This window comes from Phycicoccus sp. Soil803 (assembly GCF_001429685.1).
In the GTDB taxonomy this organism is placed as follows: domain Bacteria; phylum Actinomycetota; class Actinomycetes; order Actinomycetales; family Dermatophilaceae; genus Pedococcus.
Genome location: NZ_LMST01000001.1, coordinates 3,099,806 through 3,146,769, shown reverse-complemented (window position 1 = coordinate 3,146,769; position 46,964 = coordinate 3,099,806). Strand labels below are relative to the sequence as shown.

Genomic DNA, 46,964 nt, shown 5'->3' with positions numbered 1-46,964 from the left:
GAAGAAGGCGGCTCCGGCCAAGAAGGCGGCTCCCGCGAAGAAGGCGGCACCGGCCAAGAAGGCCGCGACGAAGCGCGCGGCCAAGAAGGCCTGAGCCACACCAGCCCCATCACGGAGGCCGGCACCCAGATGGGTGTCGGCCTCCGTCACATGGCGGGAGGGCGGGGTGGGATGCTTGGGCCATGGCAGACATCCTCACCGTGAATGGCGGCGTACCGCTGGTCGGAGACCTCGAGGTCAGGGGTGCCAAGAACCTGGTCTCCAAGGCGATGGTCGCCGCCTTGCTCGCGGAGGGGCCATGCCGGCTCCGGGGGGTCCCGGAGATCTCCGACGTCAAGATCGTGTCGGGGCTGCTCGAGCTCCACGGCGTCAAGATCGACTCCACTGACCGTGACGGCGAGCTGCTGCTCGACCCGACCAACGTCGAGCAGGCGCACGTGGCCGACATCGACGCCCACGCCGGCTCCTCCCGCGTGCCCGTGCTGCTGTGCGGCCCGCTGCTGCACCGCCTCGGTGAGGCGTTCATCCCCGACCTCGGTGGGTGCCGCATCGGTGAGCGCCCGATCAACTACCACCTCGACGTCCTGCGCCAGTTCGGCGCCGACGTGCAGAAGCGTCCCGAGGGACTACGCCTCACTGCGCCCAACGGGCTGAAGGGCACGCGCATCAAGCTGCCGTACCCGTCCGTCGGCACGACCGAACAGGTGCTGCTGACGGCGGTGCGCGCCCAGGGGGTCACCGAGCTGCGCAACGCCGCCGTCGAGCCGGAGATCCTCGACCTCATCGCCGTGCTGCAGAAGATGGGCGCGATCATCAGTGTGGAGACCGACCGGGTCATCAAGATCGACGGTGTCGACAGTCTCGGGGGCTACGACCACCTGTCCATCCCGGACCGCATCGAGGCCGGCTCATGGGCGTGCGCGGCGCTGGCGACCAAGGGCGACATCTACGTCCGGGGCGCCCAGCAGCAGGCGATGATGCCGTTCCTCAACGTCTTCCGGAAGATCGGTGGCGACTTCGACATCGACGACGAGGGCATCCGCTTCTGGCACGCCGGTGGCACCCTCAACTCGCTCGTGCTCGAGACCGACGTCCACCCCGGTTTCATGACCGACTGGCAGCAACCCCTGGTCGTGGCCCTGACCCAGACCAGTGGTCTGTCGATCGTCCACGAGACGGTCTACGAGAACCGACTGGGGTTCACGGAGGCACTGGGGGAGATGGGCGCGGTCGTCCAGCTCTACAAGGAGTGCCTGGGTGGTTCACCGTGCCGGTTCGGCCGGGCCAACTTCCGCCACAGCGCGGTCATCTCGGGTCCGACGCCCCTCAAGGGTGCCGAGATCACCGTCCCCGACCTGCGCGGTGGCTTCAGCTACCTCATCGCCGCACTGGCCGCCGAGGGACAGTCCAAGGTGCACGGCATCGAGCTGATCTACCGGGGCTACGAGCGGTTCTCCGACAAGCTCGACGGCCTGGGAGCCGACTACGAGGTCGGCTGAGCCCGCCTCACGACGTCGTCCGCCCGGCCGCCTCGCCGAGAGTCAGCCGATGGTCTGGTCGTCGCCGATCCCGACGATCCACAGGCGGTCGACCGTCGTGCCCTCACCCAGGTCGATGCTGAGGCGCTGGCCGACCCGCAGGTGGCGCAGCGCACTGGCCGCGAACACCGCGGAGCTGAAGCTGACCTCGCGCCCGTCGTCGAGCAGCGCGGAGCCGCCGCCGGTCGACTCGTCGAAGGTGTGCACGCTCGCCTGCATGGGCGGCAGCGTATCCGGCGTGGCGCCCAGCACGCCCGCCGTGGCGGCGTCGACCCCGAGCGCGAGGGCGGCGCGCAGGGCCCGGTCGTCGTCGACATCGGTCCGCAGCCGGGGGAGGTCGAGTGGGAGCCGGTCGTGCCCCGCCGCCTCGTGCCTGGCGGCCGAGCCGTGGCCGAAGGACGGGACGAGGTCGGCCCCGTCGAGGGCGGTCAACAGGACCGTGCCGGTGCCCGAGGCGTCCGGGACCACCGCGCGGGGGTGCTGGGACGCTGCGGCCAGCGCTGCCACCAGGTCGGTGGGGCGCAGGGACGGCAGGTCGCCGAGCAACACCGCCACCGGGGCGTGCGCGGACCGCGCCAGGGCGGCGTCGCGGCCCGCACGGACGGCGGCGTCGAGACCTGCGCCGGGGTCCGGCACGACCAGTGCACCCAGAGCGCGCGCGACCCCGCGCACCCGCTCGTCGGAGGTCACGACGAGGACCCGGCCGGACGGCATACCGGCGCAGCAGGCGGTGAGGCAGTCGGTCGCGAGGGCGAGGGCGAGGTCCTCGCGTCCGACCCCGGCCGGAGGGTGCAGGCGCGACTTCGCGGTCGCCCCGCCCTTGACGGGGACGACGAGGTGCCAGTCGACGGGAGAGGTCATCGAGACGATCGTCGCAGTGCTGGCGCGCTTGCTCGACACCGACCCCGGGAGCCGCGAGGATGCTCACTCACACGCTCCCGTCGATATGGAGGACACGTGACCGCCCGCGGTGCACGAGCTCTGCCCTTCGCCTACCGGTTCGTGGTGGCGATCCTGCGTCCCGTGCTCATGGTGGTCACCAAGCGCGACTGGCGCGGCGCCGAGAACCTGCCAGCCACCGGTGGGTTCGTCGTGGCGCCCAACCACCTGTCCTACGTCGACCCGCTGGCTTTCGCCCACTTCCTCGTCGACCACGACCACCCGCCCTTCTTCCTCGGCAAGGAAGGCGTCTTCCGCGTCCCCGTCGTCGGCGCCATCCTCCGTGGCGCCGAGCAGATCCCGGTCTACCGCAACACCGGCCAGGCCGCGGACGCCTTCAGGGCCGCCGTCGCCGCGGTGGAGAGCGGCAAGTGCGTCGCGGTCTATCCCGAGGGCACGCTCACCCGCGACCCCGACATCTGGCCGATGGTCGGCAAGACCGGAGCCGCGCGGATCGCGTTGGCGACTCGCTGCCCCGTGATCCCGGTCGCCCAGTGGGGGCCGCAGGAGCTGCTCGCACCCTACGGGAAGCGGCTGCGGCTGTTCCCACGCAAGACGATGCGGGTCAGCGCCGGTCCGGCCGTCGACCTCAGCGACCTCTACGACGAGCCCGTGACGGGTGCCCTGCTGCGTCAGGCGACCGACCGCATCATGGCGGCGATCACGGCCGAGCTCGAGACCATCCGCGGCGCCAAGGCCCCGGCCGAGCGCTTCGACTCACGCAAGCACGGACTGCCCGAGACCGGGAACTTCCACCGCACGCAAGGAGATGGCGCATGACGACGGCTGCGGTGTTCGGGACGGGCAGCTGGGGCACGGCGTATGCCGCGGTGCTGGCTGACAGCGGCACGACCGTGCGCATGTGGGGGCGCCGACAGGCGGTGGTCGACCAGATCAACGCGGGGAGCAACGAGGACTACCTCCCCGGCATCCCACTGCCTACGGGCATCTCGGCCACGACCGACCCCGCCGAGGCAGCCGAGGGCGCCGACATCATCGTCCTCGCCGTGCCCTCCCAGACCCTGCGGGCCAACCTCGCCGACTGGGGTGGGGTGCTGCCCCGCAACGCCGCGATCGTGTCGCTGATGAAGGGCGTCGAGCTCGGCACCACGAAGCGGATGAGCGAGGTGATCGCCGAGGCGGGCGGAGTCGAGCCCCGGCGGATCGTCGTCGTGTCGGGCCCCAACCTGGCCAAGGAGATCGCCCTCAAGCAGCCGGCCGCGAGCGTGGTCGCGTGCATCGACGAGGCGGTCGCAGGCATGGTCGCCGAGGCCTCGAACCCGCCCTACTTCCGGCCCTACACCACGACCGACGTCGTCGGCGCCGAGCTCAGCGGCGCCGTGAAGAACGTCATCGCGCTGGCGGTGGGCATGGCCGAAGGGCTGGGTATGGGCGACAACTCCAAGGCCTCGATCATCACCCGCGGTCTCGCCGAGACGTCCCGCCTGGGCATGGCGCTCGGAGCCGACCCGGTGACGTTCTCGGGACTGGCCGGGGTCGGCGACCTCATCGCCACCTGCATGTCGCCGCTCTCGCGCAACCGCACCTTCGGGCTCAACCTCGGTCGCGGGATGGGGGTCGAGGAGGTGGTGGCGGTCACGAAGCAGACGGCTGAAGGCGTGAAGTCGTGCGAGTCGATCCTGCAGCTCGCCCACGACCACGGCGTCGACGTGCCGATCATCGAGCAGGTGGCGGCGGTCGTGCACGACGGTCGGCGGGCCGAGGACGTCGTCGGCGCGCTGATGGGACGGGCACTCAAGAACGAGGCGAAGTAGAGCAGTCAGGGGTCTGTTGTGAAGCTGCTTCTCACGTCCGGGGGCGTCACCAACGACAGCATCCGTGCTGCCCTGGTCGACCTGTTGGGCAAGCCGATCTCGGAGTCCAACGCGCTCTGCATCCCCACCGCCCAGTGGGGGCACCCGATGTGTGGGCCGACCTCGGTCCGTGGCTTCGTCAGCGGGCTGCCTCCGTGGGGCGGCATGTCCACGCTGGGGTGGAGGTCACTGGGTGTGCTCGAGCTCACCGCCCTGCCCAGCATCGGCGAGGAGCGCTGGGTCCCGTGGGTCAGAGACGCCGACGTCCTGCTGGTGGACGGCGGCGATGCCACCTACCTGTGTCACTGGATGCGGCAGTCCGGACTGGCCGACCTCCTGCCGTCACTGCCCGACCTGGTCTGGGTGGGAGTGAGCGCCGGCAGCATGGTCATGACCCCCAGGATCGGCGACTACTTCGTGGAGTGGCCGTCCGCCCCGGACGACCGGACGCTGGGGGTCGTCGACTTCTCGATCTTCCCGCACCTGGACGTCTTTCCCACCAACACCCTGCCCAAGGCAGAGGCGTGGGCAGAGGGCATCCCGGGTCCCTCCTACGCCATCGACGACCAGACGGCCATCACGGTGGTCGACGGCACCGTCGAGGTCGTCAGCGAGGGCGACTGGAAGCTACTCACCCAGGGATGATGACGCCCCGTTGCGTAGGGTCTCCGCGCCCCGAAAGTCAACGTTGGGGAGAGCAACCAATTCCTCTTGCATCGAGGGAGTCGGTGCGAGTCTCCGGAAACGCCTCCTTGACCCGGTCAGACCTGCTGGGCCAAACCGACGACATGACCCTGCGGGTCTGCGATCAGGGCGAACGACACTCCGGGAACGCTGACCGGCTCCTGGACGACGCGTCCGCCGAGGCGAGTCGTCTCGGCGATGGCCGCGGCCATGTCATCGACGCCGACGAAGAACGTGACCAGGTCGCCGTCGCCCTGGAGCGGGCTGATCGCGGTGTACAGCGCGCCGGGCACCCCTGTCTCGACAAAGGTGTAGCCGGGGAAGGCTCCTTCGGTGGGGTAGGTCCAGCCGAACAGCTCCCCGAAGAAGGCCCTTGTTGCGTCAGGGTCGCCCGAACGGATCTCGGCGTGCACGATGGGATGGCTCATGATGACCTCCGGTTGGGCGAGGCCACCGGGCGTGGCCTTCACCCAGATGACGTTCGAGCCCGCCCCGAATCGACAGCCGTCAGGTGGCGTCCGCGCCGTCCCTGAGGGCGCGGTCGAGGTCGCGCCACAGGTCCTCCACGTCCTCGATGCCGACGGACAGGCGCAGCAAGGCGTCGGGGACGGTGGCCGGCTCCGCAGGGTGGCGGCGACGACGTTCGATCTGCGACTCGACCCCTCCGAGGCTGGTCGAGTGGGTCCACAGCTCGGTTGCCGCAGCGACGCGCTCGGCGCCGGCTGCGCCGCCCGGCACCTCGATGGCGATGATCGCCCCGAACCCGGGGTAGCGCGTCCTCTCGACCGCCGGGTGGGCGGCCAGGCGCTCGGCGAGCACTCGGGCGTTGGCAGTGGCGCGTTCGATGCGGACGTGCAGGGTGCGCAGGCCACGCAGGGCCAGCCAGGTCTCCATCGGCCCGGCGATGGCGCCGTGCAGCAGTCGGGCGGTGGACAGCCGGTCGGCGAGCTCGCGACCGGCGTCCGTCGAGGGGGTGACGAGCGCACCGAGGATGACGTCGGAGTGGCCGGAGAGGTACTTGGTCACGGAGTGCAGCACGACGTCGACGCCGTCGCTGAGAGGCTGCTGAACCAGCGGTGTGGCAAAGGTGTTGTCGCACACCGTCAGGGCGCCGGCCTGACGCGCCATGGCGGCGAGCGCGCGGATGTCTGAGACCTCCAGCATGGGGTTGGTGGGGGACTCGACCCAGAGCATCGCCGCCCCCTGCAGCGCCTCGCGGACCTGCTCCTGGTCGGTGGGGTCGACGCGACGGACCGCCACCGCCCCGGTGGACGCGAGCTGGTCGAGCAGTGCGGTCGTGCCGTTGTAGGCGTGCGCCGGGACCACGACGGCCCCGCCGTGCGGCACCAGGGTGAGGGCGGCCGAGACGGCAGCCATCCCCGATGAGAAGACCTGGGCGTCGCCGCCCTCGAGGCCGCCGAGCGCCTCCTCGAACGCCGTCCAGGTGGGGTTGCCCCCGCGCGCGTAGTTGACCGGGCCGTCGGCGAGGTAGGTCGACGTGAACTCGAGGGGCGCGTTGACTCCGGCACCCGGCATACGGGGCTGGCGCCCGAGGGCGACGACGCGGGAGGCGGGGGACAGCTGCTCGTGGCTCACGTCGCCAGCGTAGGCGGGTGGCCGTGCGTGCCGTCGGGCTGCCCGACGAATGGGCGGGATACGCTCATCCGCGATGAGCACTGACCAGCCCACGCCCTCCAAGCCTCGCGTCGCCATCGTCTTCGGCGGCCGCTCCTCGGAGCACGCCGTGTCGTGCGCCACCGCCGCGGGGGTGATGCGAGCGATCGACCGCGACGCCTACGACGTGATCCCGATCGGGATCTCGCGCGACGGTCACTGGGTGCTCGCCGACGGCGACCTGCGGTCGCTCGAGCTGACGTCGGACAGCACGCCCGAGGTCGCGTCGGACGGGGCTGCCGTCGTGGTGCCGCTCGCCACCACCGACCGCACGCTGACGACGCTCGAGCCGCAGCAGATCCCCGAGTCGCTCGGGGAGGTGGACGTCGTCTTTCCGTTGCTGCACGGGCCTTTTGGGGAGGATGGCACCATCCAGGGCATGTTCGAGATGGCCGACATCCGCTACGTCGGGTCGGGGGTCTTCGCGTCGGCTGCTGGGATGGACAAGCACTACATGAAGGTCCTGTTTGCGGGGGCCGGCCTCCCGGTCGGCCCGTATGTCGTGATCACCGACTCCCAGTGGCGGCGCGACAAGGCGGCAGCGATGGACGCGGTCGGCGCGCTCGACTACCCGGTGTTCGTCAAGCCGTCACGAGCCGGCTCGAGCATGGGGATCTCGCGGGTGTCGGCTCCCGAGGCGTTGGAGGCGGCGATCGAGTTCGCCCGCGAGCACGACCGCAAGGTCATCGTGGAGCAGGGCATCGTCGGTCGTGAGATCGAGTGCGCCGTCCTCCAGGGCCGCGGCACCGATGCACCCCGCGTCTCGCACGTCGGGGAGATCGAGGTGACGGCCGAGGGCGGTCACGAGTTCTACGACTTCGAGGCCAAGTACCTCGACGACGGCGCGGTCCTGTCCTGCCCCGCCAACGTGCCGGACTCGATCTCGGCCGAGGTTCAGCGGCTGGCGGGCGAGGCGTTCGAGGCGCTCGGTTGTGAGGGCTTGGCACGGGTCGACTGCTTCTACACCGACACCGGCGACGTCGTCATCAACGAGATCAACACGATGCCCGGCTTCACCCCGCACTCGATGTATCCCCAGATGTGGGAGGCGACCGGGCTGCCCTACCCGCAGCTGATCGACGAGCTGATCCAGCTCGCCCTCACCCGGCCGGTCGGGCTGCGCTGAGTCGCGGGGGAGGGCGCCGCGCGGTTTGGTGTGATGCGCTCGAGTCGCCCTGACCCGGGGAGGTTCCGGACGCCGAACGTCCTGGATCCCGGGTAGTTTGCCGGCATGTCCGACTTCACGATCAAGGCGCTCACGCCGGAGACGTTCGACGACTTCGCCGCTCTGGTCGAGCGGAACAAGGGCATGTTCGCCAACTGCTGGTGCACGTGGTTCCACCCCGAGGACCGCGATCCTGACAGCACCACCGAGGACAACCGGGCGTTCAAGAAGCGCCGCGTCGACGAGGGGATCGCGCACGCTGCTCTGGTCTACGACGGCGACCTCGCCATCGCCTGGGCGGAGTACGGGACACCCGAGGAGCTGCCCGGCATCCACCACCGCAAGGAGTACCTCGCCACGGCCGAGCGGCTGCCCGACTACCGGGTCACCTGCATCCAGGTCGAGAAGGCGCATCGCGGCAAGGGACTGGCGTCGGTCGCCCTGCGCGGGGCCGTCGAGCTGATCGCGCAGGCCGGAGGCGGCGTGGTCGAGGGCTACCCGCACGACACCGGCGGGGTGCGGAAGAAGAACTCGTCGTTCCTCTACAACGGCACCCGCACGATGTACGAGCGGGAGGGCTTCACCTACGACCGGCCCAAGGGCCTGGGCAACTGCGTGATGGTGCGCGAGGTGGCCCCGAGCACTCCCGACTGACCGCACTCATCCGCCGCAGTCCGCGCGTGAGGGTCATCGGGCGCTCTCCAGTCGTCGACGCACCACGCGCCGACGCAGGGTGGGTGACGCCACGACCTCGTAACCCGCCTCGAGGAAGACCTGCAGCAGTCCCACCGACGCCTCGTCCCAGATCACGGTCTTGCCCGGTGGCGGCTCGATCGGGTAGCCCTCCAGGACGCGGGCCCCGACCTGCTCGCCGTACTCGACCGTGGCGGTGGCCAGCTCGTAGGTCAGGCCCGACTGGCGCCAGCCCTTGCGCACCACGAAACAGGTGACCGACCAGACACCCTCGAGCTCGGGATCCATCCGCATCCACGGCTGCTTTCGACTCCACAGCCTGGGGTAGTTCTCCCGCGGCTCGACGGCGACCCATCCGGCCGCTTCGCCGTCGACGTACCCGATGAGCCCAGAGGTCGGTCCCGCGGTGCCGCAGGCAGTCTGTTCGATAAGGGCGTTGTCCCTCTGCTCCTGGGTCGTGTCACGCCAGATCCAGCCCGGCACCTTCATGGCCTGGCAGCGGCACTTGCTGGCACCCCCAGTGGCGAACACCGCCTCGACGTCCTCGCCCGTTGCCTGGTTGGCCGGCAGCCACGTGAACTCGGGCATGTGCTTCTCCCATCTCAAGCAGCTGTCGGTAGGTCTGCCCGCGATGGTGTCAGACGCGCACGGGTCTGCGCTGTTTGCATCTGCTCCAGGAGCGGGCCCGCTGTCATGTTGGCTGCATGGACGGACCGTCGGGAGAGGGCGTCCCAAGAGCCTGGGACGGGTCACGCGCCGAGTCGCGGATGGCACTGGGGCGGGGCCTGATCCTGGCCATGCTCACGTTGCTCGCGTGCGACGTGATCGGTGGCTTCATTGCCGTCGCGTCGGGCGTCGACACGTGGGACCACGCCTGGGGCTTTGACACGGAGTACACGGTGCCGCTCCCTGTCGGTGTGGTTCAGCTCGCCCTGGCTTGGTTGGCGGGCCGCAACGTGCGGCCTCCCGTTGGTCTCATCGCGGCGGTGCTCCTCAGCACGTTCTGCCTGGCCAGCCTGTTGTTCGGGTCGTTCGACGGCGACCTGAGGGGCAACATCGCGTCGGCTGGGTGGTGGTCATGGGGAGTGGTCTGGGGATTCGTGCTGCTCCTGGTCACGGGAGTCGTCGGTGTGCTCGCCGTTGCCCAGGCCAAGCGGCTTCGCCGGCAGCGCTGAGACCCGAAGAGCAGGTCGCCAGCCAGGAGCCGGAGGTGGTCGAGGCCTGAGAGCCGTTTGTCCGGAAGGCCGGAACTTGCCGGAAATTCAATGGCCCCAACGGCGTCCGTGGCCGTTGACGCTGTTGGCGCGCGGCGGGAGACTCGGCGTGAGGGGCAATTGGGAGGTCCGATGTCCTGGAACTTGGCCGGTAGCTACGTCGAGACCTGTTCGTGCGAGCTGATGTGCCCGTGCAACCTGTCTCTCGATCACGGAGCCACCTACGACTTCTGTCGCGTGACGCTCGTGTTCAACATCCGCGAGGGTGCCGTGGAGGGCACCGACATCGCGGGGTGCAAGGTCGCCCTGATCGCCGACACGCCCAAGGTCATGACCGAGGGCAACTGGCGGGTCGGGGTGTTCGTCGACGACGGCGCGACCGACGAGCAGTTCGACCAGCTCGTGCAGGTCTTCGGCGGCCAGCTGGGTGGGCCGATGGCGGGTCTCGCGCCGCTGATCGGCGAGATGCTGGGCGTCGAACGCGCCAAGATCGACGTCGAGGACGATGGCCTGCGACACAGCGTCCGCATCGGCGACGTCATCGACTTCGAGATCGCTGACATCGTGCCGTTCGGGGTGGAGTCCGGGGAGCCGATCAAGTTCTCCGGGATGTTCCACCCGGTCGGGTCGGACCTGACGATGGCCGAAGCCAAGCGGTCGAGGATCAGTGCCTTCGGCATCGAGTACGAGGGGAAGACCGGACTGTCGAAGTCGGACTTCGCCTGGACTGCCTGAACGGATGACCGACATCAGCTCGGCGGCCCCATCGGCCCGCGGAGGTCTACATCCTGCACTCGTCGCCAGCCGCGCGCAGTGGGGGCTGGTCGCGCTGCTCTTCCTCCTCGCAGCTGCCGCCTGGTGGTGGACCTTCGAGCTCATGCGCGGCATGGACACCGGCCCCTGGACGGCCCTCGGCTCGTTCGGATGGTTCATCAGCGTCTGGGTGGTCATGATGGCGGCGATGATGTTCCCGTCGGTCGCGCCGACGATCGCCCTCTACGCGCGGATGAGCGGGAAGTCGCGCCTGCTGCCCTTCGTCTTCACCGGCGGCTACCTCCTGACCTGGGTTGGTGCCGGCGTCGTCGCCTTCCTGGTCGGGGGAGTGGCGAGCCGCCTGGCGGGAGGGGCCCTGTCGTGGGACCGCGCCGGGCGGCCCATCGCCGGAGCCGTGTTGGTCATGGCTGCCGGCTACGAGCTGACGCCGCTCAAGAACGTCTGCCTCGGGAAGTGCCGTAGCCCGCTGGGCACGCTGCTCGGGTCCTGGCGGGGCGGGAGGTCGGGCGCCCTCCGGATGGGTGCCAAGAACGGCGCCTGGTGCGTCGGGTGCTGCTGGGCCCTGATGGCGTCACTGTTCGCGCTGGGAGTCATGAGCGTGGTCTGGATGGCAGTCGTCGCAGGCTTCATCGCGGTCGAGAAGGTCCTGCCGTGGCGGCGCACGGCGACGTACGGGACGGCGGTGATGCTGCTCGTGCTCGGCGTACTCGTCCTGGTCGCACCGGAGGCGCTCCCGGGTCTGACGGTGCCCGGGAACGACTCCATGACCATGACCTGAGGGTGGAGCTGGGGCTCGTCCTCGACGGTTGGCGAGAGGAGTGCCGCGATGAAGACGATGGCACGAAGCGGCTCAAAGCGCGCCTGGGGGTGTTCGGCCCTCTGCGCGGTCCTGCTCGGCGCCGGTTGCTCTGGTGGAGACAGTCCGACGAACCCAACCAGCAGAACCGCCTCGGCCACGAAGCCCGCGTCTGCGTACACCGGTTACCCGGACTCCGTTGCGGCGATCGGCCACTCGGCGGTGACTGGCGAAGGCACCCAGCCGGGCGGCCAGGAGGTCAAGGCCAACTCGTGGGCGACAGGGAGCAATCCTGAGGTGAACAGCGTCTACCTGCGCCTCCTGCAGGCACACCCTGCGATCAAGGGCCACGTCGTGAACTTCGGCTCGGGGAGTGCCGACGTCGAGTCGCTTGCTGGGCAGGCCGAGGGCCTGATCGCGCAGAACCCACAGCCTGAGCTGGTCCTCATCGCGACCCTGGATGCCGACATCGCCTGTCCGGCCACCCAAGGCGACTTCGCTACGTACGGCCAAGCCATCGGCAAGGTCCTCGGAGAGCTGTCGACGAAGATGCCCGGTAGCCGATTCTTCATCACCACCCAGATCAGCACACCCAGCCGCGATGCCGCGGTGTACTCACGATCAGAGCGGGCGAGCGTGGGCGGCACGGGTCCGTGCGCCTTCCTCGACCCGAGAGGCAACCTCGTCCCCAAGGAGCTCACCCGGCTCGAAGCCGCGATCGCAGGATTCAAGACCGAGCTGACCAAGGCCTGTTCGGAGACCGACCGGTGCAGCACCGACCAGACCGGCCAGGGCTGGACCATGCGTCGATCCGACTACAGCGACGACCTCAACCACCTGAACCTGAGTGGTCAGGCCAGGTGGGCGGAGTACGTGTGGGGCCTGCTCCAGAAGGCCAAGCTCGTTCCCGCGCCATAACCGAGCTCGGGGCGTGCACGCCCACGTCACAGGGATCGGGCCGTTGCGAGATCATCCGTTCGGCTTCGATCACGGCGGGATTGCCTCAGACGCAACCCCATTGGGGCCTACGCTCCCCTCCGTGGCACATCCCGACGGCAGCCGTGCGGCACTGTCCTCCACCAGGGGGCGACGTGCTGTGCTGGTGACCGCGCTCCTGGCCCTGGTCGCCAAGCTCGCGCTCGCGGCCAGCACCGGTGGCACGCAGGACCTGGGTGCCTGGAAGGCGTTCGCCAAGGGGGTGCGCGAGCAGGGACCGGTGGGGGTGTACGCCATCGACTTCTCGACCCGCGACGTCACCCAGTACAACCACCCACCGCTGGTCGGATACCTCCTCGAGGCGCTCGCCGCCCTCGAGCGCGTGGGCGTGCCCCTGCAGTTCTCGCTGCGGGCAACCGCCGCGATCAGCGATGTCGTGTGTGCGCTGGTCCTGTTCGAGATCCTGCGGCGACGAAAGTCGGTTGGCGCGGCGACGGTCGCGGGGGTCGCCCTGGCTGCCAGCCCCATCCTCCTTCTCGTGGCCGGGTACCACGGCAACACCGACCCCCTGATGATGTTGCTGCTCTGGCTCGGGACCTATCTCGTGGTCGACCGGCGGATGGCCGCGGTGGGGGGCATCGCCCTGGCGCTCGCCATCAGCGTGAAGCTCGCTCCGATCGTGGCGCTCCCGACCCTGGCTGCGTGGCTCCTCGGGCGCCGGGACCTACGCCTGCTGCTCCGCGCGGCTGCGGGGTTCGTCGTCACCATCGGCATCGTCTGGGGGCCGGCCATCGTCTCCCAGTGGGACGGTGTGCGGACCAATGTCCTCGGCTACGCGGGTGTCGGTGACCGCCCTTGGGGGCTCGTGAAGATGATGGACGCGTTCAACCTCCCGACGATGTCGGCGTGGCTGATCGGACCGGGTCGCTACCTGATCTTGCTCATCTGTGCGTTCGTGCCGGCCGTGCTGGTCTGGCGCAGGCCGGGGGCCGCCATGGAGTGTGTGGCCCTCAGCCTCATCGCGTTCCTCGTCCTCTCACCGGCCTTCGGCGTGCAGTACCTGGCCTGGGCCGCCGCGGCGACGCTGATCCTCCGGGCCAGGGTCGCCCTCGCCTACAACATCCTCGGCGGGCTCTTCCTCTTCGCGGTCTATGCGGACTGGAACCACGGGCTCGACTGGAGCGGCACGGCGAACGGGCAGCCATTCAGGCCGATCGAGGCCATCGCCGGTGTGGGGCTCTGGGCGATCCTCGTCGCGGTCGTGTTCATCGGGCTACGGCGCGTCCTGGCAGCGGAAGGCACGGGCGGGGCTCAGTCGCACTTGCGGCCGTTGGTGGGCAGCGCCTTCGCGGCCGGACCGAAGGCGGGGAGCAGCAGCGGCTCGGGAGCATAGGCGTGGGGGACCAGGACCTCGATCGCCGGCTCTCGTCCGTAGGTCGTGAACCGCACGCCGTCGCTCAGGGGCTCGACGACCCAGTAGATGCCGTCGACGTCGAGGCACTCCTTGTCGGTGGGGCCGAGGGCGGGCCATCCGCAGGTGGCGATGATGGCGGGGTCACCCCACGCAGCCGCGTCTGCCTTCACGCCACCGTTGGGGTCGACCCCCCGCGCGGACTGACCGCCAGCCTTCGAAGGCCACTGGGCGGTCGCCGGCTCGCACTCCGCCGTGTGTTGCGGCGGATAGATCTCCACGAGGGTGGAGCAGGCCGAAAGCAGACCACCGGCCACCCCGAGGACGAGGAGGCCGGTGGTCGTGGTGCGCACTGGGCGCGCAGCCCTCAGGCGGGCAGCGCGACACACGTCGGTCGAACGCTCAGACGTGGACGACGGTGCAGGTCAGGGTGCGGGTGATGCCCGGGACGTCCTGGATCTTGGCGATGACGAGCTTGCCCAGCTCGTCAACGGTGTTGGCCTCGACGCGGGCGATCACGTCGTAGGGACCAGTGACGTCCTCGGCCAGCACCACACCGGCAATCTGGGCAATGGCCTCGGCAACGGACGCCGCCTTGCCGACTTCGGTCTGGATCAGGATGTAGGCCTGGACCACCACGTGGCACCTCACAGTTCTGTTTAAGGGTTCAGTCTGTTCAAGCGTTGAGCTCGTCTTGGTACTCAGAGTCCTGAGCGGGACATCGGTGTCCCGGAGAACTGCACGGCCGGGGCGCACCTCGGCCACGCCAGACGCTACCGTGCCCGTGTCCCGCCCGTCTCCCCCGACCCGTCACGAGGAGGTCAAGTCATGGTCACGGCCGCTCGCACCCTGGCTGACGTCTCCGAGTCCGAGCTCCTGCGCGAGATCTTCCCGTTCTTCCCGTCGTCGGCAGCGCTGTCGGTCGGGCCGGGTGACGACGCAGCGGTCCTGCGCACCGGCCCGGCCACCGTTGCCACGACTGACTCGATGGTGCGCGGCCGGGACTGGCTCGACGAGTGGTCGACGGCGGGTGACGTGGCGACCAAGGTCCTCACCCAGAACCTCGCCGACGTCGCCGCCATGGGCGCGATCTCGACCGCGATCCTCGTGTCGCTGGTGGCCGAGCCCGCGACCCGGCTCGACTGGGCGGTGGACTTCGCCCGGGTGTTGGGGGAGCGAGCCTCCGCAGCGGGTGTCGTCGTCGCCGGCGGCGACCTGTCCTCGGCCCCGACCGGCGTCCTCATGGTGTCGGTCACCGCGCTGGGCGACCTCGGCGACCACCAGCCGGTGCTGCGCAGCGGCGCGCGCCCCGGCCACGTCGTGGCCGTCAACGGCACCCTCGGCCGCTCGGCGGCCGGCCTGGCGCTGCTGCAGGGTGGCGCCGACCCGCTGACCGTCACGGACGGCATACCTCGCTCGTGCCTGGCCCAGCACCTGCGTCCGGTCGCGCCGTTGGCGGCCGGACCAGAGGCTGCGCGCGCTGGTGCCAGCGCGATGATCGACCTGTCCGACGGGCTGCTGCGTGACGGTCACCGCATCGCCGAGGCGAGCGGCGTGCGCCTCGCGCTGTCCCCGACCGGTCTCCTCGACGACCACGCGGCACTCGAGCCGGTCGTCGGCGACGCAGCGTGGGAGTGCGTGCTCGCCGGGGGCGAGGAGCACAGCCTGCTGGCCACCTTCCCGGGCGACGTCCCCGACGGCTGGCGCACCATCGGCCTCGTGGAGGCCGGCGCGGGCGTCACCCTCGACGGGGCCGTCCAGCAGGCGCGCGGGTGGGACCACTTCCGGGCGTAGCAGGAAAATCGACACTTCGGCGGCTAGACATGAAAGGAGCCGACCTCCCGGTGGGGAGATCGGCTCGTTTCGGTATGCCGCGGGGGCAGGGTCAGCGCTTGACCTTGCCGGCCTTGAGGCACGAGGTGCAGACATTGAGACGCTTCGGGGTCACTCCCGCGTCGCCCACCAGCGCCTTGACGCGCTGGATGTTGGGGTTCCAGCGACGCTTGGTGCGGCGGTGCGAGTGCGAAATGTTGTGACCGAAGCCCGGTCCCTTGCCGCAGACGTCGCAGTTGGCAGCCACGGGTGTTCTCCTGAAATCGATTGGTACAAGAATGGATGGCCCCAAGGTGTCTCCTCGCGCGGGCACAAGCCAGCGACGCAGAGGTCCACGGGAACCGGTCAAGCGTAGCCGAGGTGTGGCGCAACGGCCAAAACGGGGCTCGTGACGGCGTCTGCGGCTAGCCTGCCACCGTGCTCGAAGCCCTCACCGCTGTGGACGCGAGGCGATGGGCCGTGCTCACTCGCGCCGCCTTCGCCGCGCGGCGGGCCGAGATCGACGCGCTCAACGTCTACCCCGTCCCGGACGGCGACACCGGCACCAACCTCTACCTCAGTCTCGACGCCGCCCTCGACTCGGTCCGCACCGAGCACGAGAAGGCCGGCATCCTCGGGGCGGCCACCCTGACGCAGGAGTGCTCGGCGCTGGCCCGCTCGCTGCTGCTGACCGCGCGCGGGAACTCCGGGGTGATCCTGAGCCAGCTCGTGCGCGGGTTCGCCGAGGCGATCGCCGAGTCCGGCAAGGACGAGGCGGGTGCCGAGACCATCGCCGCCGGCCTCGAGCGCGCCAGCCAGCGCGCCTACGCGAGCGTCACCCGCCCCGCGGAGGGAACGATCCTGACGGTGGCCCGGGCGGCCGCGGCGGCCGGAGCCGCCGCTGTCGACCGCGGGCTGGTGGCCGTGGCCGAGGACGCCCTCGACGCGGCGACCGAGGCCCTGCGGGCCACGACTGCCCAGCTCCCGGCGTTGGAGCGCGCCGGCGTCGTCGACGCGGGCGCGGCCGGTTACCTGCTGCTGCTCGAGGCGCTCGCGCGAGTGGTGCACCAGGACGGCACGCACGTGGGTGAGCGCATGGAGGTGTTCGCCGACGACTCGATGCGCCGTCGCGAGGACTGGAGCCAGGTCGGTGGCGTGGTCGAGCCGATCGGCGCGGCGGGGGGAGCGCCCACCGGTGACGGCGACCTCGTCGTGGGCGGCCCGGCCTACGAGGTGATGTACCTGCTGCGGGACAGCGACGAGGAGCGGGTGGCCACCCTCACGGCGACCCTCGACGGGCTCGGCGACTCACTGCTGGTGGTCGGCGGACCGGACCTGTGGAACGTCCACGTGCACGTCGACGACGTGGGTGCGGCCGTGGAGGCGGGCATCGACGCCGGTCGCCCCTACCGGGTGCGGGTCACGCATTTTTCTGTTCAGGGTGGTGGCGCTGACCAGATCGCTCGCGCGACGCCAGCAACCACGGTGGCCGTGGTCGCCTGCGCGGCCGGTCCCGGGCTGGCCGAGGTGTTCGAGGACGCCGGTGCAGTCGTCGTGTCCAGCGGACCGGGTCGTCGCGCCTCCGCCGGCCAGCTCCTCGACGCGGCCCGCGCGGCGCACGCCCTCGAGGTCATCGTCCTCCCCAACGACGGTGACACGGTGCTGGCGGCCGAGGCGGCCGCCAGCGCGGCGGAGCAGGAGGGCATCACCCTGCACGTCGTCCGCTCGCGGACGGCCGTGCAGGGCCTGGCCGCGCTCGCCGTCTTCGACGCCACGGCCTCCGCCTCCCGCAACGCCGCGCAGATGTCGCACGCCGCCGCGGCCACCCGCCACGGCGCGGTGGCGGTCGCCAGCAAGCAGGCCCTCACGAGTGCCGGCCCCTGCGAGCCCGGCGACGTGCTGGGCGCCGTGGCCGGTGACGTCGTCATCGTGGGGTCCGACCTTGAGGAGGTGGCCGTCGAGGTGGTGGCGCGGCTGCTCAGCAGCGGGGGCGAGATCGTCACCGTGATCGGGGGTGTCGACGCACCCGAGGGACTGGCCGAAGGCCTCGGGGCGCGGATCGAGCGGGGCCACCGAGACGTCGAGGTCAGCGTCATCGACGGGGGCCAGCCGCACTACCCACTGCTGCTCGGGGTCGAGTAGGCGTGGTCGACGAGCGCACCAAGCTGGACAAGCTGCTCGGCGTGCGGACAGCTGGCAACCTCGCCAAGCACCGTGACCTCGTGACGGTCGGCGACCTCCTGGAGTTCTGGCCGCGCCGCTACCTCGAGCACACCTCCGACCTGTCCGACCTGCACATGGGCAAGTACGTCGTGGCCGTCGCCGAGGTGAAGACCGCGGCTACGCGACGACCCAAGAGCGGTCGCGGCGAGATGCTCACGGTGACGATCACCGATGGTCGCAACGACGTCGACCTCGTGTTCTTCAAGGCATGGGGACACAAGGACGCGCTGGTGCCCGGTGTCCGGGCAGTGTTCGCCGGCACGGTCGGGATGTACGGCAAGAAGTGGCAGCTCGCCCACCCCGCCTACCAGCTCGTCGAGGGCGGCGACCTCGGCGTCGCCGCCACCGACCGCGGGCCGATCCCCGTCTACCTGCAGGTCAAGGGACTGCAGAACTGGACCGTCGCCGAGTGCGTGCGGATCGTGTTCGACCACCTCGAGGAGGTGCCCGAGCCGCTGCCGGCGAACCTGCGCAGGCGACACGGGCTGCCCGAGCGGCTCGAGGCCCTACGCGGCATCCACGTCCCCAAGGCCTTCCCCGAGGTGCAGCGGGCCAGGCAGCGGCTGCGCTACGAGGAGGCACTGGTCTTCCAGACCCTCCTCGCCCAGCGGCGGGCACGGCAGGCCGCCGACCGCACCGTGGCGCGCACTCCTCGGGCGGGTGGCCTGCTCGCGGCCTTCGACGCGCGGCTGCCGTTCGAGCTCACCGACGGACAGAAGGCCGTTGGCGCCACGCTGGCCGAGGAGCTCGCCAGGGACGTGCCCATGAACCGCCTGCTCCAGGGCGAGGTCGGGTCAGGCAAGACGATCATCGCGCTGCGCGCCATGCTCGCCGCGATCGACTCCGGCGGCCAGGCGGCGCTGCTCGCCCCGACGGAAGTCCTTGCGGCACAACACCATCGCTCGATCACGACGATGCTGGGCGACCTCGCCGAGGGTGGCCTCCTCGGCGGCAGCGACATCGGCACCAGGGTGGCGCTGCTCACCGGGAGCCAGGCCACCGCGGCGCGTCGCGAGAACCTCCTGCAGGCAGCCAGCGGCGACGCCGGCATCGTCATCGGGACACACGCGCTGATCCAGGAGAAGGTGCAGTTCCAGGACCTCGCGCTGGTCGTCGTCGACGAGCAGCACCGCTTCGGCGTGGAGCAGCGAGATGCCTTGCGGGAGAAGGGATCACAGCCCCCTCACGTGCTCGTCATGACGGCGACGCCGATCCCGCGCACCGTGACCATGACGGTCTTCGGCGACATGGAGACCTCGACCCTGGCCGAGCTTCCTCGGGGCCGTTCACCCATCGTGACGCACGTCGTGCCCGCCGACCGGGGCGCGTGGGTGCAGCGCACCTGGGAGCGAGTGGCGGAGGAGGTGCGCTCGGGGCGGCAGGCCTACGTCGTCTGTCCGCGGATCGGGGACGGCGACTCCCGGGCCGCCGGCTCCGCGGCCACGGCTGACGAGGAGGAGATCTCCGGCGTCTTCGCCCCCACCGACGAGGACGGCGACGAGGGCGAGGTCGCCGCTCCGCCGCGCGAGATGGCGAGCGTGTATGCCGTGGAGACCACCCTGCGCGCGAACCCCGCCCTCGCGGGTCTCTCGATCGCGGTCCTGCACGGCCGGATGGCCCCGGAGGACAAGGACGCGGTGATGAGCGCGTTCACGGCGGGGCGCATCGACGTCCTGGTCTCCACCACCGTCATCGAGGTCGGTGTCGACGTCCCCAACGCCACAGTGATGGTCGTCGTGGATGCCGACCGGTTCGGGGTCTCGCAGCTGCACCAGCTGCGCGGCCGCGTCGGCCGTGGTGTCCACCCCGGACTGTGCCTGCTCATGACGTCGTCCGAGGCGGAGGCATCGGTCGAGCGACTCCAAGCGGTGGCAGCCACCAACGACGGCTTCGAGCTGGCCCGGCTCGACCTCGAGCTGCGTGGCACCGGCGACGTCCTCAGCGGACGGCAGAGCGGGGGCGGCCGGTCCGGACGGGCGATGGGTCGGGGGAGCTTCCGGTTCCTCTCGCTCGTGCGGGACGAAGAGGTGATCCTGCAGGCGCGCGAGGACGCCGCCGAGCTGGTCGCGGCCGACCCCGAGCTCACCGAGCACCCGGAGCTGGCGAAGGCCGTGGCCGAGCGGGTCGACGCCGAGCAGGCAGCCTTCCTCGACCGAGGCTAGGACTACGACACTGCTCGCCCGGAGCGAGCAGTGTCGTAGCAGCGCGCCAACGTCGAGATATGGAGGGGCGCGGTTGGCCCGCGGCGCAATACGCTCGATGGATGCTGCTCTCGCATGACGACGAAGGTTCCGGTCCCGCGGTCGTGCTCCTGCATGCGGGGGTGGCCGACCGCAGGATGTGGGACGCCATCACACCGGCACTGGCGCACACGTTCCGGGTGATCAGACCGGACCTGAGGGGCTTCGGGCAGACCCCGCAGCCGCCCGGGCCCTACGCGGATGCCGACGACGTGGACGCCCTGCTGGACTCGCTCGGGGTCGTCGACGCCGCGGTCGTGGGGTCGTCGTTCGGCGGGCGGGTGGCGATGGAGCTGACCACGCTGCACCCGGCGAGGGTGTCCTCCCTGGTCCTGATGTGCACGGCCTACCGCGGGCTGGAGCCGACCGACAGCGTGAAGGCGTTCGGCGCCGAGGAGGACCGGCTGCTCGAGGCCGGTGACGTCGACGGAGCGGTCGCCCTCAACGTCGACACGTTCTTGGGCCCCGAAGGCGATGCCGCGGCGCGGGCCCTGCTGACGCTCATGCAGAAGCGGGCCTTCGACGTCCAGATCGCCGCCGACCTGGCCGATCCCGGGCCCGAACCGCGCCGCGTCGAGGTGGATCCCACGGCCATCGCCGTGCCCACCGTCGTGGTGTCGGGGGCCCACGACCTCGACCACTTCGGTGAGGTGGCCGCGCTGTTGGGCGAGCAGATCCCCGGGGCGGAGACGGTCGAGCTCGACTGGGCCGGACACCTACCCGCCCTCGAGCGCCCGGACGCCGTTCTCGCCCTGCTGCTCGACGTCCTGCGCGACGACCCGACGGTGCACGCCCCCTGACCCACGCCACTGCTACCTTGCCGCCGTGACGCGCATCATCAGCGGCCGGGCCGGAGGCATGCGGCTCACCACCCCGTCGGGCTCCGGCACCCGGCCCACGAGCGACCGCGTCCGCGAGGCGCTGTTCTCGCGGCTGGAGCACCTCGAGGTGCTCGTCGGGGCGAGGGTCGTTGACCTGTATGCCGGTTCAGGAGCTCTGGGCCTCGAAGCAGCCAGCCGCGGAGCGGTGACGGTCCTGCTCGTCGAGTCGGACAAGGCTGCCGCGAAGGTGACCCGACAGAACGCCGACGCCCTCGGCATACCGGGAGCAACGGTCCGGCACGCGACCGTGCAGCGGGTGCTGGCGACGCCGCCCCCCGAGCCGCAGACCCTGGTCTTCCTCGACCCGCCGTACGAGCTCAGCGAGGAGGCGCTCACCGCCGACCTCACCGCGCTCACGACCGGTGGCTGGCTCGCCCCTGACGCGCTCGTGGTCGTCGAACGCTCGGCCCGCTCACCGGAGCCGGCCTGGCCCGAGGTCCTCGAGCGTGAGGGCGAGCGCCGCTACGGCGAGACGAAGATCTGGTTCGCGGGCCCACGCACCCCTGACGTCGTCGCCTGACGCAGTCGCCTGACGCAGTCGCCTCGCGGCGACCCGGACGCGGACGTGACAGAGCCCGACCGCACCGCGGTCGGGCTCTGTCAGGGTGCCGGGTCGGTCAGACCGTGGGGGAGGAGGACGGCAGGAGGCTGAACTGCACCCCGCCCGTCTCGTCGACCGCGGCGTCGAGCACCTGGTCGCCCAGGGCGACGGCGGCGGTCTCGTCGAGGTAGACCTTCGCGCCATCCTGCTCGACGACGGCGTCGCCGGGCAGCGCCTCCTCGGCGGTGGTGACGGTCAGGCCGCCGGAGTCGACGCCCTCCTGGCTGAACCGCAGACCAGCGTCCTCGGTGCTGAGGTTCTGGTCGACGAGGGTCTTCACGATCGTGCTGGCGTTCTCGGTCAGGGTGAGCATGGGCTCTCCTTCGTTGCCGATGAGTCAGGCGATTGAGGTCAGGACCCCTCCACCGTGTCGCACCCACCGCGCGGACACCAAAACGGGTGTCCGATGGGTGGGACCGCCACCTCGCACTACCCCCGAGGTGTGACATCAGCGCAGGTGGGAGAGGGTATGGGGATGACGCACTACGAGATCCCCCGACCCATCGACGGCGATGTCGTCGAACTGATCCTCAACGACCACCGCCTCTTCGAAGCCCTCCTGCGCGACCTGCGGGACGCCACGGCCGACCGCGAGACCGCCCGCGAGGCGCTGTCCGACGTGCTCATCGCCCACGGTGAGGCCGAGGAGGAGAAGGTGTACAACCAGCTGAAGAGCAAGCGCGCCATCACCGCCCACGAGGCCGAGCACGGCGAGGAGGAGCACGCCGAGGGCAACGAAGCCCTCCTCGCCCTGCTGGAGTGCAAGGGCACCGACACGCAGAAGTTCGACGACGCGGTCGAGGCGCTCGCCAAGGCCCTCAACCACCACATCGGTGAGGAGGAGCAGACCATCCTCAACCCGGCCCGTGAGGACGTGTCGGAGCAGGTCCGCCAGGACCTCGGCGTCGCGTGGGCGACCCGCCGCAACGAGCTGCTGGACGAAGGTGCCGGGTCGATCACCAACGTCCGCAAGATCGTGGCCCGTGCCCACAAGGAGGGCCTGCTCCCCGCCGACGAGGAGGAGGACGAGTAGCCGGCAACGGAGCTCGACGGGCAGGGCCGCGCTGCTAGCGTTCCCGTGTGAGCAGCGCTGAGACCACGCAGGCCGGGCCCGTGCAGGTGGGGGCCCGGCGGTGCGTGTGCCCTGGCTCCTACGACCCGGTGACGCTCGGCCACACCGACGTCATCCGGCGGGCGGCGGCCCTCTACGACGAGGTCGTCGTCGCCGTGCTCCACAACCCGGCCAAGCGAGGCACGTTCACCCCGCAGGAGCGCCGCGACCTCATCATCGACACGTGCGATGACCTCGGAAACGTCCGCGTCGAGCTCTTCGCCGGTCGCCTCCTCGTCGACGTCGCCCGCGAGGTCGGGGCGAGCGCGATCGTCAAGGGCCTGCGAGGTGGCACCGACTTCGCCTACGAGCTGCCGATGGCCCTGATGAACCGCCACCTCACCGGGATCGAGACCGTCTTCCTCCCGGGCGACCCGAGCCTCGAACACATCTCGAGCTCGTTGGTCAAGGAGGTCGCGGCCCACGGCGGCGACGTCTCAGGGCTGGTCAGCGACCGGGTGCGGGACGCGCTGCTGGCCCGCCTGCAGGAGCGCTGACCTGACCTCGACGGACCCCCGGACGGCACGCTTCCGGCCCGACATCGAAGGGCTGCGCGCCGTCGCCGTCCTCCTCGTCCTGCTCTACCACGCAGGCCTGCCGCTCCCGAACGGCTTCCTCGGGGTCGACGTCTTCTTCGTCATCTCCGGCTTCCTCATCACCGGCATCCTCGTGCGCGAGCTGGTCACCACGGGCACGATCAGCTGGGCCCGGTTCGTCGGCCGACGGATCCGGCGGCTGCTCCCGGCGGCGATCCTCGTCCTGGTCGTGACCGCGCTGGTCGCCTGGTTCGTCGTGCCCGGCCTCCGGCGGCGCGACATCGGCACCGACGTCGCCGGCGCCGCGCTGTACGTCGTGAACTGGGTGTTCGCCCACCGCGCCGTCGACTACCTCGCTTCCGACAGCATCCCCTCCCCGGTCCAGCACTTCTGGTCGCTCGCCGTCGAGGAGCAGTTCTACGTGGTGTGGCCCCTCGCCCTGATCGCGCTCGCCCTGGTCCTGAAGCGGCTGGGCCGCCGACCCGGCGTGGGCGTCGTGGGCGGCCTCCTCGCCGCGATCGCCGTGCCGTCCTTCGGGTATGCCGTGTGGCTGGGTCACGTCGACCCGGACCGCGCGTACTTCGTCACCACGACGAGGGCGTGGGAGCTCGGCGTGGGAGCGGCGCTCGCGGTCTGGTGCGCCGGCAGGGAGGCGACTATCCGGCATACCGAAGCGCCTGAGGACGCCGACGGCGGGAAGGCCGCGGTGGCGTGGGCCGTGCTCGGGTGGGTCGGGCTGGCCGCCGTCATCGGGTCTGCGGTCTGGCTGCCGGCCGGTGCGACCACCCCCGGACCCTGGACCCTGGTCCCGACGGTGGGGGCGGCGGCGGTGCTGCTCGTCGGCTGGTCGGGTGCCCCGGGCGGGCCCGTGCGGGTGCTCAGCAGCGCGCCGATGGTGTGGGTCGGGGGACTGTCCTACTCGATCTACCTCTGGCACTGGCCCTCCCTGGTGCTGACCGAGTGGGCCCTCGACGGGATCACGACGACCCAGCGGGTGCTGGTGCTGGCCGTGTCGTTGCTGCCCGCGTGGGCGAGCCACCGGTTCCTCGAGAGCCCGATCCACCACAGCCGGGCGCTGGCCGCCCGCACCCGCCCGGTGCTCGCGCTCGGCGTCGCCCTGTCGGCCGTGGGGGCGCTCGCGGCCCTGCCGCTCGTCGCCGCGGCATCGCCGTTCCGCACGACGCCGGTGGCCGGCGCCCGACCCTCGGTCGACGCGCTCGGCGCCATGACCCTCTCGTCACCGCCGAGCACCGACCCGGCGGCGTATGCCGTCGACGACTGGGGCTGGCTCACCCCTGACCCGCAGCTCGCCGGCCAGGACCGCCCCGCCGCCGACGTCGACCGCTGCCAGGTGGACCGGCTGGTCGAGGAGCCGGTGGCCTGCGAGTTCGGCGTCGCCGATGGCCAGACCACGGTGGCCCTCGTCGGCGACTCCAAGGCCATGCAGTGGCTGCCCGCGCTGGAGCGGCTGGCCTCCGACCGTGGCTGGCGGGTCGTGACCTTCGGCAAGTCCTCCTGCGCACTGGCGGCCGGTCATGCCCAGAACGAGGGCCGGCCCTACCCCGCCTGCGACGAGTGGAACCGGCGGCTCGCCGACCGGTTGCGCGCGGACCCGCCCGACCTCCTCCTCACCTCCGGGTATGCCGCGTCGGCCTGGGACGGCGCGCACGCCACCCGGGCGGCACTGGTCTCGGGGCTCGCGACCCGCTGGCGGCAGCTGCGCGACGACGGTGTGCCGGTCGTGGTGCTGGGGGACAGCCCGCTCTCGCCCGACGACCTCGACGTGTGCACCGCCCGCCACCCGCGCCAGCTGACCCGGTGCGCCTTCGACCGGGCGTCCGCCGTGGCCGGCAGCGGGCTGCCCGCCCAGCGCGCGGCGGCGGCCTCCTCGGGCACTCCGCTGGTCGACCTCACGCCGTGGATCTGCCCGGTGGAGCGGTGCCCGGTGGCGATCGGGAACGTGTCGATCCACCGCGCCGGCGACCACCTGACCGCCACCTACGTGCGGACCCTGGCCCCCGTGCTGGGGGCGGCGCTGGACCGCGCCGTCCCGTCTGCTGTGACACGCTGAACCGGTCGCACGATCAGCCGCTCTGTTGGAAGCGAAACTTCCGGGATTCCGGCAGTTTCGCTTCCAACAGGGCGGCTGCGGGTGGGACGGCCTACCCGCGCATTTGGGGGAGTGGGCCGTGCTCCGGTAATCTCGTGCGTCGGTCTTGTCCTCGCCCGAGGTGAAGTCCGAGTCACTCGACGTCTGCTGGAGCCATGGAACACCTGAACCCCCGATCGCCGCTGGTCTTCGACACCACGGACCTCGGTCGGCGACCCGGTTCCATGGAACGCCTCCAGCGCACCGTCGAGGCACCTGCCGACTTCGGCACGGACGTCATCGCGGTCCCGGAAGGGTCCCCGATCGAGCTGGAGCTCCGGCTCGAGTCCGTCGTCGAGGGCGTGCTGGTCACCGGCTCGGCCCGAGCCACGGCAACCGGCGCCTGCGTGCGGTGCCTGGATCCCGTCAGCCACGAGGTTGACGGACACTTCCAGGAGCTGTTCGCCTACGCCGATCGCGCGGCCCACCACCGTGAGGTGGGCGCGGACGACGACGAGACCGAGGAGCACGTGCTGGAGGGCGACCTGTTCGACCTCGAGCCCGTGCTCGTGGACACGGTGGTGCCTGCACTGCCGTTCCAGCCCGTGTGCCGGGAAGACTGTCCGGGCCTGTGCTCCGAGTGTGGAGCCCACCTGGCGGACGACCCCGAGCACCACCACGAAGTGCTTGACCCCCGGTGGGCCGCGCTCAGCGCGCTGTCCCCCGACACCACCCAGAGCAACACCGAAGAGAAGAGGAACTGACGTGGCTGTCCCGAAGCGGAAGACGTCGCGCTCCAACACCCGTTCGCGTCGTGCGAACTGGAAGGCGACGGCGACCACGCTCACCACGTGCCCGCAGTGCAAGGCTGCCATGCAGCCCCACATCGCATGCCCGTCCTGTGGCACCTACAAGGGCCGTCACTACACGCCGGCCGAGCGCACCGAGCACCAGGGCTGAGTCGGTCTGAACCTCGCGTGAGTACTCCTCAGTCCCCGACCGGGGACAGCGCGATGCAGCGGCCCGTCGACGGCTTCGTCCAGCACCTCACCGAGGTGGTGGGTGGGACGATCGACGAGTCGCTGCTTCTGCGTGCCCTCACGCACCGCTCGTACGCGTACGAGAACGGCGGACTCCCCAACAACGAGCGCCTCGAGTTCCTCGGCGACTCGGTGCTGGGGCTGGTCGTGACCGACACCCTCTACGCCACCCACCCCGACCTGCCCGAGGGCCAGCTCGCCAAGCTGCGTGCCGCGGTGGTCAACATGCGTGCGCTCGCCGACGTGGCCCGCACCCTGGGCCTCGGCGACCACGTGATGCTGGGCAGGGGTGAGGAGAGCACCGGGGGTCGCGACAAGGCCTCGATCCTGGCCGACACGATGGAAGCCGTGATCGGGACGGTCTACCTGTCCTGCGGCATGCCCGCGGCGGCCCGGCTGGTGCACCACCTGCTCGACCCGCTGATGGCCGCCAGCGCCACCCTCGGCGCCGGGCTCGACTGGAAGACCAGCCTCCAGGAGCTGTCCGCCGCCACGGCCAAGGGCGTGCCCGAGTACCGCGTGGACGAAGAGGGCCCCGACCACGAGAAGACGTTCCACGCCCGCGCCGTCGTCGGCGACGAGGTGCTGGGGGCCGGCAGCGGCCGGTCCAAGAAGGAAGCCGAGCAGCGCGCCGCCGAGCTGGCCTGGCGGGCCCTGACGGCGCGCGCGGCCGACCTCCCCGGCGACCCCACCGCGTCGGTCGACGAAGAGGCCGTGGCGGGCTCGCCCTCCTAGGCGAGCACCCGGCATACCCCACGTCCGACCAGGCCGGCCCGCACGGGTGTCGGGCCCGCATGCTTGAGTTGCCCCATGCCCGAGCTGCCCGAGGTCGAGGTGGTCCGCCGTGGTCTGGCCGACCACGTGGTCGGGCGCACGATCGACGTCGCGGAGTTCCGCGGCGAGCGGGTGGCCCGCCGCCACCTGCCCGGCCCGCTCGACCTCGCCGACCAGCTCGCCGGGAACCACATCGAGCAGGCCCGTCGACGCGGGAAGTACCTCTGGCTGGTGCTGCGCGCCCCCGACGGCCACCGACAGGGGCTGATCGCGCACCTCGGCATGAGCGGGCAGCTGCTCGTCGAGGCGGCTGACGCGCCGGAGGAGAAGCACCTGCACGCGCGGCTCACCTTCGCCGACCGCGGACCCGAGCTGCGCTTCGTCGACCAGCGGACGTTCGGGGGGATGGCGCTGGCCGAGCTGACCGACGACCTGGTCCCCGAGACGATCGCCCACATCGCCCCCGACCCGTTCGAGGCGGGCTACGACCAAGCCGCCGTCGTGCGCCGGATGAAGTCCCGCGACTCCGCCGTGAAGCGGGCGCTGCTCGACCAGACCCTCGTCGCCGGGATCGGCAACATCTATGCCGACGAGGCCCTCTGGCGGGCGCAGGTGCACGGCGAGCGGCTCTGCTCGTCGCTCACCAAGCCGACCCTGTCGCGGGTGCTCGACCACGCCCACGACGTGATGCTCGCGGCCCTGGGTGAGGGCGGGACGAGCTTCGACGCGTTGTACGTCAACGTCAACGGGGCGTCAGGCTACTTCGACCGGTCGCTGCACGCGTACGGGCAGGAGGGTCGTCCGTGCGACCGCTGCGGCACGCTGATCCGGCGCGAGGCCTTCATGAACCGCTCGTCGTTCTCGTGCCCGAGGTGCCAGCCCCGTCCCCGACCCCGCCGCGGCTGAGCCGGCTGCAGACCCTGCTGCTGACAGCGGGGGTCGCGCGGTTGTACAACTGGACCGAGAGGGTGGTGAGGATGGATCACAACGGTCCGGCCAGGGCGGTCGTCTGGGTGCACGGTCGGGTGCAGGGGGTCGGGTTCCGCTGGTGGACCCGCGCCCGGGCGCTCGAGCTCGGCCTCGTCGGTCACGCCCGCAACGCCGGCGACGGCCGCGTCGAGGTGGTCGCCCAGGGCGACGAGGAGCGGATCCGTGAGCTGGTCGCGCTGATCGAGGAGCGTCCCTCCCAGCACCTGCGGCCCGGCGAGGTCCACCAGTGCGTGACCACCTGGGGTTCGCCCAAGGACGGGCTGGTCGGGTTTGTGGAGAAGTGAGCGCGAAATGAGCGCGGTTGCGGCAGTTTGCCCGCTGCGGCATTGACCGGCTGTGGTCCGGATGTCACTCTGAGAGATGCCCGGACGAGAAGCCGGATGAGATGCCGGAACCGGGCACCCGCCGGACGCGACCCCCACGTCTGCGGAGAAGGAGTCGACATGGCCAAGGCCCTGGTGGGCTATCGCGTGGCGTCTGACCCGCGACTGATGCTCGAGACCATCGAACTGCGTCGCCGGGTGCGGGACCTCGAGTTCCTCGTCGAGCGACTGCAGCTCGAGAACGACAAGCTGCGTGAAGATCTGAGACACCCCGACGCCGTCGCAGCCGGCGTGCCTACGATTGCCGGGTGAGCTCGACCGCAGCGACGCCCGGTTCGTCCCGTTCCACTGGTTCGACCCCTGACGATCTGCTGCGCCTGCGTGCGAGCATCGACAACATCGACGCGGCCCTGATCCACCTGCTCGCCGAGCGTTTCAAGTGCACCCAGCAGGTGGGTGAGCTCAAGGCCCGCGAGGGTATGCCGCCCGCTGACCCCGCGCGCGAAGAGGCCCAGATCGCGCGGCTGCGCGACCTCGCCGACCAGGCCGGGCTGGACCCGACGTTCGCCGAGAAGTTCCTCAACTTCGTGATCGCCGAGGTCATCCACCACCACGAGGCCATCGCCAGCTCCTGACTCTGCGCCCACTTCTGGCCACTGGTGTGGCAGGGAGCCGGGGTTTGGCGGGTCCGGTGCGGCACGGATGGCCAGAAGTCGGAGAAGGGGGCGCGCGGCATACCTCTGGGGTCACTCCTGTCACATGAGGCACAGGCAACGCAGGGCGACGGAAGGTGCCGGGACCACGCCGCGACCGCAGGTAAGGTGGCCCAGACCTCGACGGTCCCGTCAGACAGCCCCGCATCTCACCAGGAGCCGACCCGCTCGTGTACGTCAAGAGCCTCACCCTGAAGGGCTTCAAGTCCTTCGCCTCGGCGACCACGATGCGTCTCGAGCCGGGCATCACCTGCATCGTCGGGCCGAACGGCTCGGGCAAGTCCAACGTCGTCGACGCGCTCGCCTGGGTGATGGGGGAGCAGGGCGCCAAGAGCCTGCGCGGCGGCAAGATGGAGGACGTCATCTTCGCCGGGACGTCCGGCCGTGCGCCGCTGGGTCGCGCCGAGGTCGCGCTGACCATCGACAACTCCGACGGCGCGCTCCCGATCGACTACACCGAGGTCACGATCGCGCGGACGATGTTCCGCAACGGCGGCTCCGAGTACGCCATCAACGGCACGTCCTGCCGCCTGCTCGACGTCCAGGAGCTGCTCTCCGACTCCGGCATCGGCCGCGAGATGCACGTCATCGTCGGCCAGGGCCAGCTCGACGCCGTCCTGCGCGCCACCCCCGAGGAGCGGCGCGGCTTCATCGAGGAGGCGGCCGGCGTCCTCAAGCACCGCAAGCGCAAGGAGAAGGCGCTCCGCAAGCTCGAGTCGATGGAGGCCAACCTCACCCGGGTCAACGACCTCACCGGTGAGATCCGCCGCCAGCTTGGCCCCCTGGGTCGCCAGGCCGAGGCCGCCCGCAAGGCCGCCGTCATCCAGGCCGACGCCCGGGACGCGCGCCTGCGCCTGCTCGCCGACGACCTCGTCCAGCTGACGTCGACCCTCGAGCAGGAGGTCGCCGACGAGACCGCCCTGGTTGCCAAGCGCACCGAGGTCGAGGAGGGGCTGGCCACGCTGCGCAGCCGGCTCGCCACCCTCGAGCAGCAGGCCCAGGACGCCGCGCCGGAGCTCGCCAGGGCGCAGGAGCGCTGGTTCAGCCTGCAGCAGCTGCGCGACAAGCTCACCTCCACCGAGTCCCTCGCCGCCGAGCGCGTGCGCCTGCTCAGCCAGGACACCCACGACGAGCAGACCTCGGGCCGTGACCCCGAGGAGCTGCGCGCGCAGGCTGCCGAGGCGCGCAAGCAGGAAGAGGCCCTGCTCGCCGAGGTCCGCGAGGCCAAGACCGAGCTCGAGGTCGCCGTCGCGGCCCGCGAGGCCGCCGAGCAGGCGTATGCCGCGGAGCAGCAGCGGCTCCAGCGCCTCGCCCGCGCGGCCGCTGACCGACGTGAGGGACTGGCCAAGCTGGCCGGCCAGGTGGGCGCCCGCCGGAGTCGGCTCGAGGCCGGGGAGGCGGAGATCGGCCGCCTGCGCGGTGTCATCGAGCAGTCGCTCCAGCGCGCCGCCGCGGCGGAGCAGGAGTTCCGGACCCTCGAGGCCTCGGTCGCCGTCGACGAAGAGGGCGAGGAGGGGCTCGACTCCGCCTACGAGAAGGCCGCTGCCGTCCTCGAGCAGGTCGAGGCCGAGGTCGAGCAGCACCGCGAGGCCGAGCGGCTCGCCGAGCGCGACCGCACCAGTGGCGCCGCGCGGCTCGAGGCCCTCGAGCTCAGCCTGTCCCGCAAGGACGGCGCGGCCACCCTGCTGGCCGCCGCCGACTCCCAGCACGGGATCGTCGGGTCGGTCGCCTCCCTGCTCCAGGTCAAGGGCGGCCACGAAGCCGCCATCGCGGCGGCGCTCGGCTGGGCCGGTGATGCCCTCGCCGTCGAGTCAGTCGACCACGCGGCTCGCGCCCTCACCACGCTGCGGGCCGACGACGCCGGCCGGGCTGCCTTCCTCGTCGGGCAGACCGCCCGCTCCAGCGACCCGTCCACCTGGCCCGTGCTCGAGGGTTCGGCGGTCTGGGCCCGCGAGGTCGTCGAGGCACCCGCCACCGTGCGGCCCGCGGTGGAGCAGCTGCTCGACCGCGTGGCGCTCGTCGCAGACCCCGCCCTCGCAGCGGCCCTCGCCTCACGCGGTGAGGGGATCACCGCGGTCACCACCGACGGCGACGTGTTCGCCCCCGGCTTCGTCCGCGGCGGCAGCAGCAGCGCGCCCAGCCTCATCGAGATCCAGTCGGCCGTCGACGAGACCCGCGACCGCGTCGCCGACGCGACTCGGCGCGGCGAGCAGGCCCGCTTCGCGCTGACCGCTGCGCAGGAGCGCCAGCGGGTGGCCAACGACGACGTCGAGGCCGCCCTCGAGCGACTCCACGACTCCGACGCCAAGATGGCAGCCGTGGCCGAGCGCCTGGGCCACCTCGGGGCCACCGTGCGCTCCGCCAAGGCCGAGGCCGAGCGCACCGAGCGCACCATCGCCGACGCCACCGCGGCCCTCGAGAGCGACCGGGTCGAGCTGGCCGGGCTCACCGAGCGCCTCGACGAGGCCAGCGCGGAGCCGACCGAGTCGCAGGACCCGAGCACCGACGAGCGCGACCGGCTGGAGCTCGAGGCGAGCCGCGGTCGCACCGCGGAGACCGAGCTGCGACTCACGTTGCGCACCAAGGAGGAGCGTGCCCGCGCCCTCAAGGGTCGGGCCGACTCGCTCGAGGGCGCGGCCCGCAACGAGCTCGCTGCCCGTCAGCGGCTCGCAGCCCGCCAGGAGCGGCGCAAGCGCGAGGCGACGGTGGCCGAGGCCGTCCGGCGCGGCGCGGCATACGCGAGCACGCTCATCGCGACCGCCCTCGACACCGCCGCCCGCCAGCGCGCCGCCGCCGAGCAGGAGCGCGCCGAGCGCGACCAGGCCCTGACCCAGGTGCGATGCGAGGTCTCCGTCCTCCAGGACGACCTGCGCGAGCTGACCGACACCGTCCACCGTGACGAGGTCGCGCGCACCCAGCAGCGCCTGCGCATCGAGGCCATGCAGGCCAAGGCGGTCGAGGAGCTGGGCATCGACCCCGACGCCCTGATGGAGGAGTTCGGCCCCCACCAGCTCGTCCCCTTCGTGGCCGGTCCCGACGACGACCCCGACGCTCTCCCGGAGCCGGCGCCCTTCGTGCGCGAGGTCCAGGAGAAGCGGATGCGCAAGGCCGAGCGTGCCCTCGGTGCCCTCGGCCGCGTCAACCCGCTCGCACTGGAGGAGTTCGCCGCGCTGGAGGAGCGGCACAAGTTCCTCACCGAGCAGCTCGAGGACCTCAAGAAGTCCAAGCGCGACCTGCTCGACATCGTCCGTGAGGTCGACGAGCGGGTCGAGCGGGTGTTCACCGAGGCGTTCCACGACACGGCCGCGCAGTTCGAGGGCGTCTTCAGCCGACTCTTCCCCGGTGGCGAGGGCAAGCTCACCCTCACCGACCCGGCCAACATGCTCACCACCGGCATCGAGGTCGAGGCCCGCCCGCCCGGCAAGAAGATCAAGCGCCTCTCGCTGCTCTCCGGTGGCGAGCGGTCCCTCGTGGCCGTGGCCCTGCTGGTGTCGATCTTCAAGGCTCGGCCCAGCCCGTTCTACATCATGGACGAGGTCGAGGCAGCGCTCGACGACGCCAACCTGGGCCGTCTGATCACGCTCTTCGAGGAGCTGCGCGACTCCAGCCAGCTCATCGTCATCACCCACCAGAAGCGCACCATGGAGGTCGCCGACGCCCTCTACGGTGTGTCGATGCGTGGTGACGGCGTGACCACTGTCGTCTCGCAGCGGATCCGGGACGTGGCTGCCCAGAGCGCGTAGCACCCCGGCGCTAGCGCGCCGATTTGAGCAAATGCGCTCGGGCAGGGCACCCTTGGAGGCATGGTCCCCCTCATCATCGGCATGCTCGTCTGCGTCGTCCTGGCCGTTGCCGTCGTCGCCGTGGTCGCCATCCCGGCGCGACGCGAGGGTCGAGAGCTGCTCACGCCGCAGGGCGAGGAGCTCATCGCGACCGTCAAGGACAAGACGGTGTCGACCATCGAGTCCACCGGCGACGCCATCGTCACGGCCAAGGACAAGGTCGCCGACACCATCACCCCCAACGCCACCGCCGAGGACATCGGCAAGCACCGCGCCAGCTGACCGCCGGGTCACCCCGCGCGTCGGACGCGCAAGGTTTTCGGAGCCGCTTCCCGCACGAGGGGAGCGGCTCTCGTCGTCGGGTGTCTGCGCAGGTCAGGTACGTCGCGCATGGCCCCACCCATGACATTTGTCATGGGCCGCTGACTGTCCGCACGAGGATGCTGGGGCGCGGTCCCAGACCCCGGGGCCACACCGCCCTGGAGGAGACCCACCGATGGCATCTCTCACGTCCCGCACCCGCCGCACCATCGCCGCCGGCTGCGGCCTGGCCCTGGTCGTCGGCGGTGCCGCCGGCTTCCTCGGCCGGCACGAGCTCAACGAAGCCTGGCTGAAGTACCAGTGGCGGGACCGCCACTACAACGCCGCCGTCATGGAGAAGGCCCTGATGATCGCCGGGGGCAACCCGACGGAGGCCCAGAACGAGTCCAAGGAGGCGGTGACGATCGCCGAGCAGTTCGCGCAGGCGCGCACTGCCCCCGGCGTCGTCGCACCTGGCGCCTACGGCAACGCCTTCACCCAGATCCAGGGCCTGACCCACACGGCCGGCACCTGGAAGGAGGTCACCGGGGTCGCTTACAACGCCGACGACCCGCGCTACCGCGACTACTACTCCAACTCCTCCGGCGGCGCCGGCCACGTGACCGGCCGGATCACCGGCCTGGCGGCCGACAGCGCCAACCACGTGTATGCCGCGGGAGCCGACGGCGGCGTCTGGCGCTCCTCCCAGGGTGGTGGCGCGTGGACGTCGATCGCCGACACCCTGCCCTCGCTGAGCGGTGGCGACCTCCAGCTGGCCGGCGACGGCTCGCTGTGGTTCGCGACCGGGGAGTCCAACACCGGAGCCACCTCGTTCGTCGGGGCCGGGGTCTACCGGCTCGGCAGCCCGACGTCCGGTGCGTTCGCCCCGACCGACCGGGTCGGCGGCAAGGAGCTGGAGTCGACCACCATCGGCCGGATCCGGTTCGGTGGCGGCTCGACCGTGTTCGCCGCAACCAACCGCGGCATCTGGTACCACGCGGCCGGGAGCAAGGCCGGCGCGTGGACCTTCGGCTTCGCGCCCAACCCCACCTGGATGCCCGAGATCAAGGACGACGCAGGCAACGTCCTCGTCCCGGCGGGGTCGAACTGGGGAGGCAACACCGCCTCGGGACCCACCGACGCGGCATACAAGAACATCGTCAACGACATCGCGGTCGACCCGAAGAACCCCAAGCACGTCGTCGCAGCCATCGGCTGGCGGTCCGGGGACGCCTACAACGGCTTCTACGAGACCAACGACTTCACCACCGGGCCGTCCGGCTGGCACAAGCTGTCGGTGACCCTCGGCAGCATCACCAACACCTCCGACGTGGGGTACACGACCTTCGCGTTCAGCAAGACCGGTGACCGGCTGTACGCCTTGGTGCAGCAGCCCAGCAAGATCAGTGGCTCCTCGTCGTTGGCGGGGATCTTCGTGTCGAAGACCGGCTCGCCCAAGGGACCGTGGAACAAGATCGCCGACGCCGCGCAGCTGCACAACAGCGGCTCGGCGCTGGACCGCAAGGGCTACGGCGTCGGCGTGCAGGCCTGGTACAACCAGTTCCTCACCGTCGACCCCGCCAACCGCGACCACGTGTGGGCCGGTCTGGAGGAGGTCTTCGAGACCAAGGACGCCGGCAGCCACTGGTCCGCGGTGTCGCCGTACTGGAACTTCTACTTCCCCTGCTGGAACATCGCGGACTCCAAGAACACCTGCCCGCTGGCCGGTCACCCCGACCAGCACTCGGTGGCCGTCGGCACCCGCAACGGCACTCCAGTGGTGTTCTTCGGCAATGACGGCGGCGTCTACCGTCGTCCGGTCAACGGCCAGGTGAACGCCAACGGGAACGCCACCGACCTCGAGTCGACCTCGACCGACGGCACCCTCGACGCGCTGCAGTACTACTCGGTCTCCGTCGGCACGGAGACCGCCGGCAGCGGGGTCGTCGTCTCCGGCGGTCTGCAGGACAACGGCACGTCGAACCTGCGGAAGGTCGCGCCGAACGGCACGAACGGCGACACGGAGATGGGATCGGGCTTCGGCGGCGACGGTGGCGACAGTGCCGCCGACCCGCGCCAGGGCTGCAACCAGCTGCAGGAGTACGTCTACCTCGCCGTGAAGGTCACCAACAACTGCGCCACGAACCCCGGCGCGCTGAGCGAGGCCACGGCGACCAGCTGGTCGCTGGACCCCGGTGACCCCAACCCACGGTTCATCGCCCCGGTCGGGCTCGACGGTGCCGACCCGGACACCGCGATCTTCGGCGGCCAGTTCGTCTACACGGTCCCGAAGGTGTGGGCCGCCCGCGACGCCTCGGCGGTGAAGAAGGTCTTCGACCTCGGCGCCGGGCACTCGGCCACGGCGGTCTCGATGCAGGACGGCACCGCATACGTGTCCTGGTGCGGACCCTGCAACAACACCGGGTTCACCCGTGGTATCGCCACCAACGCCGGCGGGACGTGGCACCAGCTCACGCTGGCGTCCACCTTCCCCAACCGGTTCGTCCAGGGCCTGACCATCGACCCGGCCAACACCCAGCACGCGTATGCCGCCATCAACGGCTTCTCGCGCAGGTTCACCGAGGGCCCGGGGGCCGGCGTCGGTCACCTCTACGAGACGACCGACGGTGGAGCCACCTGGACCGACACGAGCGGCAACCTGCCGGACGTGCCCGCGAGCACGGTGAAGCAGCTGGCCAACGGTGGGGTCGTCCTCGGCACCGACCTGGCCACCTTCTACCGGGCCAAGGGTGCGACCACGTGGCAGGTGCTCGGCACCGGCCTGCCGCTCACGGTGGTGATGGACCTCGAGTCCGCGCCGGACGGCAACCTCTACGCGGCGACACACGGTCGGGGCATCTGGAGCATCCCGGCGCCGCAGTAGCGCTGCCGCACGAGGCGGGGTGGGCGTGCCGGGTCGCTGGGGCGCCCACCTCGAATCGTGTCGCGGGGCGGTGATGGGGGAGGATGGCGCGCGTGATCGATCAGCTGTGGGAATGGATTGCCGTCGCCGTCGGGCTCCTCGTCATCCTCGGAGGGGTGCTGCTCGGACTCGTGCGGGGCCGCGGAGGCCGCCCGAAGTCCGCGCCGTCACCGACGACACCGACGCGCGACCGCGACGTCCTGCCCGGTGTGGGCGACGACGCGGAACCGCCCCGGGACGCCCCGAAGCGGTCCATCGAGGACGCCGGCTCGGTCGACACCCTCCCCACCCCGGTCGACGAGGCACTGCCCTCGCCCGCGCCGACCCCGACGCTGGACCGCCCCGACGCGCCGGCTGGTCGCCTGCAGCGGCTCCGGGCCCGCCTGGCGCGGTCGAACACCGCCCTCGGGCAGGGCCTGCTCGCCCTGCTGTCGCGGGGCCGGCTCGACGAGGAGGCCTGGGAGGAGGTCGAGGACACCCTCATCGCGTCCGACCTCGGCGTCGAGGCCAGCACCGAGCTCGTCGAGTCGCTGCGCGCCCGCGTGAAGGTCGAGGGCACGACCGACGAGGCGACCGTCCGCGGCTGGCTCCGGGAGGACCTGCTGCGACTCGTCGATCCCACCCTCGACCGCACCGTCGTCAGCTCCCGCGTCGACGGCCGCCCCGCCGTGGTCATGGTCGTCGGCGTCAACGGCACCGGCAAGACCACGACCGTCGGCAAGCTGGCCCGCGTGCTCGTCGCCGAGGAGAAGGACGTCGTGCTCGGCGCTGCCGACACGTTCCGGGCCGCTGCCGCCGACCAGCTGGAGACCTGGGGTGCCCGCGTCGGCGTGCCCACCGTGCGCTCCGACCGGGACGGCGCCGACCCGGCAGCCGTCGCGTTCGACGCCGTCAAGGCGGCTGCCGAGCTCGAGGCCGATGTCGTGCTCATCGACACCGCGGGCCGGCTGCACAACAAGGTCGGCCTGATGGACGAGCTGCGCAAGGTCAAGCGCGTCATCGAGAAGCAGAGCCCGATCGACGAGGTGCTGCTGGTCCTCGACGCCACGACCGGCCAGAACGGCCTGCGGCAGGCGGAGGTGTTCGCCGAGGTCGTCGACGTCACCGGCATCGTGCTCACCAAGCTCGACGGCACGGCCAAGGGCGGCATCGTGGTCTCCGTCCAGCGCAAGCTCGGGGTGCCGGTCAAGCTGGTGGGCCTGGGCGAGGGGCCGGACGACCTCGCGCCGTTCGACCCCGAGGCCTTCGTCGACGCGCTGCTGTCCTGACCGGAGCTCCGGGTGGGTCGCTCCGGGCTGCACCGGCAGGTCCCCCGGCAGATCCCGACGACCACCCGGTGCTCGTCCCCCGGCATCTCCTCGCTCAACTACCATCGGCCGAGGCTCGTGCCAAACCATGACGAATCGACTCCCTGGGGGGACCTCGTGACCACTCGTACCCTTGCCGCGCTCGTGGCGACCACGGTGGCCGGCGCACTCGGCCTCGGGCTGGCACCGACCGCCCACGCGGCCGACGCCACCACCTGCGCTGTCACGGCCCCGGTCTTCGCCGTCGACGCCGGCGGCACGCTGTTCCGATACCCCTTCCGGGACGCTGCGACGTCCACGGCGAAGTTCGGCGCCCGCACGGCCATCGGCTCGGGGTGGCAGGTCTACGGCAAGGTCATCGCCGGCGGCTCCGGCTGGGTGTACGCCCTGAAGTCCGACGGCCTCTACGTCTACCACCGCACCCCGGCCGGCACGTGGGACGTGCAGCGCCGTCACTTCGGCTTCCTGGGCGAGTATGCCGCCAGCTCGCGGTCCGCACGGATCGTCGCCGACCAGCGGGGCACCATCTACACCCTGACCGACGCAGGAGCCGTGCAGGCCTATCGGTTCGATGCCGACCACACGGGCTTGGTCGCCGTCCGCGACCTCGTGCTCGAGGCCGACCCCACGCGGAACGCGCTGGTCGGTGCCGGCGACGGCGTGCTCTACGTCCGGCACAAGGACGGCGCACTCGACCGGATGCGCTACGAGGCCACCAGCGACCGGATCATCTCGACGGTCTCGCGGGTGGGGGCCGGCTGGAACATCTTCAGCCGGCTCTTCTCCCCGGGTGGCGACGTGCTCCTCGGCCAGGCCACCAACGGCGACCTGTTCCAGTACCGCTACCGCGAGGACACCAGGACCTGGGTGATCACCAAGCGCAAGGTCGGGGCCGGGTGGCAGGTCATGCGTCAGGCGACGGCGACCAGCGACAGCTGCTGGGGCGACTCGTTCGTCCCCGAGGAGGTGGCGCCCACCACCGCCGGCACGGACCGACCGGGCATTGCCGCGGTGCCCCAGTCGAGTGAGGTCGACGTCGTGGCGCCGGACCGCACCCAGGGCGTGGTGTGGGGGCGCTACGACGGCGTGACGGGCGGCATGCAGCAGGCGCCCCTGCCCTTCCCCGCGGCCGTGGGGACGCCCTCGGTCACGCGGCTCGCCGACGGCCGGATGTCGGTGCTCACGACCGGTCCGGACGGCCAGATGCACGGCGCCCTCCAGGTCCCTTACCGCTTCGGCCTGACGCCTCCTACGGACGAGGGCGGCCGAATGGCCACCTCTCCCGCCTCGGCGTCGATCGGCTCCGTCGCCTTCCACTTCGCGATCGACCCGCAGGGCGCGCTGTGGGTGAAGCGGCAGCTGCACTCGACCGGCGATTTCCTGCCCTGGCACCCGGTCGGCGTCACGGGGCTCGCCGCCAAACGGGTCATGGTGAAGCAGATCAGGATCGGCGACACCGGTGGCCTCGGCCTCGGGGTCATCACCCCCAGCGGCCAGCTGCGGCTGGGCACCTACGACGGCACCCGCGTCACGAGCTGGACCACCGTCGCCGAGGGGGCCGCTGGGACGCCTGACCTCCTCGTCTACCCCGGCGGCAACGACGGTGTCCTCACCTACCGCGGGACCGACGGTCTCGTCCACGCCCGCATGTGTCCGCTGCGCGCCGGCGGTCGGTCAGGGCCGTGGCAGACACTGGCCGGTCAGACCGAGGGTGACCCCGCGGTGTCCTTCGGCGCCCACCCGGGCAAGTCCGTCATCGTTGCCCGGTCCTCGTCCGGCGGTCTCGTCGGCGCCGAGGAGACCGGGGAGCTCAGTGGCACCTGGGGGGCCTGGGTCGCCCAGACCTCCGCACCGGTGGGAACCGCTGGGTCCGACCCCGCGACGGCCGACAACTACTCCTGGGCCAACGCAGGTGAGCCCTGGCTGGTGGTGCAGAGCGTCCTGGCCCAGAACGGCGCCCACCGCCAGCTGTCCATCCCGACCCCGCCGTACTTCCCCTGAGGCTCCTCCGGCCCGCGCTCCGCTGGGGCGGCGTGGTCCTGCTGCTGGCCGCGACCTCCGCCCCGGTGGTCGCGGCCGAGCAGCCGCGCGTCGACTTCCGGTTCGAGGACGCCCGGATCAGCGAGTCGTCCGGGCTGGCCCTCAGCGTGCGACACCCGCACACGGTGTGGACCGTCAACGACTCCGGTGACTCCGCGCGGGTCTTCGCCGTCGACACGCGCACCGGCGCGACGGTCGGGGCGCACACCTTCGACGCCCCGGTCCGGGACGTCGAGGCCCTGGCGGTCACGCCGCAAGGTCGGATGCTGGTCGCCGACATCGGTGACAACAGCGCATCCCGCACGGTCGTGCGGATCTACTGGTTCGACGAGCCGGAGCTGGGGAAGACGTCCGGCTCACGTGGTGGACCGGCATCGTGGGAGCTGAGCTACCCGGACGGGCCGCACGACGCCGAGGCCCTCGCCGTCGACCCGCGGACCGGTCGCGTGCTCGTCGTCACCAAGGGTCGGCCGGGCGGCGTCTACGCCCTCCCGACCGCACCGAGCCGTCAGGGGGTGAGCCGGCTGACCCGCGTGGGGCCGGCACCCTCGTCCGCGACCGACGCCGTCTTCCTGCCCGACGGCTCCGCGCTGGCCGTCCGGACCTACACCTCGCTCCACCTGCTCGACCCCCGCACGTGGACCGAGCAGCTCACCACCCTGCTCCCGCTCCAGCCGCAGGGGGAGACCCTGGCCATCGCCCCGGGAGGGACCGGCCTGCTGGTGGGCAGCGAGGGCAAGGACTCCCGCGTCCAGGGGATCGCCCTGCCGCAGCTGCCGAGCACCTCGACCGCCACCGCCACCCCGACGACCCCGTCGTCCGACCCGACGGCCACTCCGTCGACGGTCCCGACCGGACCAGCGGCCACTCGCCACTCCGGCACGGCCGGCGACGACGTCCTGCCGCTGGTGGTGAACCGTGGGGAGCTGGTCGCCGGCCTGGCGGCGCTGGCCGGCCTGGTGCTGATCGCCTTCCTCGTCACCCGCGTCCCGAGGCGGCGCCGGCGATGACCAGCGGTCGCCGGGACCCCGCGTCCCAGGAGGAGATCCTCGGCGGCGGCAACACCGGCGTGGTCGTCCGGGTGGGTGACACCGTCCGCAGGCAGGCCGGGCACTGGACGCCGGCCGTGCACGCCCTGCTCGACCACCTCGAGTCGGTCGGCTTCGACGCCGCACCGCGAGCGCTCGGCACCGATGCGCAGGGACGCGAGGTCGCGGCATACCTGCAGGGGCAGGCGGGGACGCTGGGCCCGGAGGCGCTGGCACCGCCGTTCCGGACCGTGGCGGCCTGCCGCGCCATCGGCGCCTGGCTGCGCGCCTTCCACGAGGCGCAGGCGGGGTTCGAGCCCGACCCGGCCCTGCCGTGGCGTGTCGTGCCCGGTCGCGCCCTGGCCGCGGGTGAGGTCGTGGTGCACCACGACGTGGGCACCTACAACACCGTGCTGCGACCCGACGGCTCGTTCGCGGTCATCGACTTCGACTTCGCCTCCCCGGGTCGGCCGGTCGAGGACCTCGCCTACGTGCTCTGGTCCTGGACACCGCTGTGGCACGACGACGCAGCGGTGCGTCGCGAGATGGGCGGGGTGCCGTTGTCCGAGCGGCTGCACAAGTTCGCGGCGGTGCTCGACGGGTATGCCGCGGACGCGTCCCTGCGGGCGGAGGTGCCCGACGCGGTGCTGCGCCGCATGACAGAGCAGTCGCGCACGCTGGAAGACCTTGCGGCGCAAGGGGACCCGGCCTTCGTGCGGATGGTCGCCGAGGGGCACGCCGAGCGACCCCTGCTCGATGCCGAGTGGTTCGGGCAGCGGCGCGAGCTGTTCGCGGCGGCGATCTCGTAGGTCAACGGGTCGCGCGGGCGCCTCGGATCGCGAGGTAGGCGACCCCGGCGAGGACCGTGGCGCCGGCGGCCACGAGCGGCATGCGCATCGCCGGCAGCTCACCACGGGACTGTGCGGAGCGCACGCTCCGCCCCGACTGCCACGAGAGGAGCGAAGAGCTCGACTGGCCCGACAGGACCGACCCCGTGCTCTGGAACGACAGCGCCGAACCCATCGACATCGCCGACCCGACCGAGCCCAGCGAGGCGAACGAGCCGATGCTGGCGATGGACGCGACCGAACCGATGCTGCCGACCGAGAGGATCGACCCCTCGGAGCCGATCGACAGGATCGAGCCGTGCGAGCGGATGGACCACAGCGAGCCGTCGGACATGCCGCCATCGTGCCACCGTCGACCGCGGCTGTCGGGGGTCGTGGCTAGCGTGGCGGGATGGCCCAGACACACCACACCATCGACTACATCGAGCTCGCGGCCCCCGACCTCGGCGCCGCGCGTGACTTCTACTCCGCCGCCTTCGGCTGGGAGTTCAACGACTACGGCGGCGAGTACGCCGGCATCCGCGCCCCGGGTGGGGAGGGAGAGGTCGGCGGGCTCAACCCCGAGGGACAGCCCGGCCCCGGCGGCGCCCTCGTGCTGCTCTACTCCGACGACCTCGACTCGACCGTGACCCGGGTCCGCGAGGCCGGCGGCACGATCGCTCGCGAGCCCTACGAGTTCCCCGGTGGGCGGCGGTTCTACTTCCGTGACCCCGCCGGCAACGAGCTCGGGGTGTGGTCGACCGCCTGACCCGGCCTCGGTCGTCGGGCCGTCGCGGGTCGGCCCGCAGGTCGGCCGGACGGCCAGCCCGATGGCCTAACCTGAGCGCGTGCAGACGGGGGTGGACCGACTCGGTCGGGTGGCGAAGACGTGGCGCGCAGCTGTCGTCCTCGCCCTCGCCGTCCTGTTCTGTGCGGGGTCGCTCGTGGGCGACGACCACTGGTGGCCGTTCGGCCCGTGGCGGATGTTCTCGACCTCGCAGGCTGCCACCGGATCGGTCTGGTCGACCGGCATCGAGGTGCAGACCGCCGACGCCCCGGGGCAGTGGGTGCGGGCGCCGCTGACCCCCGAGAACGTCGGGCTCAACCGGGCCGAGGTCGAGGGGCGGATCCCGCAGATCGAGGCTGACCCGTCGCGCCTCGGCACCCTCGCCCGCAGCCACGCCCAGCTCCGGCCCACCTCCTCGGAGTGGACCGCCCTGCGCGTCGTGCGTCGGCTCATCGTCGTGGTCGACCGCAAGCCGACCGGCGAGGTGCGCACCGAGGTGCTCGCGCAGTGGCAGGCGCCGTGAGCACGGGGACTGCCGGGGCTGCCGGGTCGGCCGTGACCGCCCTGACCCGGCTGGGGCGGGGCGTGGGTCGGCGGTTCTCCGGCTGGCTGTTCGCGCCGATGCCGCTGTCGCGGGTCGCGGCCCTGCGGGTGCTCGTCTTCGCGTTCGTCATCGTCGACGTGGTCCTCCTGCACACCTCCGGCTGGTACCACGGCTACGCCGACCCGGTCTGGTACGAACCACTCGTGATGGGGAAGGTGCTGCACCTGCCTGCGGCCTCAGTGCTGCTCGTGCAGGTCCTCAAGTGGGGCTGTGTCGTCGCCGCACTGGCTGCGATGACCGGTCGCGCGCCCCGGGTGCTCGGCTGGGCCGTGGCCGTCGGGTGGGTCTGGTACCAGTACGTCGCGTTCTCCTACGGCAAGGTCGACCACGACCGGGCCGACTTCGTGGTCGCCCTCGCCCTGCTGCCGACGGTCGGGTTGGCGCACCTGTCCGACCAGCGACGCAGCGAGGCGGCCGGCTTCGCCCTGCGCGCGGTGCAGCTGGCCGCGGTGGCGACCTACTTCCTCTCCTCGTGGGCCAAGGTCCGCTTCGGCGGTTGGGACTGGGTCAACTCGGCGACCATGGTCCGGGCGGTCGTCCGACGCGGCACGCCGATGGCGCAGTGGCTGCTCGAGGTGCCCTGGACCCTGCACTGGTTCCAGTGGGTGCTGATGGGGGCCGAGCTCACCTCGCCGGTGATCTTCCTGCTGTCCGAGAAGTGGCGACGCCGTGCCGTGGGTGGCTGGTTCGTCTTCCACGCCATGACTTACGGCGCCATCACCATCGCGTTCTGGCCCCACCTCGTGATGATGCTCGCCTTCCTCCCCCTCGAGCGGTATGCCGCGTGGCTCCGCGAGCGCTTCGCGCGGCTTCGTGGCGGACCGGCGCCCACGCCACCTGAAGGGGACTCGCCGCCCCCTCGCGACGCCGACCGCTCGAGCCGTGCCCCCGTCGGTGCCGCCGGTTAGGGTCGTCCCGTGAGCCGAGCCGAGCACGTCGCTGCCTTCCTGTCCGCCGTCGACCTGAGCGTCGACCTCGCTGGTCGCCCCGAGGTGCGCGACGCCTGGGGCCGCGAGAGCGCCTGCGCCGGGATGACCGTGGGAGGGCTCGCGCACCACCTGCTCAAGCAGGCCGGCAACACCGTGACGGGGCTGCGGACGGCGCCGGACGCGGCCCCTGTGGATGCCCCGGTGATCCGGCTGCAGGAGCACTACGCGCGGGCCGCGTGGGTGGAGGCAGGCCCGGACGACGACGTCAACGTGTCGATCCGCGAGGGCGACAACGACGCGGCAGGGGTCGGTCCCGACGTGGTGCTCGAGCTCGGCCACGAGTGGGCCGCGGACCTCCCGGCCCTCCTCGCTGCCCCGCGCCGACCCGACACGATCTTCATCCCGTGGCAGGGCTGGGCGCTGTCCACCGAGGACTTCCTCACGACCCGGATGATGGAGATGGTGGTGCACGGCGACGACCTCGCAGCGAGCGTCGGGGTCGAGACCCCGACCTACCCCGACGACGTGGTCGGCCCGGTGCTGGCCCTGCTCGCCGGGGTCGCCGTGCGTCGACACGGGCAGACCGCCGTGGTCCGCGGCCTGAGCCGCCCGCAGCGGGCCCCCGGCACGATCTCGGCGTTCTGACGCGAGGGCACCACGCGGCATACCCCGGCGGGCCGCGCGCTATCGTCGACGCCGTGCAGCCAGACCATGAGCACCTGCCCGCGGCCGTGCTGGCGGAGGCCGCGGCGCCCCTCCCGGACGATGTCACGGGATACCACGACGCCCTCCTCGCGGCGGCCGACGCCCACGACCCGATCCGGATGGACCACCTCGTGCACGGCTGGGCGCAGGCCCGCGCCGAGCTGCTGCCGCTGACCGACCCGGCCGAGCTGACCATGCAGGCAGTGCTCGACCGGCGCCTCGGCCAGATCCTGTTCGGGGCCGGCCACCCCGCCGCGGCGGAGGTGCTGAGCGACGCCCTGGGCGCGGCGGTGCTGGCCGACGACGAGGTCGAGACCCTGCGCTGCCACGTCGCGCTGGTGCCGGTGGAGGTGCTGCTCGGCGACCCGGACGCACTGGCAGCCGGGCGCGGCTACGTCGAGCAGCTGCAGGCCCTGGGGGAGCCTGGCCATGCCGCTGGCGGACTGATGGGACTGGCCCAGGTCGCGCCGCCCGAGGAGGGGCCGGTGCTCGTGTTGCGGGCCTCGCACCTCTACGAGCAGGCCGGTGACCCGGGCTGGGCGGCCGAGGCGGCAGTCCTGGCCGCACGGGCACTGTCAGCGGCCGGAGACCCTCGGTCCCCGGACGCCCTCGACCGGGCTCGCCGACTCGTCCATGCCCACGCGACCGTCGAGCTGCGCGTCGCGCTGGCCGAGGTCGAGGCGATCGTGCTGTGGCAGGGCGGCGACTCGACGACGGCGGCGGCCCTGCTGGGGGAGGCCATCAGCGCGTCCGAGCGCACCGGCCGGCCCGTCGCGCCCGACCTGCAGATCATGTTGTGCGACATCCTCGTGGACAGCGAGCAGTGGGAGGCGCTGCGGGCCCCGGCCAGTGCGCTGGTGCGGTTCGGGGAGCTGGTGGAGGACGACGAGCTGACCTCCCTGGGTCAGCGGTACCTCGCGCGGGCCGCCGCTCCCACGATGTGAGACCGGCTGCGGTCCGAAACCTGATCCTTACGGATGTGAGGATCCGCTAACACGGCTGTAACAAACTCGGGCACGCCCTGAAACGCCCGCCGGTCAGAGTTCTGGCCATGACTCCAGCACTTCTGCCAGCGGCAGACCCCACGATCAACGAGGCCGCGACCGCGTTCATGCTCGTCGCCGCCTCGATGGTCCTGCTCATGACCCCCGGTCTCGCGCTGTTCTACGGCGGAATGACGCGAGCCAAGTCCGTCCTCAACATGATCATGATGTCGTTCGGGGCGCTCGGCGTCGTCGGTGTCATCTACGTGTTGTGGGGCTACTCCATGTCCTTCGGCAACCTGCAGGACGGCACCGGCGACGTCGGTGGCCTGTTCACCAACCCCTTCCACCTGTTCGGCCTCAAGAACGTCATCGGTGCGGACGGCTCGCGCCTGATCGACGTGTTCGGCGTGGACGTGTTCATCCCCGAGACCGTGTTCGTCGGGTTCCAGCTCACCTTCGCCGTGATCACGGTCGCGCTGATCAGCGGCGCCGTCGCTGATCGCGTCAAGTTCTCCACCTGGCTCGTCTTCTCCGGCATCTGGGCCACCATCGTCTACTTCCCGATCTCCCACATGGTGTGGGGCGGTGGCGTCCTCTCCGGCGCCGAGGGCGGCCTGTCCTCGAAGATCTTCGGTGCGACCGACGGCGTCGCCAACGTGCTCCCGATCGACTTCGCCGGTGGCACGGTGGTCCACATCAACGCCGGTATCGCCGGCCTCGTGCTGGCCCTGATCGTCGGCAAGCGGCTCGGCTTCGGCACCCAGGCGATGCGACCGCACAACGTGCCGGTCGTCATGCTCGGCGCCGGCCTGCTGTGGTTCGGCTGGTTCGGCTTCAACGCGGGCTCCGAGCTCGCCGCGGACGGCCTGGCCTCGACGGTCTGGCTGAACACCACCGCCGCCACCTGCGCCGCGATGCTCGGCTGGCTGCTCGTGGAGAAGATCCGTGACGGTCACGCCACGTCGATCGGTGGCGCCTCGGGCGTCGTCGCCGGCCTGGTCGCCATCACCCCGGCCTGTGGCGCGCTGTCGCCCGTCGGCTCCCTGATCCTCGGTGTGGTCGCGGGTGGCCTGTCCGCCCTGGCCGTGGGCCTGAAGTACCGCTTCGGCTACGACGACAGCCTCGACGTGGTGGGTGTCCACCTGGTCGCCGGTCTCTGGGGCACCATCGGTGCGGGCCTGCTCGCCACCGGGTCTGGCCTGTTCTACGGCGGTGGCGCCAAGCAGCTCGTCGTGCAGGCCATCATCGCCATCGCGTCGCTGCTCATCAGTGGCATCCTGACCGCAGTGATCGCCCTGGCCCTGAAGTACACCCTGGGCTGGAGGGTCACCGAGGACGTCGAGTCCGACGGGATCGACCAGAGCGAGCACGGTGAGTCGGCCTACGAGCTCAGCGGCTTCACCGGCGGCCGGTTCGGCTCCCCCGGTGCAGTCTCGACCTCGTCCGCCAAGCCTGCCAAGACCCCTGAGGGAGCGTCCGCATGAAGCTCGTGACCGCCATCATCAAGCCCCACCAGCTCGACGAGGTGAAGGAGGCCCTGGAGGCCTACGGAATCTCCGGAATGACCGTCAGCGAGGCGTCCGGCTACGGCCGCCAGCGTGGCCACAGCGAGGTCTACCGCGGCGCCGAGTACACCGTCGACTTCGTGCCGAAGGTGCGGGTCGAGGTCCTCGTGGACGACATCGACGCCACCTCGGTGGCCGACGTCATCCTCAAGGCCGCCCAGACCGGCCGGATCGGTGACGGCAAGATCTGGACCGTCCCGGTCGAGGACG

General features: G+C 71.4%; 49 protein-coding genes. 40 read left to right on the top strand and 9 right to left on the bottom strand.

Annotated features, from left to right (window positions below):
- Nucleotides 1-182: 182 nt before the first annotated feature.
- Nucleotides 183-1,499, top strand: coding sequence for a UDP-N-acetylglucosamine 1-carboxyvinyltransferase (gene murA, locus ASG95_RS14540; RefSeq protein WP_057377918.1), 1,317 nt, complete (start codon nucleotides 183-185; stop codon nucleotides 1,497-1,499).
- Between the two features lie 42 nt (nucleotides 1,500-1,541).
- On the opposite strand, the gene cofC is transcribed toward murA, so the two are convergent.
- Nucleotides 1,542-2,399, bottom strand: a complete 858-nt coding sequence (gene cofC, locus ASG95_RS14535) for a 2-phospho-L-lactate guanylyltransferase (RefSeq protein WP_082593238.1) — start codon at nucleotides 2,397-2,399, stop codon at nucleotides 1,542-1,544.
- A gap of 96 nt (nucleotides 2,400-2,495) precedes the next feature.
- Between cofC and ASG95_RS14530 the strand changes: the two genes are divergently transcribed.
- The 3 genes from ASG95_RS14530 to ASG95_RS14520 are packed head-to-tail and all read left to right on the top strand — an operon-like array spanning nucleotide 2,496 to nucleotide 4,936.
- Entirely contained in the window at nucleotides 2,496-3,257 is a 762-nt protein-coding gene (locus ASG95_RS14530; protein ID WP_057377916.1) for a 1-acyl-sn-glycerol-3-phosphate acyltransferase, read from the top strand.
- Nucleotides 3,254-4,252, top strand: coding sequence for an NAD(P)H-dependent glycerol-3-phosphate dehydrogenase (locus tag ASG95_RS14525; RefSeq protein ID WP_056922495.1), 999 nt, complete (start codon nucleotides 3,254-3,256; stop codon nucleotides 4,250-4,252). The genes ASG95_RS14530 and ASG95_RS14525 overlap by 4 nt, the downstream gene beginning before the upstream one ends.
- A gap of 18 nt (nucleotides 4,253-4,270) precedes the next feature.
- A complete protein-coding gene (locus ASG95_RS14520; RefSeq protein WP_057377915.1) occupies nucleotides 4,271-4,936 on the top strand; it encodes a Type 1 glutamine amidotransferase-like domain-containing protein in 666 nt (221 codons plus the stop codon).
- Between the two features lie 116 nt (nucleotides 4,937-5,052).
- Here the strand turns inward: ASG95_RS14520 and ASG95_RS14515 are convergent, their stop codons facing one another.
- Complete coding sequence (locus tag ASG95_RS14515) at nucleotides 5,053-5,403, bottom strand: VOC family protein (RefSeq protein WP_157582107.1); 351 nt, start codon at nucleotides 5,401-5,403, stop codon at nucleotides 5,053-5,055.
- A gap of 79 nt (nucleotides 5,404-5,482) precedes the next feature.
- Entirely contained in the window at nucleotides 5,483-6,571 is a 1,089-nt protein-coding gene (locus ASG95_RS14510) for a PLP-dependent aspartate aminotransferase family protein (protein ID WP_057377913.1), read from the bottom strand.
- Between the two features lie 73 nt (nucleotides 6,572-6,644).
- Between ASG95_RS14510 and ASG95_RS14505 the strand changes: the two genes are divergently transcribed.
- Both ASG95_RS14505 and ASG95_RS14500 read left to right on the top strand, forming a co-directional pair.
- Nucleotides 6,645-7,775, top strand: coding sequence for a D-alanine--D-alanine ligase family protein (locus tag ASG95_RS14505; protein WP_057377912.1), 1,131 nt, complete (start codon nucleotides 6,645-6,647; stop codon nucleotides 7,773-7,775).
- A 105-nt stretch (nucleotides 7,776-7,880) separates the two neighbouring features.
- Nucleotides 7,881-8,468 carry a hypothetical protein gene (locus ASG95_RS14500; RefSeq protein WP_057377911.1) on the top strand — a complete coding sequence of 196 codons (588 nt, stop codon included), beginning with the start codon at nucleotides 7,881-7,883 and terminating at the stop codon, nucleotides 8,466-8,468.
- Nucleotides 8,469-8,501: 33 nt separating this feature from the next.
- Here ASG95_RS14500 and ASG95_RS14495 read toward each other — a convergent pair whose 3' ends face one another.
- Nucleotides 8,502-9,095 (bottom strand): hypothetical protein, encoded by a 594-nt coding sequence (locus ASG95_RS14495; protein ID WP_057377910.1) that lies wholly within the window; start codon nucleotides 9,093-9,095, stop codon nucleotides 8,502-8,504.
- 116 nt (nucleotides 9,096-9,211) lie between these two features.
- On the opposite strand from ASG95_RS14495, the gene ASG95_RS14490 reads away from it, so the two are divergent.
- From ASG95_RS14490 to ASG95_RS14470, 5 genes are all read left to right on the top strand, one after another.
- Complete coding sequence (locus tag ASG95_RS14490) at nucleotides 9,212-9,682, top strand: hypothetical protein (protein ID WP_157582104.1); 471 nt, start codon at nucleotides 9,212-9,214, stop codon at nucleotides 9,680-9,682.
- Nucleotides 9,683-9,853: 171 nt separating this feature from the next.
- On the top strand, nucleotides 9,854-10,456 hold the full coding sequence (locus tag ASG95_RS14485) for a DUF1326 domain-containing protein (RefSeq protein WP_056922502.1): 603 nt from the start codon (nucleotides 9,854-9,856) through the stop codon (nucleotides 10,454-10,456).
- A gap of 4 nt (nucleotides 10,457-10,460) precedes the next feature.
- Entirely contained in the window at nucleotides 10,461-11,273 is an 813-nt protein-coding gene (locus ASG95_RS14480; protein ID WP_057377908.1) for a DUF2182 domain-containing protein, read from the top strand.
- A 240-nt stretch (nucleotides 11,274-11,513) separates the two neighbouring features.
- A complete protein-coding gene (locus ASG95_RS14475) occupies nucleotides 11,514-12,209 on the top strand; it encodes a hypothetical protein (protein WP_057377907.1) in 696 nt (231 codons plus the stop codon).
- Nucleotides 12,210-12,330: 121 nt separating this feature from the next.
- Nucleotides 12,331-13,620 carry a glycosyltransferase 87 family protein gene (locus ASG95_RS14470; protein WP_162259410.1) on the top strand — a complete coding sequence of 430 codons (1,290 nt, stop codon included), beginning with the start codon at nucleotides 12,331-12,333 and terminating at the stop codon, nucleotides 13,618-13,620.
- Here the strand turns inward: ASG95_RS14470 and ASG95_RS14465 are convergent.
- Nucleotides 13,539-13,991, bottom strand: a complete 453-nt coding sequence (locus ASG95_RS14465) for a DUF3515 family protein (protein WP_057377905.1) — start codon at nucleotides 13,989-13,991, stop codon at nucleotides 13,539-13,541. The two genes, ASG95_RS14470 and ASG95_RS14465, sit on opposite strands and share 82 nt — an antisense overlap.
- A 49-nt stretch (nucleotides 13,992-14,040) precedes the next feature.
- On the bottom strand, nucleotides 14,041-14,274 hold the full coding sequence (locus tag ASG95_RS14460) for an Lrp/AsnC family transcriptional regulator (RefSeq protein WP_056922722.1): 234 nt from the start codon (nucleotides 14,272-14,274) through the stop codon (nucleotides 14,041-14,043).
- Between the two features lie 192 nt (nucleotides 14,275-14,466).
- Here ASG95_RS14460 and thiL point away from each other — a divergent pair, with 192 nt between their 5' ends.
- Complete coding sequence (thiL, locus tag ASG95_RS14455) at nucleotides 14,467-15,432, top strand: thiamine-phosphate kinase (protein WP_056922509.1); 966 nt, start codon at nucleotides 14,467-14,469, stop codon at nucleotides 15,430-15,432.
- Between the two features lie 91 nt (nucleotides 15,433-15,523).
- Here the strand turns inward: thiL and rpmB are convergent, their stop codons facing one another.
- Complete coding sequence (gene rpmB, locus ASG95_RS14450) at nucleotides 15,524-15,718, bottom strand: 50S ribosomal protein L28 (protein WP_056922510.1); 195 nt, start codon at nucleotides 15,716-15,718, stop codon at nucleotides 15,524-15,526.
- 170 nt (nucleotides 15,719-15,888) lie between these two features.
- Between rpmB and ASG95_RS14445 the strand changes: the two genes are divergently transcribed.
- The 4 genes from ASG95_RS14445 to rsmD all read left to right on the top strand — a co-directional run bounded on the left by ASG95_RS14445 (nucleotide 15,889) and on the right by rsmD (nucleotide 21,314).
- The gene (locus ASG95_RS14445) at nucleotides 15,889-17,592 is read left to right on the top strand and encodes a DAK2 domain-containing protein (RefSeq protein ID WP_057377904.1); all 1,704 of its coding nucleotides are present in this window, start codon (nucleotides 15,889-15,891) and stop codon (nucleotides 17,590-17,592) included.
- Nucleotides 17,593-17,594: 2 nt separating this feature from the next.
- Nucleotides 17,595-19,835 carry an ATP-dependent DNA helicase RecG gene (locus ASG95_RS14440; protein WP_057377903.1) on the top strand — a complete coding sequence of 747 codons (2,241 nt, stop codon included), beginning with the start codon at nucleotides 17,595-17,597 and terminating at the stop codon, nucleotides 19,833-19,835.
- A gap of 101 nt (nucleotides 19,836-19,936) precedes the next feature.
- Nucleotides 19,937-20,713, top strand: a complete 777-nt coding sequence (locus ASG95_RS14435; RefSeq protein ID WP_057377902.1) for an alpha/beta fold hydrolase — start codon at nucleotides 19,937-19,939, stop codon at nucleotides 20,711-20,713.
- 25 nt (nucleotides 20,714-20,738) lie between these two features.
- Nucleotides 20,739-21,314 carry a 16S rRNA (guanine(966)-N(2))-methyltransferase RsmD gene (rsmD, locus tag ASG95_RS14430; RefSeq protein ID WP_056922514.1) on the top strand — a complete coding sequence of 192 codons (576 nt, stop codon included), beginning with the start codon at nucleotides 20,739-20,741 and terminating at the stop codon, nucleotides 21,312-21,314.
- Between the two features lie 97 nt (nucleotides 21,315-21,411).
- Here the strand turns inward: rsmD and ASG95_RS14425 are convergent, their stop codons facing one another.
- On the bottom strand, nucleotides 21,412-21,708 hold the full coding sequence (locus ASG95_RS14425) for a hypothetical protein (RefSeq protein ID WP_056922515.1): 297 nt from the start codon (nucleotides 21,706-21,708) through the stop codon (nucleotides 21,412-21,414).
- 162 nt (nucleotides 21,709-21,870) lie between these two features.
- Here ASG95_RS14425 and ASG95_RS14420 point away from each other — a divergent pair, with 162 nt between their 5' ends.
- The 17 genes from ASG95_RS14420 (at nucleotide 21,871) to ASG95_RS14340 (ending at nucleotide 41,160) form a co-directional block, all read left to right on the top strand.
- Nucleotides 21,871-22,428, top strand: a complete 558-nt coding sequence (locus ASG95_RS14420; protein ID WP_057378934.1) for a hemerythrin domain-containing protein — start codon at nucleotides 21,871-21,873, stop codon at nucleotides 22,426-22,428.
- Between the two features lie 47 nt (nucleotides 22,429-22,475).
- On the top strand, nucleotides 22,476-23,003 hold the full coding sequence (coaD, locus tag ASG95_RS14415; RefSeq protein WP_235543905.1) for a pantetheine-phosphate adenylyltransferase: 528 nt from the start codon (nucleotides 22,476-22,478) through the stop codon (nucleotides 23,001-23,003).
- A gap of 1 nt (nucleotide 23,004) precedes the next feature.
- A complete protein-coding gene (locus ASG95_RS14410) occupies nucleotides 23,005-25,113 on the top strand; it encodes an acyltransferase family protein (RefSeq protein WP_082592642.1) in 2,109 nt (702 codons plus the stop codon).
- Between the two features lie 194 nt (nucleotides 25,114-25,307).
- Nucleotides 25,308-25,895: a DUF177 domain-containing protein gene (locus ASG95_RS14405; protein ID WP_056922517.1), complete on the top strand. Its 588-nt coding sequence runs from the start codon at nucleotides 25,308-25,310 to the stop codon at nucleotides 25,893-25,895.
- 1 nt (nucleotide 25,896) lies between these two features.
- On the top strand, nucleotides 25,897-26,091 hold the full coding sequence (gene rpmF, locus ASG95_RS14400) for a 50S ribosomal protein L32 (RefSeq protein WP_056922518.1): 195 nt from the start codon (nucleotides 25,897-25,899) through the stop codon (nucleotides 26,089-26,091).
- Between the two features lie 53 nt (nucleotides 26,092-26,144).
- On the top strand, nucleotides 26,145-26,906 hold the full coding sequence (gene rnc / locus ASG95_RS14395) for a ribonuclease III (protein WP_056922519.1): 762 nt from the start codon (nucleotides 26,145-26,147) through the stop codon (nucleotides 26,904-26,906).
- A 75-nt stretch (nucleotides 26,907-26,981) separates the two neighbouring features.
- Nucleotides 26,982-27,851: a bifunctional DNA-formamidopyrimidine glycosylase/DNA-(apurinic or apyrimidinic site) lyase gene (gene mutM / locus ASG95_RS14390; RefSeq protein ID WP_056922520.1), complete on the top strand. Its 870-nt coding sequence runs from the start codon at nucleotides 26,982-26,984 to the stop codon at nucleotides 27,849-27,851.
- A gap of 71 nt (nucleotides 27,852-27,922) precedes the next feature.
- The gene (locus tag ASG95_RS14385; RefSeq protein ID WP_056922521.1) at nucleotides 27,923-28,219 is read left to right on the top strand and encodes an acylphosphatase; all 297 of its coding nucleotides are present in this window, start codon (nucleotides 27,923-27,925) and stop codon (nucleotides 28,217-28,219) included.
- Between the two features lie 159 nt (nucleotides 28,220-28,378).
- Entirely contained in the window at nucleotides 28,379-28,570 is a 192-nt protein-coding gene (locus ASG95_RS14380) for a hypothetical protein (protein WP_056922522.1), read from the top strand.
- Complete coding sequence (locus ASG95_RS14375; protein WP_056922523.1) at nucleotides 28,567-28,893, top strand: chorismate mutase; 327 nt, start codon at nucleotides 28,567-28,569, stop codon at nucleotides 28,891-28,893. Before ASG95_RS14380 ends, ASG95_RS14375 begins: the two co-directional genes overlap by 4 nt.
- Before the next feature lie 248 nt (nucleotides 28,894-29,141).
- A complete protein-coding gene (gene smc / locus ASG95_RS14370) occupies nucleotides 29,142-32,714 on the top strand; it encodes a chromosome segregation protein SMC (RefSeq protein ID WP_057377900.1) in 3,573 nt (1,190 codons plus the stop codon).
- 60 nt (nucleotides 32,715-32,774) lie between these two features.
- Complete coding sequence (locus ASG95_RS14365; protein ID WP_056922525.1) at nucleotides 32,775-33,035, top strand: hypothetical protein; 261 nt, start codon at nucleotides 32,775-32,777, stop codon at nucleotides 33,033-33,035.
- A gap of 214 nt (nucleotides 33,036-33,249) precedes the next feature.
- Nucleotides 33,250-35,937, top strand: coding sequence for a hypothetical protein (locus ASG95_RS14360; RefSeq protein ID WP_057377899.1), 2,688 nt, complete (start codon nucleotides 33,250-33,252; stop codon nucleotides 35,935-35,937).
- A gap of 83 nt (nucleotides 35,938-36,020) precedes the next feature.
- On the top strand, nucleotides 36,021-37,244 hold the full coding sequence (gene ftsY / locus ASG95_RS14355; RefSeq protein ID WP_057377898.1) for a signal recognition particle-docking protein FtsY: 1,224 nt from the start codon (nucleotides 36,021-36,023) through the stop codon (nucleotides 37,242-37,244).
- A gap of 156 nt (nucleotides 37,245-37,400) precedes the next feature.
- Nucleotides 37,401-39,284, top strand: a complete 1,884-nt coding sequence (locus tag ASG95_RS14350; protein ID WP_162259409.1) for a tachylectin-related carbohydrate-binding protein — start codon at nucleotides 37,401-37,403, stop codon at nucleotides 39,282-39,284.
- 32 nt (nucleotides 39,285-39,316) lie between these two features.
- Complete coding sequence (locus ASG95_RS14345) at nucleotides 39,317-40,333, top strand: hypothetical protein (RefSeq protein WP_057377896.1); 1,017 nt, start codon at nucleotides 39,317-39,319, stop codon at nucleotides 40,331-40,333.
- Complete coding sequence (locus ASG95_RS14340) at nucleotides 40,330-41,160, top strand: phosphotransferase (RefSeq protein WP_057377895.1); 831 nt, start codon at nucleotides 40,330-40,332, stop codon at nucleotides 41,158-41,160. Before ASG95_RS14345 ends, ASG95_RS14340 begins: the two co-directional genes overlap by 4 nt.
- A gap of 1 nt (nucleotide 41,161) precedes the next feature.
- Here the strand turns inward: ASG95_RS14340 and ASG95_RS14335 are convergent, their stop codons facing one another.
- Nucleotides 41,162-41,533 (bottom strand): hypothetical protein, encoded by a 372-nt coding sequence (locus tag ASG95_RS14335; RefSeq protein WP_082592639.1) that lies wholly within the window; start codon nucleotides 41,531-41,533, stop codon nucleotides 41,162-41,164.
- Between the two features lie 57 nt (nucleotides 41,534-41,590).
- On the opposite strand from ASG95_RS14335, the gene ASG95_RS14330 reads away from it, so the two are divergent.
- From ASG95_RS14330 to ASG95_RS14300, 7 genes are all read left to right on the top strand, one after another.
- Complete coding sequence (locus ASG95_RS14330) at nucleotides 41,591-41,947, top strand: VOC family protein (RefSeq protein ID WP_057377894.1); 357 nt, start codon at nucleotides 41,591-41,593, stop codon at nucleotides 41,945-41,947.
- A 79-nt stretch (nucleotides 41,948-42,026) separates the two neighbouring features.
- Nucleotides 42,027-42,488 carry a hypothetical protein gene (locus ASG95_RS14325; protein WP_057377893.1) on the top strand — a complete coding sequence of 154 codons (462 nt, stop codon included), beginning with the start codon at nucleotides 42,027-42,029 and terminating at the stop codon, nucleotides 42,486-42,488.
- The gene (locus tag ASG95_RS14320) at nucleotides 42,485-43,477 is read left to right on the top strand and encodes an HTTM domain-containing protein (protein WP_157582101.1); all 993 of its coding nucleotides are present in this window, start codon (nucleotides 42,485-42,487) and stop codon (nucleotides 43,475-43,477) included. The genes ASG95_RS14325 and ASG95_RS14320 overlap by 4 nt, the downstream gene beginning before the upstream one ends.
- Nucleotides 43,478-43,486: 9 nt before the next feature.
- On the top strand, nucleotides 43,487-44,143 hold the full coding sequence (locus ASG95_RS14315) for a maleylpyruvate isomerase N-terminal domain-containing protein (RefSeq protein ID WP_057377891.1): 657 nt from the start codon (nucleotides 43,487-43,489) through the stop codon (nucleotides 44,141-44,143).
- A 53-nt stretch (nucleotides 44,144-44,196) separates the two neighbouring features.
- Nucleotides 44,197-45,147 carry a hypothetical protein gene (locus ASG95_RS14310; RefSeq protein ID WP_057377890.1) on the top strand — a complete coding sequence of 317 codons (951 nt, stop codon included), beginning with the start codon at nucleotides 44,197-44,199 and terminating at the stop codon, nucleotides 45,145-45,147.
- A 107-nt stretch (nucleotides 45,148-45,254) separates the two neighbouring features.
- On the top strand, nucleotides 45,255-46,673 hold the full coding sequence (locus ASG95_RS14305) for an ammonium transporter (RefSeq protein ID WP_056922535.1): 1,419 nt from the start codon (nucleotides 45,255-45,257) through the stop codon (nucleotides 46,671-46,673).
- Nucleotides 46,670-46,964, top strand: a 295-nt coding sequence (locus ASG95_RS14300; RefSeq protein WP_235543897.1) for a P-II family nitrogen regulator, incomplete at its 3' end; no start/stop codon positions are given. The genes ASG95_RS14305 and ASG95_RS14300, both read left to right, overlap by 4 nt.

Coding starts and splice junctions, on each gene's coding strand:
- murA (WP_057377918.1), top strand. CDS start 183: ATGGCAGACATCCTCACCGTGAATGGCGGCGTACCGCTGGTCGGAGAC.
- cofC (WP_082593238.1), bottom strand. CDS start 2,399: ATGACCTCTCCCGTCGACTGGCACCTCGTCGTCCCCGTCAAGGGCGGG.
- ASG95_RS14525 (WP_056922495.1), top strand. CDS start 3,254: ATGACGACGGCTGCGGTGTTCGGGACGGGCAGCTGGGGCACGGCGTAT.
- ASG95_RS14515 (WP_157582107.1), bottom strand. CDS start 5,403: ATGAGCCATCCCATCGTGCACGCCGAGATCCGTTCGGGCGACCCTGAC.
- ASG95_RS14505 (WP_057377912.1), top strand. CDS start 6,645: ATGAGCACTGACCAGCCCACGCCCTCCAAGCCTCGCGTCGCCATCGTC.
- ASG95_RS14500 (WP_057377911.1), top strand. CDS start 7,881: ATGTCCGACTTCACGATCAAGGCGCTCACGCCGGAGACGTTCGACGAC.
- ASG95_RS14495 (WP_057377910.1), bottom strand. CDS start 9,095: ATGCCCGAGTTCACGTGGCTGCCGGCCAACCAGGCAACGGGCGAGGAC.
- ASG95_RS14490 (WP_157582104.1), top strand. CDS start 9,212: ATGGACGGACCGTCGGGAGAGGGCGTCCCAAGAGCCTGGGACGGGTCA.
- ASG95_RS14485 (WP_056922502.1), top strand. CDS start 9,854: ATGTCCTGGAACTTGGCCGGTAGCTACGTCGAGACCTGTTCGTGCGAG.
- ASG95_RS14480 (WP_057377908.1), top strand. CDS start 10,461: ATGACCGACATCAGCTCGGCGGCCCCATCGGCCCGCGGAGGTCTACAT.
- thiL (WP_056922509.1), top strand. CDS start 14,467: ATGGTCACGGCCGCTCGCACCCTGGCTGACGTCTCCGAGTCCGAGCTC.
- ASG95_RS14435 (WP_057377902.1), top strand. CDS start 19,937: ATGCTGCTCTCGCATGACGACGAAGGTTCCGGTCCCGCGGTCGTGCTC.
- ASG95_RS14425 (WP_056922515.1), bottom strand. CDS start 21,708: ATGCTCACCCTGACCGAGAACGCCAGCACGATCGTGAAGACCCTCGTC.
- ASG95_RS14420 (WP_057378934.1), top strand. CDS start 21,871: ATGACGCACTACGAGATCCCCCGACCCATCGACGGCGATGTCGTCGAA.
- ASG95_RS14405 (WP_056922517.1), top strand. CDS start 25,308: ATGGAACACCTGAACCCCCGATCGCCGCTGGTCTTCGACACCACGGAC.
- rnc (WP_056922519.1), top strand. CDS start 26,145: ATGCAGCGGCCCGTCGACGGCTTCGTCCAGCACCTCACCGAGGTGGTG.
- mutM (WP_056922520.1), top strand. CDS start 26,982: ATGCCCGAGCTGCCCGAGGTCGAGGTGGTCCGCCGTGGTCTGGCCGAC.
- ASG95_RS14385 (WP_056922521.1), top strand. CDS start 27,923: ATGGATCACAACGGTCCGGCCAGGGCGGTCGTCTGGGTGCACGGTCGG.
- ASG95_RS14380 (WP_056922522.1), top strand. CDS start 28,379: ATGGCCAAGGCCCTGGTGGGCTATCGCGTGGCGTCTGACCCGCGACTG.
- ASG95_RS14365 (WP_056922525.1), top strand. CDS start 32,775: ATGGTCCCCCTCATCATCGGCATGCTCGTCTGCGTCGTCCTGGCCGTT.
- ASG95_RS14360 (WP_057377899.1), top strand. CDS start 33,250: ATGGCATCTCTCACGTCCCGCACCCGCCGCACCATCGCCGCCGGCTGC.
- ftsY (WP_057377898.1), top strand. CDS start 36,021: ATGGCGCGCGTGATCGATCAGCTGTGGGAATGGATTGCCGTCGCCGTC.
- ASG95_RS14340 (WP_057377895.1), top strand. CDS start 40,330: ATGACCAGCGGTCGCCGGGACCCCGCGTCCCAGGAGGAGATCCTCGGC.
- ASG95_RS14335 (WP_082592639.1), bottom strand. CDS start 41,533: ATGTCCGACGGCTCGCTGTGGTCCATCCGCTCGCACGGCTCGATCCTG.
- ASG95_RS14330 (WP_057377894.1), top strand. CDS start 41,591: ATGGCCCAGACACACCACACCATCGACTACATCGAGCTCGCGGCCCCC.
- ASG95_RS14305 (WP_056922535.1), top strand. CDS start 45,255: ATGACTCCAGCACTTCTGCCAGCGGCAGACCCCACGATCAACGAGGCC.